The following is a 55,456-nucleotide window of genomic DNA, read 5'->3' on the forward strand; positions in this document are numbered from 1 at the left end:
CCCGACGGTCCGCGCGCGCGAGGCGGCCCGCGCCGGCGACGCGACGACGTACGCGGCCGCGCTGGCGGAGCTGGCCTCGATCCCCGTGCCCGCGCTGGTGACCGACGCGCGCTGACGGCAAGGTCGGGCTGCGGACGAAAGAGCGTGCCGGGCCTGGACGGGGGGGAGGGCCAGGCCCGGCACGCGTCCCGTGAGGATCACGACGCCGTTGGCGTGACCCTGGTTCGGGAACCCTCGGGAGCTGCGCTCAGGAGCGCACCACCTGCTGCTGGGTAGCGGCAGGCCCGGGGGCCCAGGTGTGCGGAACCACCTGGTTGGTCTGGATGTCGGTGAGCTCGGCGGCGTAGACGATGCCCTCGTAGACGCCGGCCTCGACCCGGTCGAGGTGCAGGCGCTCGGCGCGCTCGATGTCGTCACCGAGGTGCGAGATCCGCGCGACCACGTAGCGCTGCGCGTCCTGCCACTGGTCGACCACGCGGACGTGCAGGCCGTTCCAGCGGGCCGTCAGGTCCAGCTCGAACAGCTCGGTGACGTCCTCGCGGGCCACGCGGCGGTACCAGCGCCCGGACGGCGACTGGTGGAAGCCGGTCTCGGCGAGCGGTGGGTTGGCCAGGGCGAGGACGACGGTGTTGCCGCCGTCGACCACGTCGGCCTCGAGGTAGGCGCCGTGCCACTTGGCGACCGGGCCGACGCAGCGCGACAGCGACGCGAGCGACGGGCGGGGGGCACCCAGCTGCGTGACCGTCCAGCCGGCGCCGACGTCGCCGTAGCGGGCCAGCAGCGTCGAGGTGCCGTCGTCGTAGATGCGGACGAGCTCGGCGCCCGGGGGGATGCGGGAGTGGCGGAGCCACCACAGCGGGAGGATGTAGCCGGGGACGTCGCGGTACTGCAGCTGCGGCGACGACTCGAAGCGGAGCACGTCGATCGAGCGGTCGTACGGGCTGAACGGCGAGCCCTCGTACCCCAGTCCGTGCACCTCGAACAGCTGTGCCGGGGTCGTCGCAAAGGCGACGTCTTCGGCACGGACCACGTATCCCGCCAGGCGGTCATGGCCCGCGGTGAGGTGAGCGCGGGTGAGCGCTGGCGTGATCGCCTTCTGCATGAGCGTCACGATGGGCATCCTTGCCAGGAATCGGGTGAACCGGAGGATTCAGGCGGCTCGGTGCACGATTGTGCAGGGCCTATAGGGCACCTGTCCAGGAGTCGCCACCCGGCGGTGTGAAGTCGCAGGTCAGGTCCCCTGAGAGCGGTCCCGTCGAAGCGCTTCCTCTTCTGCTCGACAGTCGGCAGAAGATGGGGTGCGAGCGCCGTTCGTTCACCCGTTCGGAGCAGCGCCGGGTAGCGCCTTCCGGGTTCCGGGTGTAACTGGCCTGCTCAGGACTCCAGGTACGCGACGAGGTCGTCCGCCAGACCCGTGTACGACGCCGGCGTGAGGGCCGCGAGGCGCGCCGCGACGTCGTCGGGAAGCCCGAGGCCACCGATGAACTCGCGCATGTCCGCGGCCGTCAGCCGGCGGCCCCGGGTCAGCTCCTTGAGCCGCTCGTACGGGTTCTCCATGCCGGTCACACCGGCGACGGAGGCGGCGCGCATCGCGGACTGGACTGGCTCGCCCAGCACCTCCCAGTTCTCGTCGAGCTCGCGCGCCAGCAGGACCGTGTCGACGGACAGCGCGCGCAGCCCGCGGGCCACGTTGTCGATGGCGAGCAGCGAGTGGCCGAACGCGGGGGCGATGTTGCGCTGCGTGGTCGAGTCCGTGAGGTCGCGCTGCAGGCGGCTGGTCACCAGCGTCGACGCCAACGTGTCCAGCAGGGCCGACGACAGCTCGAGGTTGGCCTCGGCGTTCTCGAACCGGATCGGGTTGACCTTGTGCGGCATGGTCGAGCTGCCTGTCGCGCCGGCGACCGGGATCTGGATGAAGACGCCGCGCGAGATATAGGTCCACACGTCGGTCGCCAGGTTGTGCAGCACGCGGTTGAACCGCGCGACGTCGGCGTAGAGCTCGGCCTGCCAGTCGTGCGACTCGATCTGCGTGGTGAGCGGGTTCCAGGTCAGGCCCAGGTGCTCGACGAACGCCTTGCTGACCGCCGGCCAGTCCGCGCCCGGCACGGCGACGACGTGCGCGCCGTACGTGCCGGTCGCCCCGTTGAGCTTGCCCAGGTACTCGTCGGACGCGATCCGTCGCAGCTGCCGACGGAGCCGGTGCGCCAGGACCGCGAGCTCCTTGCCGAGCGTCGTCGGCGTGGCCGGCTGACCGTGTGTGAGGGCCAGCATCGGCTGGTCCTTCAGCTCGTGCGCGAGCGCGGCGACCTGGTCGACCAGCGCGCCCGCGGCCGGCGCCCACACCTGCTGCACGGCGCCGCGGACCATCAGCGCGTACGACAGGTTGTTGATGTCCTCGCTGGTGCACGCGAAGTGGACCAGCTCGCCCACCTGGTGCAGCGCGGAGCCCTCGGGCGCGGCGCTCAGCCGGCTCTTGAGGAAGTACTCGACGGCCTTCACGTCGTGCACGGTGATCTTCTCGATCGCGGCCAGCTCGGCGACCTCGTCGGGACCGAAGGTGTCCACGACCGCGCGCAGGTAGGTGATGTCCTCGTCCGTCAGGCGCGGTGCACCGGGGACGACGGCGTTCGTCGTCAGGTGGATCAGCCACTCGACCTCGACGTGCACCCGCTCGCGGTTGAGGGCCGCCTCGCTCAGGTGGTCGACCAGCGGCGCCACCGCCGCGCGGTAGCGACCGTCGAGGGGGCCGAGGGCGATGGGGGGCGTGACATCGGCAAGGCTGACGCGGGAGGACATGCCCGCATCATCCCAGGGGCCGCTCGGTCGCGTGCAGGCGTCTCGTCGGGCCGGGATCAGTAGCCTGTCCGCACCGACGGTGGTCGTCGGTGCCGACGACGAGGAGCCAGGTGGCGACGCAGGGGCGCAGGCCGGGTGCGGTGCTGCTGGTCGGTGCGTTCGTGGCCGTGGCCGTGCTGGGCGCCGCGCTCGCGGGGCCGTTCCGGCTGTGGCAGCGGGGCAACGGCGGTGGGGCGTTCGAGATCCCGTCGTTCGCGCCGCCGGTCATCACGAGCACGCCGCTCCCGGAGGAGACCGGGCTCGACGAGGTGCGGATGCCCATGGTGGCGCAGCGCTGGATCTACCTGCTGGTCATCGCGGTGCTCGGCGCGCTGCTGGTGATCGCGGTGGCCGTGCTGGTCAGGCGCATCCGGGCGATGCGCGAGCGGCGGGCGCCGTACGAGCTCGACGTGGCGACGCCGGACGTGGAGCTGAGCGGCGAGGTGCTGGACAGCGCGACCCCGGCCCTGCGCGAGGGGGTCCGGCGCGCCGCGCAGGTGCTCGAGGACGAGGTACCACCGGGCGACGCCGTGATCGCGGCGTGGGTGGCGCTGGAGGCTTCCGCGGAACGCAGCGGGCTGGTGCGGGACCGTGCGCAGACCGCGACGGAGTTCACCGTCGAGGTCCTCGATGCCACGCGAGCCGACCCCGGGGCCACCCGCGCGCTGCTCGAGCTCTACCTCGCCGCGCGGTACTCCGAGCACGTGCTCACGGCGGCCGACGTCGCCACCGCGCGGTCGAGCCTCGCGGCGATCGCGGACGACCTGGGCCGACCGGCGGAGGGCTCATGAGGCGGGAGTGGCGTCCGGTCGTGGGGTTCCTCGTCGGCATCGCCGCCGCCTGGGCCGCCGGGCTGAGCGTCCGGACGTCCGTGCTGCTCGGGCTGGTCGTCGCGGCCGGAGTCCTGCTGTTCACGCGGTTGGACGGGACCCCGGACCCGGGCTGGGACCGCGAGCGCTCCGCCCGCCGGCACGGTGCTCGGGGCGAGGTGCAGGACCTGGCCTGGGCGATGGTCGGGCGCGACGGCCGGATCGGCGAGCGCGTGCTGCGCCGGCTGCGCGAGGTGGCCGGCCGCCGGCTCGCCCGGCACGGTCTGGCGCTGAGCGACCCCGGGGCCGAGCAGCTCCTGGGCACCCGCGCGCTGCGCACCCTGACCCGCACGACGTCGCCGCTGCCGACGGTGGCCGACGTCCGCCACACCCTCGACGTGCTCGACCGCCTAGGACCACGGCGCAGTGCGCCTGTTGACGATGACACCGACCCCGGGAGCCCCCAGCCATGACCGAGCAGCTCACCCCCCTGACCGTCTCGCAGGTCGCGGACCGCGGGAGCGCGGTGCTCGACGAGGTCGCGACCCTCGTCGTCGGCATGAAGGAACCCCTGAAGATCGCCCTCGCCGCGGTGCTCGGCGGAGGTCACGTGCTGTTCGAGGACGTGCCCGGCCTGGGCAAGACGCTCGCGGCGCGCAGCCTGGCCACGGCGCTCGGGCTGGCGTTCCGGCGGGTGCAGTGCACGCCGGACCTCCTGCCGTCCGACATCACCGGGTCCAGCGTCTTCGACCCCGCGACCGCGTCGTTCGCGTTCCGGCCCGGACCGGTGTTCGCAGGCCTGCTGCTCGCCGACGAGATCAACCGGACCGCCCCGAAGACGCAGTCGGCGCTGCTCGAGGCGATGGCCGAGCGCCAGGTCACGGTGGACGGCACGACGTACCCGCTGCCGGACCCGTTCCACGTGGTCGCCACGTCCAACCCCGTGGAGTACGAGGGCACCTACCCGCTGCCGGAAGCGCAGCTCGACCGGTTCATGGTCCGCATCGCCGTCGGGTACCCGGACCGCGACGGCGAGGTCGACGTGCTCTCGCGGCGGCTGGCGCGCCGGCAGGAGGTGGGCACGGTGCGGACGATCGTCGACGCCGCCACGCTGCGCGCGATGCAGGCCGGCGTCGAGGGCGTCACCGTCGAGGGCGACATCCTGCGGTACTGCGTGGACCTCGCCGCGGCCACCCGGGCGCACGACGCGGTCGAGGTCGGGGCGTCACCGCGCGGGTCGCAGGCGCTCGTGCTCGTCGCGCGCTCGATGGCCGTGCTCTCCGGCCGGGACTACGTCACCCCCGAGGACGTCAAGGCCGTCGCGGTCCCCGCGCTCGCGCACCGGCTGTCGCTCACCCCGCAGGCGTGGGCGACGGGCACCGCGCCGCAGGGCGTCGTCACGGACGTCCTGAAGCGGGTGGCGGGCCCGACGACGGCGCGACGCCCATGACCTGGGTGCGCGCGCGGGCGACGGCCGCCGGGGTCGTCGTCGGCGTCGTGCTCCTGGTCGTCGGCGCGCTGCTCGGGCGGCCCGACGTCGCCGTGCTCGGTGCCGCGCCGCTGGTCGCCGGCGTGTGGGACTGGCGGCGTCGGCCCGCGGTCGACCCCACCGTGCGCCTGGTGCCGTCATCGGCGCCGGCCGACGCGGGGACCCTGCGGGCGGAGGCCGTCGTCACGTCGCCCGGCACCGCGCTGGTGGGCGTCCGCCGCGGTGTGCGCGAGCTCGCGGAGGCCTGGGTGCTCGTCGACGGCTCCCGGACGCTCCCGCTCGTCGTCCGCACCGTGCGCACCGGACCGCAGGAGGTCGCGTTCGTCGACGTGCAGGGCGTCGGCMCCGGGGCCGCCAGCGTGTCCGAGCCGACGCCGGCCGTGTCGCGCACCGCCCTCGTGCTCCCCGCGCCGCGCCMGCTCGGGGACCTGCCGCTGCCGCCGCGCCTGCGCGGGCTCACCGGCGCGCACGAGTCGCGCCGGCCCGGCGAGGGCGGCGGCCTGCGGGATGTCCACCCGTTCGCTCCCGGTGACCGCCTGCGACGGATCGACTGGCGGGTGACCGCCCGGCGCGCCCCTGACCTGCACGAGCTCTACGTCCGGCGCGAGCACGCGCTCGCGGAGGCCGTCGTGGTCCTCGTGGTGGACTCGCGCGACGACGTCGGGCCCGACCCGAAGACGTGGCGTGGCTCGACCCCGCCGCGCGCCGAGGACCCGACCTCGCTCGACCTCGCCCGGCAGGCCGCGGCCTCCGTCGCGCAGGGGTACCTCGGGCTCGGCGACCGGGTGGGACTCGACGACCTCGGTGCGCTCCGGCGCCCCCTGCCCCCCGGCGGAGGGCGGCGGCAGCTGGACCGCATCCGGCACGCGCTCGCGCTGACCCGGCCGGAGGGCGACCCGATGCGTCGGCTGCGCGCGCCGCAGGTCCCGTCGGGCGCGCTGGTCGTCCTCTTCTCGACGTTCCTCGACGACGAGGCCGCGCAGGTGGCCTCGGTCTGGCGGCGCGCGGGCCACCGGGTCGTCGCGGTCGACGTGCTGCCCACGCTCAGGGAGCGGCAGCTCGGGGATCGCGAGAAGCTCGCGATGCGGCTGATCCGGATCGCCCGCGAGGACCGGTTGGCGGACCTGGCCGACCTCGACATCGAGCTGGTGAGCTGGCGGGAGGCGCCGACGATCGCCTTCGCGTCCCTGGCGCGGCGGGCGCAGCGGCGGGCGGGGGCGTCGCGATGACGGCCGCCCCCGAGGTCACGCTCGACCTGGTCCGCCCGGTGCCCGCCTGGGCGATCCGTGCGGCGCTCGGGGTCCTGTGCGCCGCGACCCTCGTGGCCGCGTTCGTCGGCACCGGACCCGCGCCGCCCGCGGCGCTCGTCGCCGTGTTCGTCGTGCTCGTCGGCGCCACCGTGGTGCTGCCGGGACTCGGGCTCGCCGCGCTGGTCGTCCTCGTCGCGGCGACGCGGCTGGTCGTGGGCGACCCGCCCGCCCTCGTCGCCGTCATGCTCCTGGTGCTCCTGGTGCACCTGACCCTCTGGACCGCGGCGGTCGCAGCGCGGACATCGTGGCGGACGCGCGTGGAGGGTGCCGTGCTCTCCCGCGGGCTGCGGGACGTCGCGAGGGTGCAGGTCGGCGCGCAGGTGCTCACGGTGGCGGCCCTGCTGCTGGCCGGGACGTCGCTCGGCGAGGGCGACGTCTGGCGCGGGCTGGCGCTGGTAGCGGCGATCGCCGTCGCGGCGGCGCTGCTGCCGCGGCCCTCGGCGTAGCGGCCGAGCCGCCCCCAGCCCCCGCACGAGCTCGCTCGGTCCACGGACTCGTCACGGACGCCGTTCGACGTTCCTCGCGCTCGGTAGCGTCGCCGCCATGGAGATCGAGCGAGGGACCCCCGAGGTGCTGCGGGCGCTGGACGAGGTGACCGCCGCGCACCGCCTGCTGCGCGGGGCGGCCCAGGTGTCGTGGCAGTCGGGCGCTGCGGACAGGTTCCGCGCTGCGGTCGACGAGGCCGAGGCGAGCGTCCGAGACGTCAGAGCGGGGATCGAGGCGGCGCTGCGCCCGGTGGCGGTGGCCGACGCGGACGCTCGTCCCGCGCTCGGGACGGGAGGCAGGTGAGCGACGGATTTCGCGTTGCCGGTGGGCCCGGACCCACCGTCGTCGACCTGGAGGAGCTCGGCTTCGTGTCTCGCCGCCTGGCCGCGGCTGCGGACCGGCTCGATGCCGCGGCCTGGTACCTCACGCGCGCGGCCCAGGCGTGCGACGGGCTGAGCCCGGCGGCCGCCGAGGCGCGGCACGCGCTGGCGGTGGTGCGGGACGGGCGGGCGTCGGCGTGGCGTGCCGCCGACCTGCTGCGGCGGCTCGTGGCCGCGCTTCGCCKGGTGATCGAGCTGTACGCGGGGGCGGAGTCGGCCGCGCACCGGGTGCTCCGCGGGCTGGTGATCACCGCCGCGGGGCGGCTAGGGGAGACGCCGCTGGTCGCGGCAGTGCTCGGCGTCGGCGCGGCGGCGCTCGYGGCGGTGGGCGTCGGCAGTGTCGTGGCCGGCAGCGCGGCTCGMTCGTTGCTGCTCKGGAGGCCGGACCCGGTGCTTCCCGCGCTGGTCCGGGCCGCGCGCCCGGCGGTGGCCGACCTGCCCGGCCGGCTCACGGCCGACGGCCGGGCCGAGCTGGCGATCCTCGCGGTCGGTGGGTTCGTCCACTCGCTGCGCGGGGGCACGCAGGTGCCGACGCTGCGGCCGGTGGCCGGCGGGGCCGCGACCCTGTTCGGGCCGCTCCCGGCTGCCCGGCCGACGGCGCTGCTCGTCCGCGCCGCACCGCCGCAGCTCCCCGCTCCGCGGACGACGGCCGACGTGCTGGAGAACGTGGCGCGCAGCTACTCCGGGACCACCGAGACCGGGCTGCCGGGCACGCCGCAGGGCGTCATCTCGGTGCAGCAGCTCACGCACCCCGACGGCTCGCGGGCGTGGGTGGTCGAGATCCCCGGCACCGAGAGCTGGAACCTCGACGCGAGCACGCCGATGGATCTCACCACCAACGGCCGGCTGCTCGCCGGGCTGCCCGACGACATGACGGACGCCGTCCTCGAGGTCATGCGGCTGTCCGGCATCGGCGCGGACGAGCCCGTGATGCTGGCCGGTCACAGCCAGGGCGGCATGGTGGCGATGTCGGTGGCCGCCGCCGTCGGCGGCGCGTACACGGTCCGCGCGATCGCGACAGCGGGCACCCCGGACATCCCCCGCCCCGCGCCCGCGGGCGTCGAGGTCCGGCACTACCGGCACGGGGAGGACGCCGTGCCGCAGCTGGACGGGGTGCCCGACGCCGCGGGAGCGCACGTCACCGTGGTCACGCGCGAGCTCGGGTCGACGGGCGGGCCGGACGTCCCGACGCCGCTGGAGGCCCACTCCGTGGCGCGCTACGTCGAGACGGCGACGCTCGCGGACCGCGAGCTCGCGGGGAGCCCCGGCATGCGCTCGTTCGACGCCGCGGCCGGGTCGGTCCTCGGCCCGTCCGGCACGACCGCGGTCACGCGGCAGTTCCAGGCCACGCGCGACGACTCTCTCGTCGCGGAGCAGCCACCGCGGCTGTGGCCTAGTAGGTGATCTCGGTCGTCGACGACGTGTACTGGACCCGGCCGCCGCCGCCCGGGACCAGGATGGAGAGGACCAGGCTCACGATCGCGATGATGATGCCGGCCCAGCAGGCCACGCCGAAGTTGTCGATCCGCAGGCCCCAGCTGGTCGCCTCCGTGATCCACGCCGTGAGCATGAGCATGAGGGCGTTGACCACGATGGTGAACAGTCCGAGCGTGAGGATGTAGAGGGGGATCGACAGGATCGCGACGATCGGCTTGACGATCGCGTTGACGATCCCGAACACCAGCGCGATGAGCAGGATGATCGCGAGCTGCTGCCAGCCGGTGTCGGCGCCGACGATCGAGAGGCCGGGCAGGATCAGCGTGGCGAGCCAGATGGCGACGCCGTTGATGAGGACGCGGACGAGGAAGGCCATACGCCGATCCTGCCACCGACCTTCCCGGGCGGAATACGGCACGCTGCCGGATTGGTCCCGTCCGGTCGATCCGCGGACCCGGGTGGATCCGCCGGGCGGTGGCATGCTGAGCCCGTGACTCGCGTCCCCCTGCGTCAGGCCCTGTCCGACCTGCCGCCGTACGTCCCCGGGGCTCGCGTCCCGGTCGGTGCGGCCGCGTACAAGCTCTCGTCCAACGAGAACCCGTACCCGCCCCTGCCCTCGGTGGTGATGGCGATCTCCGACGCCGCCGAGGACGTCAACCGGTACCCGGACATGTACGCCACCGAGCTGACCGGAGCGATCGCGGCGTCGCTCGGGGTGGCCCCCGAGAACGTGGTGACCGGCTGCGGCTCGGTCGCCGTGCTGGGCCACGTCCTGTCCGCCGTGTGCGAGCCCGGCGACGAGGTCGTCGTGCCCTGGCGCTCGTTCGAGGCGTACCCGATCGCGGTCACGCTGGCGGGCGCGGTGGGCGTGCACGTGCCGGTGGGCGACGACGGGCGGCTCGACCTCGAGGCGATGGCCGCCGCCGTGACGCCGCTGACCAAGGTCGTGCTGGTGTGCACCCCGAACAACCCGACCGGCCCGGCCGTGCACGCCGACGAGCTGGCGACCTTCCTCGACGCGGTCCGCAAGGACGTGCTCGTCGTCCTCGACGAGGCCTACGTCGAGTTCGTCCGCGACCCCGACGCCCCCGACGGCCTGGCGGTGTTCGCCGACCACCCCAACGTCGTGCTCCTGCGGACGTTCTCCAAGGCATTCGGCCTGGCCGGCCTGCGGGTGGGCTACGCGGTTGCCCGGCCGCGGCTGGCTGCGGGGATCCGCGCAGCGTCGACCCCGTTCGGCGTGTCGCACGTCGGCCAGCTGGCCGCGCTCGCGTCGCTCCGCGCGACGTCCGAGCTGATGACCAGGGTCGACGCGATCGTCGTCGAACGCGCTCGGCTTCTCGCAGGCTTGCGGAGGCAGGGCTGGGACGTGCCCGACAGCCAGGCGAACTTCGTCTGGCTCCCGCTGGGCGACCACGCCGCGGCGTTCGCGGAGCGGACCGGACGGGCCGGCGTGCTCGTGCGGCCCTTCCAGGGCGACGGCGTGCGGGTGAGCGTCGGGGAGCCCGAGGCGACCGATCTGCTGCTCGAGGTGGCCGCGGAGTGGCTCGCGCGCTGAGCGTTCCGTGTCGGTGGCGGCGGGCGTAGACAGTCCACAAGGGTGCTCGCCGGGTCTTGTCAAGGTCCTTCCGGCCAACCTACGGTGCCGTAGCCTACGCTAACGTAGGTTACGAACGACTGACAGTTGCCACCACCCCGAGCGGCCCCGCCGCTGCACGCGAAGGAGAACCGCGTGGTCCCGAACGGCCCCCTGACCGACGACGGTCTCGTGCAGCTGCTGACCCCCGCCGGTCAGCGCACGGCCCACCCCGACTACGACCCCCGGATCGCGCATCTCGACGCCGAGGCGTTGCGCGGCCTGTACCGCGACATGGTGCTGGTCCGCCGCTTCGACAACGAGGCGACGTCGCTGCAGCGGCAGGGCGAGCTCGCCCTCTTCGCGCAGAGCCTGGGACAGGAGGCCGCGCAGATCGGCTCCGGTCGTGCGCTGGCGCCCCAGGACCAGGTGTTCCCCAGCTACCGCGAGCACGGCGTCGCGCACACCCGCGGCGTCGACCTGGCGGAGGTCCTGCGGCTGTTCCGCGGCATCGACCACGGGGGCTGGGACCCGCTTGCGCACGGCTTCCACCTGTACACGCTGGTCATCGGCTCGCACACGCTGCACGCCACCGGCTACGCGATGGGCCTGCAGCGCGACGGCGCCGTCGGCTCGGGCGACCCGGCGCGCGACTCCGCCGTGGTCACGTACTTCGGCGACGGCTCGACCTCGCAGGGCGACGTCAACGAGGCGCTCGTGTTCGCGGCGGTCAACAACGCGCCGGTCGTCTTCTTCTGCCAGAACAACCAGTGGGCGATCTCGGAGCCCACCAGCCGGCAGTCCCGGGTCCCGTTGGCCGACCGCGGCGCGGGGTTCGGCATCCCGAGCGTGCGCGTCGACGGCAACGACGTCCTGGCCACGTACGCGGTGACCGCCGAGGCGCTCGAGCGGGCGCGGTCGGGCGGCGGGCCCACGTTCATCGAGGCCTACACGTACCGGATGGGCGCCCACACCACCTCCGACGACCCGAGCCGGTACCGCTCGGCGGCGGAGGAGGAGTACTGGCGCCAGCGCGACCCGATCGATCGCCTGCGGCTGCACCTCGAGGACCGCGGCGAGCTGCCGCAGACGTTCCTCGACGAGCTGGCGGCCGAGGGCGATGCCCTCAGTGAGCGGATCCGCACGACCGTCCGCGGCATGGGCCGCCCGTCGGCCGCGTCGATGTTCGAGCACGTCTATGCGACACCGCACGCGGTCGTGGAGTCCGAGCGCGCATGGTTCGAGGCCTACGAAGCGTCGTTCCTCGACTCCGGCAACTCGAGTGAGGCGAGCCACCGATGACCACCATGACGTTCGCCAAGGCGATCAACCTGGGCCTGCGCAAGGCGCTCGAGCAGAGCCCGAAGGTGCTGCTCATGGGCGAGGACATCGGCGCGCTCGGCGGCGTGTTCCGGGTCACCGACGGGCTGCAGAAGGACTTCGGCGGCGACCGGGTGGTCGACACCCCGCTGGCCGAGTCCGGCATCGTCGGCACCGCGATCGGCCTGGCGCTGCGCGGCTACCGGCCGGTGTGCGAGATCCAGTTCGACGGGTTCATCTTCCCGGCGTTCGACCAGATCACCACCCAGCTGGCCAAGATGCACTACCGGTCGAGCGGCCGGCTCACGCTGCCGGTCGTCATCCGCGTGCCGTACGGCGGCGGCATCGGCGCGGTCGAGCACCACAGCGAGTCGCCCGAGGCCCTGTTCGCGCACACCGCGGGCCTGCGGGTGATCAGCCCGTCGTCGCCGACCGAGGCGTTCTCGATGATCCAGCAGGCCATCGCGTCGCCGGACCCTGTCCTGTTCTTCGAGCCCAAGGGCCGGTACTGGGAGAAGGGCGAGGTGGACGTCGACGCCGCCATCGACGCCCCGCACCCCGCGCTCGACACCGCCAAGGTGCTCCGCCCGGGCACCGACGTCACCGTCGTCGCGTACGGCCCGACCGTGCAGACCGCGCTGAAGGCGGCCGAGACGGCGGCCGCCGAGGGCACCAGCGTCGAGGTCGTGGACCTGCGCACGCTCAGCCCGCTCGACACCGCGACGGTCGCCGCGTCGGTCCGCAGGACGGGTCGCTGCATCGTGGTGCACGAGGCGCCCGTGCTGTACGGCACCGGCGCCGAGGTGGCCGCGCGCATCACCGAGGAGTGCTTCTTCCACCTCGAGGCGCCCGTGCTGCGCGTCGGCGGGTTCCACATGCCGTACCCCGTCGCCAAGATCGAGCACGACTACCTGCCCGGGCTCGACCGCGTCCTCGACGCCGTCGACCGCTCGCTGGCCTTCTGAGGAGACCCGCCGTGCCGACCTTCCAGCAGTTCCCGCTCCCGGACGCGGGCGAGGGCCTGACCGAGGCCGAGATCGTCGCGTGGCACGTCGCCGTCGGTGACACGGTCGCCGTCAACCAGACGATCGTCGAGATCGAGACTGCGAAGTCGCTGGTCGACCTGCCGAGCCCGTGGGCCGGCGTCGTGACCCGGATCCTCGTCGAGCCGGGGCAGACCGTCGACGTGGGCACGCCGATCATCGAGGTCGACACCGACCCGTCGGGGGCGCCGGCGTCCGCGCCGGCTGCGCCGACCGGTGGCGCCATCGAGCACGGACACCGTTCGTCGGCGGGCGGCGGGAACCGGCACGCGGGCGTCGAACCCGGGGGTTCCGACGAGATCGAGGCAGCCAGGCCGGCCCGTGCGGTCGAGCAGCCCGCACCGGCACCTGCGGAACCCGCTGAGCCCGCCGCCCGCGAGGCGGTGCTCGTCGGCTACGGGCTGGCCGAGACCGGCACGGGCCGTCGGGACCGCACCGCCGACGGGTCGCCGGCACCGACGTCCGCGGCCGCGACCGCGACCGCGTCGCAGCGCGAGGCCACCCGGCACGCCTTGGCCAAGCCGCCGGTCCGCAAGCTCGCCCGCGAGCTGGGCGTCGACCTCGACTCGATCACGCCGACCGGTCCGGGCGGCATCGTGACCCGTGAGGACGTGCTCGGCCGCGCGGCCCAGGCCGAGGCCCGCACCCTGGCCACCTACCCCGGCGACGACGCGCCCTGGTTGGCCAGCGGCACGGTGTCCTCGGACGGTCGCCAGACCCGCGTGCCTGTGAAGTCGGTGCGCAAGCGGACCGCTGAGGCCATGGTGACCAGCGCGTTCACCGCCCCGCACGTCACGGTCTTCCACACGGTCGACGTCTCCAAGACGATGAAGCTCGTCGAGCGCCTGCGGGCGGACCGCGAGTTCTCCGACGTGCGCGTCACGCCGCTGCTCATCGCCGCGAAGGCGCTGATGCTGGCCGTGCGGCGGCACCCCGAGATCAACGGCAGCTGGGACGAGGGCTCGCAGGAGATCGTCTACAAGCACTACATCAACCTCGGCATCGCGGCGGCGACCCCCCGCGGACTCGTCGTGCCGAACATCAAGGACGCGCACCGGCTCACGCTCAAGGAACTCGCGGGCGCGCTGGCCGAGCTCACCTCGACCGCCCGCGCGGGTCGCACCACACCGGCGGACATGTCCGACGGCACCATCACGATCACCAACGTCGGGGTGTTCGGCATCGACACGGGCACGCCGATCCTCAACCCGGGCGAGGCCGCGATCCTGGCCTTCGGCGCCATCCGCGAGCAGCCGTGGGTGCACAAGGGGAAGATCCGGATCCGCCATGTCACGCAGCTGGCGCTGAGCTTCGACCACCGCCTGGTCGACGGCGCGCTGGGCTCGCAGGTGCTGGCCGACGTCGCGCGCGTGCTGCACGACCCGTCGCACGGGCTCGTGTGGGGCTGACGGCGTCCGCGCGTGTGACACTCCGGGGATGAACGGTTTTGCGACGTGGCGATGGCCCGACGACCCGGCCCCCGTCACCGTGCGGCGGCTGACCGTGGACGACGACCTGCGGCTCGACCGGATCGGCTACGAGCGCGGCGACCAGCTGCACGCGCGCGACACGAGCTTGGGCACGCGCTCGATGCCGCCGGACAAGCGGGAGACCGCGCGGCACGCGTACCGCGTCGACACCACGAACCCGCTGGTGGTCGACGGTCTCGTGCAGCTCGAGGAGTCCGTCGCCGCGCCCTGGTTCGAGCAGCCGGGCGGCGCGACGGTCTACCGGTTCCTCGACACCAACGGCTCGTCGATCACGGTCCGCGACCTGCGTCGGTTCCGGATCCTCGTCGAGGAGCCGCTGTGAACGACCAGCGGGACGAGCTGCGCGCCGACGCCCTCGACAACGACCTGCTGGACGGCGAGGACTTCGCCGTCGCGCTCGTCAGCCCGAAGCACGGGTCCGAGTGCATCCTGTTCGACGGCTCGCCCGACGGTTTCCTCGTGCTCTACACGGACATGGGCGTGACCCGGACCCTCTTCGCGTCGCCGTCGTTCGCGCAGGCGCGGGCGGTCTTCCTCGACGAGGCGTGCTGGCTCGGCGCCGAGCGCGGGCGGGGACCGTACGTCGGCCGCGCCCAGGCCGTCGGCACGGAGGACTGGAGCCCCGCGCAGGTGGTCGCAGCGTACGAGCGGCGCCTGCTCGACGGGGCGTGAGCGCGATGGGCCGATCGGTGGATCCGCCGCCCGGTCTGTCGGGTTCGTGGCTAGGCTGCCGGGCGTGACAGCGTTCTACGACGACCCCGACGCCGCCCTGGCACGGGTCCAGCAGGACATCGCGCAGGCCCAGGAGCGTGCCGAGCGGGCGGCCGAGGTCAAGGCCTCGATCGACCGGGTCCGCGGACGGGCGCGCAGCCCGCGCGGCGAGGTGGACGTCGAGGTCGACGCGACCGGGCAGCTCACGGACCTCGTCATCGACGACGCCGCGATGAGGCTGCGTCCCGCCGACCTGGCGGCGCTGATCCGCGAGACCGTGAAGGCCGCCGGTCGGGATGCGGGACGGCGGGCGGTCGCGGTGACGGACGACGCGTACGGCGAGGGCTCCTCGATCAGCACGCATCTCCGCGACGAGATCGAGGCGCGCTGGGCATGAGCGGGGGCTTCGAGGTCGACACCGACGTGCTGCGCCGGCACGGCGCGCGGGTGGAGCAGGTGGCCGGCGACGTGCGCACGGCGCAGTCGGCGACCGGGGCGACGGACCTGCACGGCGGGGCGTTCGGGGTGCTCTGCTCGTTCCTGCCGGCGATCGTGGGCGGCGTGGACTCGGCGGCGCGCGAGGCGCTGGCTGCGATGCACGAGGCGTCGGACGGTGTCGTCCGGGAGCTCGGGTCGATGGCCCGGTCGTTCGAGCAGGTCGACGAGCGCGTGGAGCAGCTGCTGCACGGCATCGGGAAGGTCCTCGACCGGTGACGGCGAACCCGCTGGTCGCGGGTCCGGTCGACACGTCCACGGCGTTCGGTGGCGCGGGCGTGCTGGAGTCGGTCACGGACCTGTGCTCGTCGTTGGAGTCGGGGTCGTGGGTCGCGGCCGGGTTGGCCGGGGTCGGTGCCGCGCTGGATGTCGCGGCGACGGTGATCGACCCGTTGGGGTCGTTGATCGGCGCCGGGCTGGGCTGGTTGATGGAGCACCTGGAACCGCTGAAGGGCTGGTTGGACGACCTGACGGGCGATCCCGGTGCGGTGCTCGGGTTGGCCGGGACGTGGCAGAACGTCGCGGACGCGATGGGTGCGGCCGGCGACGAGCTGACGCGGGTGGTGCGGGCGGACCTGGAGGCGATGACCGGGTCGTCCATCTCGGCGTACAGCGCGTACGCGGACGGGTTGGCGGACCGGATCCGGGCCACGGGCAGTTCGGCGTCGGCGATCGGCGGTGCGCTCAAGACCTGCGCGATGGTGGTGCAGGTGGTGCACGACCTGGTGCGGGACACGTTGGCGTCGCTGGTCGGGTCGATCATCTCCTGGGCGGCCGAGGCGGTGTTCACGCTGGGTCTGGCGACGCCGGTGATCGTGGGGCAGGTCTCCACCCGGGTGTCCTCGCTGGCCACCAAGGTGGGCCGCTCGGTGACCGACGTGGTCTCGTCGGCGAAGTCGTTGAAGAACCTGCTCGAGGCCCTCCAAGACGTCCTGCGCCGCCTGGCCTCCGGCGTGCGCGGCAAGCTCCCCGGCGCCAAGGTGCCCGACGGACCCACCCCGCGCAGCCGCGGGAACGACCTGCTCCCGCCACCGGAGCCGTTCCCCCACCTGCCTCCGCCTGTGCCCATCGACCGCTCGCTCGTCGACGACTCGATCCTCTCGGCGCTCGACCCGGCGACGCCGCGGGATGCCGCGACGTTCTGGTCGGGGAGGGTCGTCGTCGACGGCGTCGAGGTCAAGGACGGCGCGATGAACGGGGCGAGGGCGCTCACGGAGAGCACGCACGGGTCGACCCTCGAGCAGCTCCTCGAGCAGCGCGGTCTGGCCGACCGGATGCCCACTGACTGGTCCGACATCAGGACGATCGAGACGTGGCGGGCCGTCTCGACCGAGCTCGCGGCCCACGCGTCCGGAGATGTGCGGGCGGTCCTCGGCGAGGTGCGACCCACGTCGGTGTGGAACGAGCACGAGCTGCCGACGCTCATCCGCAACCCGGACGTCTCCTCCGTCACGGTGATCGACGCCGCCACTGGAAAGGTGATCCATGTCTATCGCCGTTGAGGGCTTCGACGACGACACCGTCGATCGGGCGCTGGTCGTCTACGTGGGGCGTGGCGAGACCGATCGCCCCGAGCGGCGACCCGACGCCGTCCGGGCGCTGGTCGCCCCCGATCGAGCTCCCGAGCTCGTCGCTCTCGTCGAGCGCATCAACGAGGTGGCCGACTCGATCGAGCTCAGCAAGGACGACGCGGAGAACTTCAGTCTCGTGCCGGCGTTCACCCGTCGGATCCGCACGACCTACCCGTGGATCGACGACCGAGCGAGCGAGGCCCTGTGCTGGGCGTCGCGGTATCGCCGCCTGTTCGAGTAGGCCTCAGCGCGAACCGGTGCTGACGGCCGTCCGGTTCCGCTCCGCCAGCAGCGCCGCGACGCCGAGCACGATCGCGCCGATCTCAGAGATCGCCGACAGCCACACGGCCCAGCCCACCCACCGCTCGTGCACCCCGAAGAACCCGCCGGGCGTCGTCGAGATGAGGAAGGCCGTCAGCGTCGCGATACCGAAGCCGACGGCACCGAGCAGCGGGAGCCAGTGCCGCCAGACCAGGACCAGCACGCCGAGCACGAGGCCGCCGATCCCGTTGAGCAGGAACGCGGGACCGACGACGTCCAGCGTCTTCATCCCGTCCTGCCAGAGGTAGAGGTGCACGACCGCGGAGGTCACGACGCAGATCGCGATGAGCACCCGCAGCAGCGTGGCCGTCCGGCGCTGGGTGTCGATCACGGCTCAGGCCTTCCCCGGGAGCACGGCGCCGTCGCTCACGTGCACGTCGACCGGCGGCAGGGGTGACGGTGCCGGGCCGGAGACGTTGCCGCCGGTCAGGTCGAACACCGATCCGTGGCACGGGCACTTCAGCTCGTCGCCGTCGGGTGCGACCGTGCAGCCCTGGTGCGTGCAGATCGCCGACACCGCGGTGACCGTGCCCGCCTCGGGCTGCAGCAAGATGATCGGCTTGCCGTCGGCGCCGGTCGCGGACAACGCACCGCCGACGGGGATGTCGGCCACCTGCGCCAGCGGCTCGCCCGCCGCGGGCGCGGCCGCCGACGGGGTGTCCGAGCCGCCGCCTCCGCACGCGGCCAGGACGCCGGCCGCGGCGACGCCCATCGTCACCAGGCCCGCCCTGACCATCACCTGCCGGCGGTCGAGACATCCGTCGCAGGTGTGCGCGCTGGTCGGTGCTGCCGGGAACTCCTGCGTCGTCGCGGACATCTCCACCTCCGTGGGGGTACCTGCTCGGGCCTGTCACCTGTGTCACGAGCCGGGGGCCGTCGAGGTTCAACCGTTCTCGAACTATTCCGACGGATCCTTGGGCCAAGACTGCCCGGTGATCGCCGATTGCGTGCGGAAACGCGACGACGGCCCGGCGCGCAGGTGCGTGCCGGGCCGTCGTCGGTGAGGGTCGAGTGTCAGTCGGCGCGGACCGACTCCTCTCGTCGAGCGTGGTCGGCGCCCTCCGCGGCTGCGTCCGTCGACGCCTTCGCGCGGGTCACCGCCGCGTCGTCGGCGACGATGGCCGCGACGCCGCCGACGGCGGTCGCACCGGCAGCCTGCGTGGGCGGCGTGCCCGCCGCCTTGGCGGCGTCGTCGTCGAACCGGCCCTGGATGCCCGACACATTGCGCAGCGGCAGCTCGGGGAGCATCACGGTGAGGATCACCCCGACGGCCATGATGCATGCCGCCAGCAGCAGGACGGTGTCCACCGACTGCGCGAACCCGTCGAGGAACGGCTGCGCGAGCCGCGGGTCGAGGTTGTTGATGAACGACGAGTCGTCGAGCGACGGCACCGTCGCGCCAGCGCCGGGCTGCAGCATCGACAGGACCGGGGCGTTCGCCGGATCAGCCTGGACCGCGGGATCGGCGATCGCCGCCTGGAACGCGGGCGTCTTGGCCACGGCGCGGAAGGCCGACGCGATGTTGTCCCCCACGGTCGAGAACAGCACAGACAGGAACACGGCGGTCCCCAGCGTGCCGCCCATCTGGCGGAAGAACAGGGACGACGACGTCGCGACGCCCATGTCCCGCACCTGCACGGCGTTCTGCACGGCCAGCACCAGCGGCTGCATGGTGAAGCCGAGGCCCAGCCCGAACAGGACCGAGACCGCGAAGACGAAGGGCAGGGTCGTGCCGGACTCGAGGCGGGAGAACAGCAGGGCGCCCGTGCCCATGAGGATCGTGCCGGCCACCGGGAAGATCTTGTAGCGGCCGGTCCGGGAGGTGGTCTGACCCGCGACGATCGAGCCCGCCATGATGCCGAGCGTGAATGGGATGAGCGTCAGGCCGGCCTCGGTCGGGGTCTGGCCCTTCACGATCTGCAGGTACAGCGGCAGGGTCGCGAGGCCGCCGAACATGCCGAGGCCGATGACGGTGTTGGCGCCGGCGCCGACGGAGAAGGTGCGGTTCCGGAACAGGTACAGCGGGAGGATCGCGTCGGCCTTGGCGTACCGCTCCGCGAGGATGAACGCCGCGATGCCGAGCACGCCGACGACGTAGCAGGAGATGGCCCGCGTGGAGTCCCAGCCCCAGATGCGGCCCTGCTCGGCGACGACCAGCAACGGCACCAGGGCGACGATGAGGGCGAGCGCGCCGGGGTAGTCGATCTTGTGGTCGACGCGCCTGAGCGGCGGCAGGTGCAGCACGCGCCAGATCACGAGGATCGCAATGATGCCGATGGGCACGTTGATGAGGAAGACCCAGCGCCAGCCGTCGATGCCGAGGATGGTCTCCGCGCCGGCGAAGAAGCCGCCGACGACCGGCCCGAGCACGGACGCCACGCCGAACACGGCGAGGAAGTAGCCCTGGTAGCGGGCGCGCTCACGCGGGGCGACGAGGTCACCGAGGATCGTGATGGCCAGCGCCATCAGGCCGCCGGCGCCGAGGCCCTGGATGCCGCGGTAGACCGCCAGCTGGTACATCGAGTCGGCGGTGCCGGACAGCAGCGACCCGACCACGAAGATCGAGATCGAGATCATGTACAGCGGCTTGCGGCCGTAGATGTCCGAGAGCTTGCCGTACAGCGGCGTGGAGATCGTGGCCGTGAGCAGGTAGGCCGTGGTCACCCAGGCCTGCAGCGACAGACCGTTGAGGTCGTCGCCGATGGTGCGGATGGACGTCGCGACGATGGTCTGGTCGAGCGCGGCGAGAAACATGCCGAGCATCAGGCCGCCGAGGATCGTGAGGATCTCGCGGTGGGTCGGCGGGACGAACGTCGAGGCGTTCGTCTGGGCAGGGGGTTCGGTGGTGCTCTGCTGGGACATCGGACCTTCTCGGCAGACGGGGGGACGCGTGAGGCGACTGCACTGGCGGACGACGCTACGGGAGGGGTACGACACCCTCAGGTGATTGCGCAGGACAACCATCCCGCATGAAAGTTGGTAACAACCGTGCCACCGGGATGTGTTCCCGGTCACGGCGAATCCGTCAGGTGCGGGCGATGCCGGTGCCGGCGGCTACCGTGGCTGAATGCCCGCTCCCGCGACCGGCCCGCTGCGCCTCGTGCGCGCCGGCATGGTCGCCGTGGTGACGGTCGCGCTCGCGACCCTCGCGCACGTGCTTGCCGGCGGCGGGCTCCCTCCGGTCGTCGTCCTCGTCACCCTGACCGCCCTCGCGCTGGCCGCGGCGGCGGCGCTGACGGCGCGCCGGCTCGGTCCCGTCGGCGCCGTGGCCCTGCTCGGCGTGGGCCAGCTCGCGGTGCACTCGGCGTTCAGCCTGTTCACCTCGATGGCGTGCATGTCCGGCCCGACCTCCGCGCACCACGCCGGCATGGCGATGTCGTGCACGACCGCCGATGCCGGAGCGGCGCAGCCGCTGCTGGGTGGGTCGGCGATGCTCGTGCTGCACGTCGTCGCGACCCTCGCGGCCGCTCTCGTGCTCGTCGGCGCCGACCGCGCCCTGTGGTGGCTCGCGGCGTGGCTGCGACCGTTCGCCGACGCGGCGGCCCCGGTTGTCGTCGTGCCCCGCGCCGTCCTGCCGACGCCGGTCGAAGCCCCCTGGACCGGGGGCGAGTGGTGGCGCGCGGTCGTGCCGCGGCGGGGTCCGCCCGCCTGGCAGTCCTCCGTGGTCCCCCTGCGCTGACCGGTCGAGCCGGTGGCCAGGCCGACCGCGCGCCAGCCATCGACGACCCCTCAAGGACCTCACATGCCCTCGACCCGTGCCGGCGCGACCCTCGCCGCCACCCTCGCTCTCKCCGTCCTGCCCGCCAGCGCGGGGCTGCACCCTGCTGCCGTTCCGCGTGCCCCACGAGTCGGCGGTCGTGCTCGTCCGGCGTCGTCGGCACCTGGACGCATGACGGTGCTGCGCCGCGGCTCGGCGCTGCTCGGCGGCCTCGCGCTCGCGGTCCTCGGGACCCTGGCCGGTGCGCCCGCCGCACAGGCGCACGACGTGCTGCAGGGCACCGACCCGGCCGACGGGTCGACGGTCGCCGTGGCCCCGGACCACGTCACGTTGACGTTCAACGAGCCCGCGCTGGCCGTCGGCACCGAGGTCGTGGTGAACGACCCGAACGCGCGGACGGTGAGCACCGGCGCGCCCGTGCTCGTCGACAACACCGTCACGCAGGCGGTTACCGGGGAGCTGCCGACGGGGGTGTACACGGTGGTCTACCGGGTGACCTCGGCCGACGGGCACCCCATCGAGGGCCAGTTCGCGTTCACCGCCTCCGGTGAGGTCGCCTACGGCGTCGCGCCCAGCGTGGCCCCCACGCCCACGACCACGACCACCGCTTCCTCCGTGGCCCCGACGCCCACGACCTCCCCGTCGGTCGCCCCGGCGCCCGCCCAGCGGCACGTCTCCGCKGGGCCGCTGATCGGTGTCGCGGCCGTCCTCGTGGTGGTCGGCGGGGTCGCCGCCTGGCTGCTGCTGCGGAGACGGTCGGCGTCGTGACGGACCTCGCCCGGCAGCGACCTACGCTGGTCCGATGACTGCGCCGGTGACCAAGGCCGGGGGATCGGGCGCCGGTGTGCCTCGAACCCCGAGCCCGTGGCGCGTCCTGGCGCTCGTCGTCTCGGCGGTCGTCGCGGCACTGCTCGGCGTGGCGTTCTCCGGTGCGGCGCTGCCGGCCCTGCTCCGCGACCCGGGCGCCGCCGTCCGCTGGGGGCTGCCCGCGACGGCGACCCTGACCGAGCTGGCCGGCTCCGTGACGCTCGGCGCCCTCGTGCTGGCCGTGTGCGTGCTGCCGCGCCGCGCGGCCACGGCGTCGACCCGAACCGTCCGCGCCGGCATCGGCACCGCCGACGGCACCGCATACCCGCGCAGCACCGTGCTGGCCGGGTTCGCCGCGGGCACCTGGACGCTCCTGTCGATCGCGCACCTGGTCCTGACCTACGCGAGCGTCGCCGGCCGGCCCCTCGACTCCGCGACGTTCGGGTCGGAGCTCGGCGTCTTCGTCACGCAGATCGACCTCGGCCGGACTCTGCTGCTGATCACGACCGTCGCGGCGGTGGTCACCGCCCTCGCGCTCGTCGTCGCGACGCCCACCGGCGCCGCCTGGACCACGGTCCTTGTGCTCGTCGCCCTCTGGCAGCAGGCTCAGCTCGGGCACGCCGCCGGTGCGTCGGGGCACGACATCGCGACGTCGTCGATGGTGGTGCACCTGGTCGGCGCCGCCGTCTGGATCGGGGCCCTCGCCGCCCTGGCGCTCCTCGTCTGGCGGATCGGCACGGACCTGTCCGCGTCCGTCGCGCGATACTCGGTGATCGCGGGCTGGTGCTACGCCGCGATCGCCGTGTCCGGGCTGGTCAACGGCCTGTTGCGGACCAGCGGCTGGGACGACCTCACGACCCCCTACGGCGTGCTGCTGCTGGTGAAGACCGCGCTGTTCGGCATCCTCGGTCTGCTCGGCCTGGCCCACCGGCGCGCGGTGCTGCCGCAGCTGGCGACGAGGACGACGGACTGGCTGTTCTGGCGGCTCGTGCTCGTCGAGCTGACCGTCATGGGTGCCGTGTCGGGGGTCGCCGTCGCGCTCGGCGAGACCGCGCCGCCCGTGTCCGAGGAGCCACCGCTCGACCAGTCCCCGGCCTACCAGCTGACCGGCCACCCCCTGCCGCCCGCGCCGACCGCGCTGCGGTGGCTGACCGAGTGGCGCTGGGACCTGGTCCTGGCGTCGGCGGCCGTCGCCGGGCTCATCGTCTACTGGCGCTGGGTGCTCCGGCTGCGGCGCCGCGGCGACTCGTGGTCGCTGCTCCGGGCCGCGTCCTGGTCCGTCGGCATGGTCCTGTTCCTGTGGGCCACCAACGGCGCCCCCAATCTGTACGGGCACGTCCTGTTCAGCGCGCACATGGTCCAGCACATGACGCTCGCGATGGTGGTGCCGCTGTTCCTCGCCCTGTCCGCGCCCGTGACCCTGGCCCTGCGCGCGCTGCCCGTGCGCTCCACGCAGCTGCGCGACGACGCCTCGCGCGGCCCCCGCGAGTGGATCCTCGTCATCGTCCACAGCCGGGTCGGGCAGTTCTTCGCGCACCCCGTTGTCGCCGCCGTGAACTTCATCGGCTCGATGCTGCTCTTCTACTACTCCGGCCTCTTCGAGTGGTCGCTGCGCAGCCCGGTCGGGCACCTCGCGATGGTCGTGCACTTCACCACCGTCGGGTACCTGTTCGTCAACGCGCTCGTCGGCATCGACCCGGGTCCCAAGCGACTGCCCTACCCGCAGCGGCTGCTCCTGCTCTTCGCGACGATGGTGTTCCACGCCTTCTTCGGCGTGACGATGGTGACCGGCGACGTCCTGCTCGTCGCCGACTGGTTCGGCCTGATGGGCCGCCCGTGGGGTGCGTCGGCGATCGCCGACCAGCAGGCCGGCGGCGCGATCACCTGGGGCATCGGCGAGATCCCGACCCTGGCCCTGGCCATCGGCGTCGCGGTCGCGTGGTCCCGCGACGACGACCGCACCGCCCGCCGGCGCGACCGTCGAGTCGATCGAGACGGCGACGTCGAGATGGACGAGTACAACGCCATGCTCGCCGGCCTGGCCGAGCGCGACACCCGCGACTGACTCAGCCGCACCCGGGCTGGTCGGGGGCCTCGTTGCAGTCCTCCGAGACCAGGTGCGACCGCCGCTCGACCACCTCGAACTGTGCCGACGTGCTCGCGGTCTCGGCCGTGCCGTCCACGTCGCGCCACTCGTCGTCGCCGTCGACCCGGTACCGGCCCGACCACGTGGTGGTGAGCGTGATCGTCTGCGCCGGGTCCGGATCCGTGTAGACGTGCGACACGTCGAACGCGGGGTACGCGTGCCCCGGGCTCGTGGTCGACAGGTGTCGCGAGCCGTCCCGGAAGTCCCACGTGAAGTGCGTCGGCGTGGCGATCACGTCGATGCCGTAGCCGAACAGGTCCGTGCGGAACGTCTGCTCGGCGGCGTCGCTCAGGACGATCGTCTCCTTGTTCACCAGCACCCAGCCGCGGTCCGGCTGCATCTGCACGACCTGCGGCGCGATAGGCAGGAGACGGAAGTCCGCTGCCGTGAACGTGGGGAGGAGGTCGTCCGGGCAGCCGCCGTCCGCGACGATCGTCCACGCGGACCAGGGATCCGTGGGTGTCGCGCGCGTGCGGGTCCACAGCGGGAGCACCGGCGTCGCGTCACCGCAGTTGTTGACCCCGGCCTGGCCCTCGGCTGCAGGGCAGGTGCCGTTCAGCGGCGTGGTCAGGTGGGCGCTGCTGGTGTTGCAGATGACCGCGCGCTGGTACTCGCGCAGCAGCGCCTCAGGCGCGCCGGCCTTGGCATGCTGGGCGCGGAGGGCTTGCTCACCCTCGAAGGCGGTCATGCGGACCGCATCGCCGGCTGCCTGACCGCCGAGCGAGTCGGCTGATGCCTGCAGAGGCGTAGCGACGAGGACAGTGAGAAGCGCGAGTGCAATCCCGACCGTCCGCACGCTCATGGAGCGGGTACCTCGACGGGAGTAGCTTCACGGATTCTCCAAACGGCTCCGTCCCAAACGAGGGCGAGGTCGATGTGGTACGCCGTGGGACCTGGGAAGGTCTCGATGACCGTGCCGGATGGATCGACCGTCACGGAGGCGTCTTGGATGAGGTCGATCTTGGCGGAGTAGAACGCTTCGGGATTTACTTCGGTCCCCGAAGCGGCTGTGATCGTGTTTGTTCCGCCCTGGTCGTGTTGGCCTGCCGCGGTCTTTGTCTCCACGGTGGACACCACGCTGGCGCAAAAGACGCAGTCGGGGTGGCTGAGCGCCTTCCAGTCGGAGAGATCGCCGGTCGCGTTGACGTATGGAAATAGCAAGATGAAATACGCAGCGATCGCGGCTGCGCCATCCGCGCTGGGTGGCTCGTCCAGAGCAGCGGGCCGGGCCGGCTTCACGGTCACATCCACGCTGGGCGACACGGTCGGCCTGGGTGTCGACGTCGGCGAAGGCGTCACCACGACTGCCGGCGTCGAGGACTCCGCGGCCTCCGGCGTCCCGTTCGTGCACGCCGCCAGCAGCAGCAGCCCGGTCACAGGCACGACGAGCCGGGCACCGCGGCGAGAGCTCGTCAGCCAGGACATGCGGGCGAACGTACCGAAAACGGACGGCCCGCGTCACGACCGTTCACCCGGTTGTGGACAACCCTTGTGACCGCGACCGGGTGTCGACGGTCGGGCCGCCCGACGCATCACGTCTGGGGCCAGCGAGGCGAGGGTGAGCCGTCCACAGTCGGGGAAGGGTCGCAGTGGCTGCACAGATCGGCCGAGGCTCGATTGCGGGCGGGTCGACCTTGGTCTCATCGCGGGATGCGTCCCGTCCAGCCGCCGCCGCGGTCGTTGCTCGTCCTGGCCGGCCGGCAGGAGGGGCTCGTCTCGGCAGTCCAGAGCGAGGCGGCTCGTGTCGACTCTGCCCGGCGATCGCGGCTCGTCCGTGACGGCATGTGGGACCGGGTGACCCACGGAGTCTTCGATGTGACGCCACAGCGCGACCGCCGACGCGACGCCGACCACCGTCGACGACGCGCCGCCTGGCTCGCGATGCTGGCCTTCGGCCCAGAAGCAATCGCCGTCGGCCCCTGCGCGCTGGCGCTGCACGGCGTCCGGGGTCTGCCGCTTGAGATCGTGCCTCAGGTCTCGCTGCCCTCCGGACACCCACGACGGTCGCGGGACGGGATCCGCGTCCGTCAGTTCGCCGTGGTCGGGGTCGAGCGTCTCGGCGCGGGAGCGGTCCCCGGCCTGGTGGCGGCACTGGTGCAGGCGCTTCCCGAGCTGCCACGCGACAACGCGGTCGCAGTTCTGGATGACGTCCTTCATCGCGGGGTGCTATCGATCGGGGACCTCGCCGGTGTGCGGCTCGCCATAAATGGTCGGCGTGGTGCAGCGTCTTGCCAGTCGTGGTGGGAGCTCGTGGACGCTCGCTCGGAGTCGCCCCTCGAGACGTTTGCGCGGCTGCAGTGCGCGGACGCCGGGGTCGCACCTGATCTGCTGCAGGTCGAGATCTGCTCGTCGTCCGGCCGCATTCTCGGCCGCGGGGACATGGGGTGGAGGCTCGGGGACGGCCGATGGCTTATCGCGGAGATCGACGGCCGCGAGTTTCATGAGGCGCCGGAGGCGGTGCTGCACGACCGTCGTCGCCAGAACGCCATGCTCGCCACCGGCCGAATCGACCTGTTCCGGTTCACCTCGGCGGACATCGCCGCACGCGACGTCATCCCCGCGACCGTCCGCGCTGCACTCGCTCGCGCACGAGCGCGTCGACCTACCAAGCCATGAGCTACGGCAAGCGAGCTCGACACAGCACCCATGGCTTGGTCGACGTCCTCCGGGGAGGCGGCGGACAGCGAACAAGCCATGGGGGAGGTCGTCCGTCCGCTTGGCGTCACTCATGGCTTGGTCGCGACCGCGCGACGCCCGACGAGACTCAGCGGCAGGTGATAGGACGGAGCGCATGACTTCGACGCCCTTTCATGATCTCGACCAATACGTCGCCATCCCTCGGCTCGCGGGGCTCGTGCTCTCGCCGGACGGGACGCGGCTGGTGACCGCCGTCGCGACGCTGAACAGCAAGAAGACCAAGTTTGTGACGGCACTCTGGGAGGTCGACCCGAGCAACCAGGAGCCCGCGAGAAGGCTGACCCGCAGCGCGAAGGGTGAGTCCAGCGCCGCGTTCACCACGCACGGCGACCTCCTGTTCACGAGTGCTCGGCCGGACCCCGACAGCGACAAGGACGACGACGACACGGTCCCCGCGCTCTGGCTGCTGCCCAAGAACGGCGCCGAGGCGCGCGTCGTCGCGCACCGGGCCGCGGGTCTCGGCGGCGTGCACGTCGCGAAGGACGCGGACGTCGTGCTCGTCGGGTCGGACGTGCTGCCCAGCGCCACGGACGCCGAGACGGACGAGAAGCTGCGCAAGGCCCGCAAGGACAAGAAGGTCGCGGCGATCCTGCACGACTCCTACCCGGTCCGGTACTGGGACCACGACCTCGGCCCGGAGTCGCCGCACCTGTTCGTCGCGACCGTGTCGGACGACGTCGTCGCACCCCTGGCGTCGAGCACGGATCCGAAGCTGACCCTGACGGACGTGACGCCGGGGGCGCGGTCGGCGCTCGTCGAGCAGGCCTCGGACATCAGCCCGGACGGCCGGACGGTGGTCACCGGGTGGCACCTGCCGCTGTCGCGCGGGGACATGCGCAGCCGCCTGGTCGCGATCGACGTCGCGTCGGGCGAGCAGCGCGTGCTCGTCGACGACCCCGAGGCGGACCTCGGGTCGCCGAGCGTCTCGCCGGACGGGCAGTGGGTCGTCTACAGCCGCGAGACGATCTCGACTCCGCACGTGGCCCCGCGCGTGACCCTCGAGATCGTCCCCCTGGCGGGTGGCGAGCCGCGGACGCTCGCACCGACGTGGGACCGCTGGCCGCACGAGCCGGTCTGGTTGCCGGACAGCTCGGCGCTGCTGGTGCTCGCCGACGACGACGGCCGCGGACCGATCTTCCGGATCGACCTCGAGAGCGACGAGGTCACGCGCCTGACCAGCGACGACGCGACGTTCACGGACGTGAGCATCAGCCCGGACGGCACCACGGCATACGCGCTACGGACGTCGTACGAGGCGCCGAGCCACCCCGTGCGCATCGACCTGGCGACGAAGCAGACGACCGCGCTGAAGAGCCCGATCGCGACGCCCGTGCTGCCCGGCACGCTGACGGAGGTCGAGACGACGACCGACGGTCGCCGCGTGCGCGGGTGGCTGGCTCGACCGGAGGGAGCGGACAAGGCTCCGCTGCTGCTCTGGATCCACGGCGGCCCGCTGGGGTCGTGGAACGCGTGGTCGTGGCGGTGGAACCCGTGGATCCTCGTCGCGCGCGGGTACGCGGTGCTGCTGCCGGACCCCGCGCTGTCCACCGGCTACGGCCAGCAGTTCATCCAGGACGGCTGGGGTGCCTGGGGCGGCGCGCCGTACACCGACCTGCTGGCGATCACGGACGCGGTGGAGCAGCGGGACGACATCGACGAGACGCGCACGGCGGCGATGGGCGGCTCGTTCGGCGGCTACATGGCGAACTGGGTGGCCGGCCACACCGACCGCTTCCAGGCGATCGTCACGCACGCGAGCCTGTGGGCGCTGGACCAGTTCGGCCCGACGACGGACGCGGCGTTCTACTGGGGCCGCGAGATGACCGACCAGATGGCGCTCGACAACTCGCCGCACCTGCACGTCGACAAGATCGTCACGCCGATGCTGGTGATCCACGGCGACAAGGACTACCGCGTGCCCATCGGCGAGGGCCTGCGGCTCTGGTACGAGCTGCTGTCCAAGAGCGGGCTGCCCGCCGACGACGACGGCAGGACCCCGCACCGGTTCCTCTACTTCCCCGACGAGAACCACTGGGTGCTCAGCCCGCAGCACGCGATCGTCTGGTACCAGGTGGTCGAGGCGTTCCTCGCGGAGCACGTGCTCACCCGGTCGGGTGAGGATGCCCCGAMATATCCGGAAATATTGGGGTAGTCGGACCCTCTCGACGTGCGGGGTCGCCCGGTCGGGACCAGACTCGCCGGTCGGAGCCGGGCGACCCCCGCACGGCACGACGAAGGGACCGACAATGGGTATCGGAGGCGGCATCGCCCTCATCGTCATCGGCGCGATCCTCTCGTTCGGCGTCAGCGACGCCGTCGACGGAGTCAACCTGGTGGTGATCGGCTACATCTGCATGGCGGCCGGTGTCATCGCGCTGATCCTGGCGATCGTGCTCAACAGCCAGCGGAGCAACACCACGCACACGGCCGTCGTCGAGCAGCGCACCACGCCGAACGCCGCGCCGGCCGCCGCGGCCCCCGTGGCCGCGCCCGTCCAGCAGGCGCCCGTCCAGCAGGTGCCGGTCCAGCAGCAGCCCCCGGCGGCCCCGCCGGCGGTCTGACGCGCAGCCGCGGAACGCCCCCTCCACGAAGACGGAGGGGGCGTTTCTCATGCCTCCAACGGGCCGCGCACGATCGAGTCGCCGGAGTGGGCCGGGTTCCCGTCGAACTGCTCCTCCGACACGTCGACCACCGAGTACTGCGACAGGTCGAGGCCGTCGGGCAGGTCGAACCGTCCGGAGGTCCCTTCCAGGGTGCCGACGCTGACCAGTCCGCTGACGTCGGGCTTGAGCAGCCAGACCTCGCGGAAGCCTTCGCCCGACGGGGCGTCGTGGGAGATGTCGACGACGAGCACGCGGCTCCCGTCGGCAGCCGTCTCGACCACCGCGGAGCCCGACGCCTCCCAGCCGGGCAACGGTTCGAGGGTCGCGGTGGCCAGCACCGTCGCGGGGTCGTCGTGGTTGGCCACCCACCAGGCGCCCCCGCCGCCGACGAGGAGCCCGGCAGCCGCCGCGGCGGCGATCCAGCGCCCGGCGCGGGGCGTGTTCCGACGGGCGTCGAGCGAGACCACGGGCGCGAGCGGCTCCCCCGTATCGGCGACGGGTTTCGTCGGCGCGGCATCGGTGGCCAACGCCTGGGCGCCGGGCGAGAGTCCGAGCTCCCCGGCGATGCGGTCCCACACGGCGGGCGCGGGCGCGACGAGCACGTCGTCAGGGCCCCCGGAGCGCGCCAGCTCGACCACGGCGCGCAAGGACTCGAGCTCGTCGGTGCAGCGCTCGCACTCCTCGATGTGCGCGAGGTCCGACGTCGATCCCGCCGGCTCGCCGAGGGCGAGGAGCGCGAGCAGGTCGTCGTCCACGTGCGACTCATCGAACGGCACCGTCCACCTCCCATCGGGTCCGCAGCCGGGCGAGGCTGCGCCGGACGTGGCTCTTCACCGTGCCGAGCGGCAGGTCCAGTCTGCTGGCGATCTGGTCGTGCGTGAGGTCGTCGTAGAACGCGAGCCGCAGGATGGTGCGCTGCGGGTCGCCCAACCGGTCGAGCTCGTCGGCGACCAGGACGCGGTCGACGACGCGGCCGTCCACCGGCGGCACCGGCGTCTCGAGGGCTCCGGCCACCGACTTGTCCCGCAGCCGACGGTCGCGCGCCCGCTTCTCGTGCGTGTCCGCGACGATGTGCCGCGTGATGCCGAGGAGCCAGGCGGGGAGCCGGGACTGTGCGGGGTCGAACCGGTGCCGGCTGCGCCAGGCCTCGACGAACACCTGCTGCGTGACGTCCTCGGCGTCCGTCAGGCTGCCGAGCGACCGGAGTGCCACGGTGTGCACCAGCGCAGACCAGCGCCGGTACGCCTCCGCCACCGCGGTCTCGTCACCCTGCGCGAACGCCCGCCCGAGCTCGTCGACGCCCTCACCGTCCGGGTCGACTCGATGCGCCGGGCGCGACGAGCCCGCGGGCCCGGTCCCGGGTGCGCTCACGGACAGCTCCTCACGTGCCTGCAGCAGTGTCACGGCTACCCACCTAGCGGCTCGGCCGTGACGACGACGTTGTCCGTATAGTGCCCGATGTCGCGGCGGAACGTGCCACCGCACGTCACCAGCACCAGCCGCGGCGCGCCGGACCGGTCGAACCACTGGTCCACGGGCGCACCCTCCTTCGGGATCTTCTCGACGTTCACGACGCGGTAACCGTGCTCGCTGCCGTCGGCGGTCGTCACCGTGAGGGTGCCGCCGATGCCGACGTCGCGGAGCTTGGCGAACTGCCCGATGCCGGTGAGCCGGCTGTCGACGTGAGCGGCCATGACGGTCGCGCCGGCGGGATCGGCGGGCGCGGGACCGTACTGGTACCACCCGGCACGGTCGGCGTCCTCGGGGATCTGCATCTCGCCGTCGTCCCGCACCCCGACCGGATCGACGGGCATGTCGATGCCCGCGTCGGGCACGACGAGCCGCACGGGTGCTGATGCTGCGGTGGCGGGTTGCTGGGCGCCGAGGGCGGGGTCGTAGACCGGGATGGAGGGCAGGGCAGGGGTCGGTCGCGGCGTCGTCGTGGGGGACGACGACGCCGCGACCACCGGCTCGGAGACGGGGTCCGGGCCGGTGCACGCGGTCAGCGGGCCGAGCGTCGCACCCAGCGCGGCGACGGTCGCGAGCACGCGTGCGGTACGTGGGTACGCCGCGGCCCGGGACTGCCCGGACCGCGGCGCACCGATCATCGACGTGCTCAGCTGCGCTGGGTGGCGGTGCGACGGGCGAACCCGAGGCCGACCAGACCGGCGACGGCGAGCGCACCGAGCGCGAGCGGCCAGGCGGGCGTACCGCTGTCGGACACGAGCCCGACCTCGCCGGCGTTCACGCCGGACGGGTTGCCGTGCAGGCCGTCGATCGTCTGGACCGCCAGCGCAAGCGTCGCCGGTGAGGCCGTGGCGCTGCCCCACGCGTAGACGATCGTGTTGGTGCCTTCGGTGACCGGCACGTCGGCCGGGCCGAGCAGGGCGGGGGTCGTCGTGCCCGTGGCCGTCACGCTCGCGGAGACGGTTCCGGCGGGGAGGTTCAGCACCTTCTCGGCCGGGTTGGTGAGGTTGGTGATGACCGGGCTGCCGCCGGCCAGGATGTCGACGCCCGGGGCCTGGGCCACGTGCCGGACCGTGAGCCGACCCTGGCCGGCGGCCGTGGTCGAGATGTCGTTGGTGAACAGGGTTGCCGTCGGGGCGCCCGCGGCGTCGAGGTGGGCGACGGCCGTGTAGTTCTGGCCGGCCGCGAGCTGCAGGTCGACCGGTCCGATGGCGGGCGAGCTGGCATCCGCCGCGTCGGCCGCCGTGATGGCCACCGTGTAGGTGCCGGCGGGGAGGGCCAGCGGTCCCGCCATGGCGCCCGGCTCGAAGTTGTCGAGCGTGAGCTTGTTGTTGACGTAGACGTCGACCGTGAGGCCGGGGACGCCGTGGAAGACCGACAGCTGGGCGTCGCTGTCGGCGGCCGACGCCGGACCCGTGGCGGCCGTGAGGAGGGCGAGCGTGCCGGCGGCGATGCCGGCGAGAAGTCGAGCGCGCATGGTGCGTCCTTCGAGGACAGGGCCCGACGGGTACGCCGGGCGGCCGATGTGCTGACACACCCTCTTCGGCGCCGGACCCGTTCTCGGATGCACTACGCGCGAGCTGCCTCCGCGATGGCCGCCGCGAGGTCCGCCGGCCGCGAGAACATCGGCCAGTGCCCGGTGGGCAGGTCGACGTAGGTCAGGTCGGTGCACTCGCCCAGCTCGGTGTGGAACGGCGGGCCGCCGTGCGCCATCGTCTTGAGCACCTCGGACGGCAGGCTCGTGCAGATCGCCGTGGCCGGCACGTCGAACCGGCGCGGGTCGCTGACGTGGACGGCGCCTCGCACGACCTGGGCGGGATGGGGCAGCGCGCGGCGGCGGAACTCGGCGAGACCCGCGTCGTCGATGCCCTCGATGCTGGACCCCTGCGCCTCGAACTCGGCCCAGGTCGGCAGCGGGACCTCGATCTTCTCTGTGGCGGCCGCGTTGATGGCGGCACCTTCCTCCAGCGGTCCGGAGTCGACGTAGATCGCGCGGCGTATCCGGTCGTGACGCCTGTCCACGACCTCGCCGACGAGCGCGCCGCCGCCGCTGTGCCCGACGAGGACGACGTCGCCCGCGAGGCCGTCGACGAGGTCGACGACGGCCTGGACGTGGTCGGCACGGGTGATGTCGCCGCGGTCGGCGCCGGGCACGAGCCCGGGCAGGGTCACGGGATAGGCGTCGAAGCCGTCGGGGAATGCCGCGACGACGTCGTCCCACGCCCAGCCGCCGAGCCAGAAACCGGGGATCAGAACCAGGGAAGTAGTCATGCGGCCAGCGTCCACCCGTCCCGGTGACACCGGGATGTCACCTTTGTGTCACCATGCTGGAACCGTGAACCGCACCGACCGCCTGTACGCCCTCGCCGAGGAGCTCCGCCGCGTCGGCCGCGCCGGCACCACGAGCACCCGGCTGGCGCGGCTGTTCGAGGTGTCGCCTCGGACGGTCAAGCGCGACATCTCGTCGCTGCAGCAGAGCGGCCTCCCGGTGGTTGCGCAGGCCGGCCTCGGCGGCGGCTACGTCCTCGCCGCGTCCGTCGCGCTCCCGCCCGTGAACTTCACGCCCGCGCAGGCCGTCGCGCTCGCGCTCGCGGTCCGCGCCCTGCCTCCGGGCAGCCCGTTCGGGGCCGACGCCGACGCCGCGCGCGCCAAGGTGCTGGACGCGCTGACGCCRGCCGACCGGGCCCGGGCCGACGAGCTGGCCGGCCGGGTGTGGTCGCGGCCCGACGTGCCCGAGGACGTCGCGCCCGCCCGGGTGCTCCGTGCCGTCGAGGAGTCGCTGGGCGGCCGGCGCGTGCTGGCGATCGAGTACCGGAGCTCGTCGGGGGTGGTGAGTCGCCGAAGGGTCGAGCCCGTGGTGCTCGCTCGCACGGGCGGCACCTGGTACCTGATCGCGTGGTGCCAGACCCGTGTGGGGCTGCGCTGGTTCCGGCTCGGCCGGATCCTGCGCGCCGACCTCACGCCGGAGGCGTATGAGCCGCGCTCGGTCGCGGACGTCGGAGAGGCGCCGCGGGACGCGCGCCCGGTCTCGGCGCGCGCGTCCGACTGAGCGAGCGCTGCGAAAACGGCTGGAAGCCGGGCGAACCACCCGCTACGTTGAGAGCGCTCTCACCTGGTCGAAGGAGTCCGCGTGCGTCTCGTGCTGCCCACCGCCGCAGGCCGTGGGGGTGCCGCATGATCCGGTCCTGGTACCGCGATGCGGTGCTTCCCCGTCGGGACATCGCGCGCCTGCTGCCGTCCGCCGGCACAGGCCTGGTGGTCGGGCTCCTGGTGCTCGACGTCGTGCTCGGGCTGCTCCCGGTCGCGTTCGTGCTGGCCACGAGCGTGGTGGTCGGGCAGGTGCCCGCGGCTGTCGACGGCGGCACGGGATCGGCCGCGTGGAGCGACCTCGTGCGGACGTTCGTGCTGGCCGCCGCGCTGTTCCTCGCGCGGCAGGTGCTCGCGCCGGTGCAGACCGCGCTCGGCGTGCGGATGCAGCGGCGGATCGACGGGGCCCTGCGGGACCGGGCCCTGGAGATCGCGCTGCGGTCGACGAGCATCGCGCCGATGGAGGACCAGGCGACCCTGGAGGCGCTGACCGAGGCCACCCGCGAGTTCGAGGCGGAGTTCCGCAGCCCGGGATCCTCGGCGGCGGGCCTGCTCGCGCTGGTCGCGCGTTATGTGCAGCTGGTGGGGTTCGCCGTCGTCGTCGGGCTGGTCACGTCCTGGCTCGCGGCGACAGCGATCCTGGCGGCCACGCTGGTGTTCCGGTACGGGCAGCGCGGCKGGCTGCGTCGGTACTCGCAGGTGTGGAAGCACGTGATCGGGTTCCGGCGCCGGTCCGTGTACCTGCGCGAGGTGGCGATGGGTCCGGCCGCGGCCAAGGAGATGCGCGTCTTCGGGCTCGCGGGCTGGTTCACCGACGAGTACGTGGACGCGACCGAGCGGATGCTGGGGCCGGTCGCGGCGCGTCGTCGGCAGCTCTACCTCGTGCCGTACCTCGTCTACACGGCGATCGGCCTGCTGGTCTGCGCGGCCGTGCTGGTGTCGATCGCCCGATCGGCGTCGGCCGGCGACATCACGCTCACGGCCCTGGCGCTCGGCATCCAGTCCGTCGTCGCGGCGATCGCGCTGGGTGAGTACTACCCGGAGTCCGACGTGCAGACGCAATACGGGATGCAGGCCGTCTCGGCGCTTGCGGAGTTCGAGGCGCGGATGGCCGACGCCGAGTCCCGCGTCCCGCGAGGGGGCGACGCGCTGCCCGTGCCTGCCGACGCGCCGTCGACCGTCCTGCGGTTCGAGGACGTGCACTTCTCCTACCCGGGCAGCAGCCAGCCGGTCCTCGACGGCCTCGACCTCGAGCTGCCCGCCGGCCTGTGCACCGCGATCGTCGGCGTCAACGGCGCGGGCAAGACCACGCTGGTCAAGCTGCTGACCCGCCTGCACGAACCGACGGCCGGACGCCTGACCGTCGACGGCACGGACCTCGCGGACCTCGACGTCGCGGCCTGGCGCCGGCAGGTCAGCGTCGTCTTCCAGGACTTCGTCCGCTACGAGCTCTCGGCCTCCGACAACATCCTGGTCGGCGCCGTGCACGCCCCGCGGGACCCCGCCGTCGTCCGGCACGCGGCGGAGCGCGCGGGCATCGCCGACGCCGTCGACGCCTTGCCGGCGGGGTTCGAGACGACCCTGTCGCGCGCCTACGAGGGCGGTGCCGACCTCTCGGGCGGGCAGTGGCAGCGCATCGCGATCGCCCGGTCGCTCTACGCCCTCGAGGCGGGCGCCCGGGTGCTCGTGCTCGACGAGCCGACCTCGGCCCTCGACGTCCGGGCCGAGGCCGCGTTCTTCGACAGTTTCGTCGAGCTCACGCGGGGGGTGACGTCGGTGCTCATCTCGCACCGGTTCTCGAGCGTTCGGCGCGCGGACCGGATCGTGGTCATCGATGCGGGGCGGGTGGTCGAGGAGGGCACGCACGACGAGCTCGTGGCATCCGACGGGCACTACGCGCGGCTGTTCAGACTGCAGGCGGAGCGGTTCGCGGCGGGGCTCGACGCCGACGGCAACGAGGTGGAGCGGTGATCCAGACGGTGCGAGGAAGCTGGGCGCTGCTGCGCCTGGCGGGGCGGATCAGCCCCGGCAAGCTGGTGCTGTCGGCCGTGCTCATGGTGCTGCAGTCGGTCGCGATGCCGCTCGCGGCCCCCGCGCTCGCGGCCCTGACCGACGCAGCGATCGCCGGCGACGCGCGGCGGGCGTCGATCGCCGCGGTGCTCGTCGCCGTGCTGGTCGTGGCCGCCCTGACTGCCGGGCACTTCGCGCACATCTTCTACTTCGAGCTGGGCGATCTCGCGGTGATCCAGCTCGAGCGCGACCTCATCGGGCTGTCGCACGACTCGCCGGGCATCGAGCACCACGAGCGGCCCGAGTACGCGGACCGGCTGCAGGTGCTGCGCTCCGAGCTCGACCGGTCGGGCTGGGGGTCGATGCAGGCGCTGCTGTCCGCCATCGGCCTCGGCGTCGCGCTCGTCATCACGGGCGTCCTGCTCGCGCGGCTCAACCCGTGGCTGCTCCTGCTGCCGCTCGCCGCGATCCCGCCGCTGGTCCTGGGCCGACGCGCGGAGGCCGTGCTGGGCGACGCCCGCACCGCCGCCGCCGCCGACAACCGCCGCGCGCGGCACCTGTTCCTCCTGTCGCTCGACGCGGCGGCGGCCAAGGAGCTGCGCACCTGCGGGCTGGGCGAGGAGGTCCGGGGGCGGCTGCGGAGCTCGTGGGACGCCGCGACCGCCGTGCTCTGGGCCGGCGAGGTGCGGGCCGACGCCTTGCGTGCGGCCGGGCAGCTCGTGTTCGCCGTCGCGTACGTCGCGGCCACCCTCGTCGTGCTGCGGGACGCCGTCGCCGGTGCGCGCACCGTCGGCGCCGTCGTGCTCGTCATCACGCTCGCGTCGCAGGTGAACCAGCAGGTCACGGCCGCGGTGACCATCCTGCAGCAGCTGCAGCGGGCCGCGCGGACGATGGCGGACCTCGCGTGGATGCGTGCGCTCGTGCGGTCGCAGAACCCGCCGCGGACCGTCGTGCCCGCGCCGGACACCCTGCGGGACGGCATCCGGTTCGAGGGCGTCTCGTTCACGTACCCCGGCACCGACGCACCCGTGCTCGAGGGTGTCGACCTCGTCCTGCCGGCCGGCACGAGCGTCGCCATCGTCGGCGAGAACGGCGCCGGCAAGACGACGCTGGTCAAGCTCCTCTGCCGCTTCTACGCGCCCACCACCGGCACGATCACCGTGGACGGGGTCCCGCTGGACGACCTCGACCCCGTGGCGTGGCGGGACCGGACCGCGGCCGGCTTCCAGGACTTCTGCCGGTTCGAGCTGCTGGCTCGCCAGAACGTCGGGGTGGGCGACCTGCCGCGCATCGGGTCGGACGACGCCGTGCTCGGCGCCCTCGACCGCGCCCACTCGTCGGACGTCCTCGCCCGGTTGGAGGACGGGCTGAACACCCAGCTCGGCACCAGCCACGCGGACGGTGCGCAGCTGTCCGGCGGGCAGTGGCAGAAGCTCGCGCTCGGCCGCGCGATGATGCGCGAGTCGCCGCTGCTCGTGGTCCTCGACGAGCCGACGTCGGCCCTGGACGCCCAGGCCGAGCACGACCTCTACGAGCGGTACGCCGCCCATGCCGCCGCGGTCGGCGCGACCACCGGAGCCGTCACCCTGCTCGTCTCGCACCGGTTCTCGACCGTGCGGATGGCCGACCTCATCCTCGTCGTCGCCGACCACCGGATCGTGGAGTCGGGCTCGCACGAGGAGCTCGTTGCCCATGGCGGCCTGTACGCCGAGCTGTTCGGGATCCAGGCGGCGGCCTACCGCTGATCTCCCTGCGCGTGTGGGCGGTGCAGTGCAGACTTGCAGCGCTCCGGGAGGTACCGGGCGAACCGACCAGCAGGGGGATGCATGGACCACGGCGAGGCACGCGAGACCAAGGCGCAGGCCGTCGACCTCGCACGGGAGCTCTCCGAGCGCCTCGTGCGACCATCCGACGTGGCCGCCGGCGGACCGGCGCTGGCCATCGGCCTCGCGCCGCAGCCCGACGGGTCGTACGCGCTCGCGGTCCGCTACCGCCTGGGCCTGCCGTCGGTCCGCAGCATCGCCCGCAAGGTGGTCGCCGAGCTGCCCGACGCCGACGTCCGGCGCACGGGCCGGATCAAGACCTTGGCTGCCGACGAGGACCGCCGCGTCCGCCCCCGCCCGCCCGTGATCACCGCCCGCTCGCTGGGGGAGACCGGGCGCGTCCGCCCGCTGCGGCCCGGCATCTCGATCGCCCACGTCGACGTCACCGCCGGGACCCTGGGGGCGTTCGTGCAGCTCGACGGCTTGGTTCACGTGCTGTCCAACTACCACGTGCTGTCGGGCACCCCGCAGGCGAAGGTAGGGGACGTCATCGTGCAGCCGGGGCCCGCAGACGGCGGACAGGCGCCGCGGGACCGGGTCGGCACGCTGGCCGCCCGCGTGGAGCTGAAGCCCGACGGGGACGCCACGGTCGACTGCGCGATCGCCCTGCTGGACGACGACCAGCACGTCGACCCCGAGTACCCCGTCGGGCGGATCACGACGACGGCCGTGGCCAAGGGCGGCGAGCAGGTGGCCAAGATCGGCCGCACCACGGCGATCACCCGCGGGCACGTGACGGCGATCGAGCTCGACAACGTGGTCGTCGGCTACGGCGAGGAGCTCGGCGAGCTGAGCTTCGACAACCAGATCGAGATCGAGTCGACGGGCACCGGGCCGTTCTCCCGCGGCGGCGACTCCGGCTCGCTGGTGTACCGCGAGGACGGCGTCGCGCTCGGGCTGCTCTTTGCGGGCTCGGAGTCGGGGGGAGAGAATGGCACCGGGTTGACGTACATCAACCMGATCGATGCCGTTCTGGACGCGCTCGGGGTCACACTGGTCTGACGATCGTCGGACCCGCCGCCCCCGCGGCCCGTCGCGGTCGGCGGGAGGCGGTGCACCCATGGCGGACCTCGAGCAGGCGCGAGCGGCGAAAGAACGCCTGCGCATGACCTTGAAGGGCCGGCCCGACGTGCGTGGCATCGGGATCGCCCGATCCGGCGACGGCTACCAGATCCAGGTGAACGTCTCCACCAGCACCGGGCCCGACGTGCCCGGCGCGGTCGACGGTGTCGACGTCTACGTGCGCGTGGTCGGCGCCATCCGCGCGAGCGCCTGAGCCCCGGCCGGCATCCTCGGCCTGATGACGAACTATGTCCTCCGAACGGATGGCGCAGGGTAGGAAGCCTTACCTTTGCGGTTACCTCGTCAGCACCGGAGGAGTCCCGTGACCACCACGTCCGTCGTGCCGAAGGCCGTGCAGCTCTCCGTCGCGCTGCGCGAGGGCACGCGGGGCGAGCACGAGACGGCGGAACGCTCGGGATTCGTCGAGCTCCTGATGTCGGGTGCGCTCGACCGGTCCGCGTACGCGGACCTGGCGGCCCAGCAGCTGGCGGTGTACGTGGCGCTCGAGGCGGCGGGGTCGCGGCTGACGGACGACGGGGGGCTGGTCTTCGACCAGCTGGTGCGGGTCCCGTCCATCGAGCAGGACCTCGCGTTCCTGTTCGGCGGTGACTGGCGCTCCCGGGTGCGCGTCCTGCCGGCGACGCAGGCCTACGTCCGACGGCTCGAGGAGGTCGGCGGCTCGCTCCCGCTGTACGCCGCGCACGCGTACACGCGGTACCTCGGCGACCTGTCGGGCGGCCAGATCATCAAGCGGATGCTGCAGCGGCACTACGGCTTCGAGTCCGCGGGTCTCGCGTTCTACGACTTCCCCCAGATCCACAAGCTCAAGCCGTTCAAGGACGTCTACCGCGAGCGGCTGGACGCCCTCGAGCTCGACGCCGAGGCCCGCGAGGCGGTGGTCGAGGAGGCGCGGGACGCCTTCCGGCTCAACGCCGCGGTGTTCGGAGAGCTGGGCGCCGTCCACGTCCGCTGAGCCGGCCCCGCACGTGCTGCCGCATTTGCGTGGATCAGACGGGTGATCTCACCGCCCTCTCATCCGTCTGCGTCGCCTGGGACGCAGCACAGGGTCGATGATGGGCGACGTGACGCGTCGCGGGGTGGCCGCTCAGGGTGCGCGCGCGGGCAACAGGTCCGCCGCGGGCCTGGTCGGCGTGCGTGCGCTGGCCCTCGCTGCCCACCGCCTGGACCGCTGCCGGTCGATCGACGAGGTGGCCCACGTCGCGGCATCCACGGCGGTCGAGGTGCTCGACGCGCGTCGCGCCGCGTTCTGCCGCATCGACCAGGACACGTGCCGGATCGTGCTGGTCGAGCCGCCGCCCACCGACCCTCGCGTCGTCTGGATGGCCCGCGCGTCCTACCGCGCCGACGACCGCCCGGCGCTGCGCGCCCTCATCCGGGACCGTTCCAGCTGGGTGGCCCACGCCCGCACGGTGCATGACGAACCGACCGTCCCGGACGACCCCGACGCGGGCGACTCGGTCGAGGTCGAGACGCTGCGGGAGCTCGACGCGTCGTCCGCGCTGTCGTCCCCGATCATCGTCAACGGCAGCGTGTGGGGTCAGCTCTACTCCGTCCGCACCCGTCCGGGAGCGCCGTTCCAGGTCGACGACGTCGCCCGCTCCGAGGTGCTCGCCGCGCTCGTCGCGGGGGCCGTGGCGCGCGTGGACCTCGAGGCGCAGGTCCGTCACTTGGTGGCCGACGACCCGTTGACCGGCCTGGCCAATCGCCGCGTCGCCGACGCGGAGGCCGAGGCCGCGCTCGAGTCGGGACACGAGACCTGCATCGTCATGTGCGACGTGGACGGCCTCAAGCGGGTGAACGACGAGCTCGGCCACGACACGGGCGACGACCTGCTCCGCTCGGTCGCTGACGTGCTGCGCCGCGCCGCCGACGCCCTGCCCGGCAGCACGGCCGCGCGCATCGGCGGCGACGAGTTCTGCCTGGTCACGGTCGGGCGCCGGCGGTCCGAGGTCGCCGACGTCATGGCCGCGACGATCGCCGAGTTCCCGCTGCCGCACGGCGCCGCGATCTCCTACGGCATCGCCTCGACGGCGGTCACCGGCTCGGTCTCGGCGCGGCACCTCTTCCGGCAGGCGGACACCGCGCAGTACAAGGCCAAGCGAGCCCGCGCCCGGGCGCTGCGCTCGCTCGTGCCGGCGACCGCCGACCCCGCCGTCACGGCCGAGCGCGTGCTCGTCGCGGGAACCGCGGCCATCGTGGCGGCGCAGTCCGGCGTCGTCCCCCGCCTGTGCGCGTTCGCGGCCGCCGCGACCGAGACCCTCGGTGGCTCGGCGTGGGCGGTGCTGACGCGGCGCAGCCCCGACGAGCCGCCGTCCGCGGTCGCCCGGGGCGGCAGCCCCGCCGAGCTGGGCGCCGAGTCGTCCACCGCGGTGGTCATGCACGACCTGTGGCAGGTCGAGATCGGCATGTCGACGACGGCGGCCACCGGCCAGGTCGTCGCCACCTCGCTCGACGCCCTCGCGGCCGTGGCGGTGCTGGGCGCTCGCTAGCCGTGCAGCGGCAGGGTCAGCGTCGTCGACGCGCCCTCGACCAGCCGGATCGGCACGCCCCAGTCCTGGGCGTTGAGGTGGCACGCCGGGTACTCGATCGCGGGGTCGGCGTCGCAGCTGGCCGCGTGCGCGGTGACGTGCAGGACACCCTCGGTCACCGACGGGTCGAGGCGCAGGACGCGATCCAGCGGGACGTCGTCGCCGGCGCCCTCGAGCAGCAGCCCGGGCGGGGTCGACGAGACCTGCAGACGTGTCGACGGACCGTAGCGGTCGTCGTACTTCTGCCCCGCGGCCGGCGTGAAGACGACGTCGAGCCGCACCTCGCCGGGCGCCAGCTCGGTGACCGGGCGCTGGGTGCGGTGCGAGCCCGAGTCCAGGATCTGGCCGACGAGGGTGGCCGGCAGGGCGATCCGCGTGAGGCGGTGAGCCGCGGACTCCACGACGAGCAGGGTCGCGCCGCCGTCGAGCACGACGATCCCGCTGGGCTCCGCGAGGTCCGTCGCGAGCGTGCTCACGGCGCCGTCGGCGTAGCGCCGGATCGCACCGTTGTAGGTGTCGGCCACCACGACCGAGCCGTCCGGCAGCACCGCGACGCCGAGCGGGTGCTGCAGGCGCGCCTCGCCGGCCGGGCCGTCGCGGTGGCCGAAGTCGAAGAGTCCCTCGCCGACGACGGTGTGCACGGTCCGCGCCACCGGGTCCACCCAGCGCAGCGCCGACGTCTCGGCGTCGGCCAGCCAGATCTTGTCGTCGGCACCCGCGGCGAGGCCGGACGGCTGCGCGAACCAGGCCTCGTGCAGCGGGCCGTCCAGCAGGCCCTCGTTCATGGTGCCGCCGAGCAGCTCGATCGAGCCCTGCTTGTCGTCGAAGGCCCAGAGGGTGTGGTTGCCGGCCATGGCCACGACGAACGCGCCGAGGGGCTGGGACCAGGCGACGTCCCAGGGGGAGGAGAGCTTCTGGCGACGAGGGCCGGGCACGAACGACGCCGCGGGCTGCGCGTGCCGACCGCGGGCCGCGGCGCGGTCGTCGTCGGACGTGATGCTCAGCGACGACGCGAACGCCGCCACCTCGTCGCCGGGCTCGCCGATCGCGGGCTCGAAGGCGGGCTCCTCGTCGGGCTCGTCGGCGCCGTCCACGCCCAGGATGTTGTCCGCCGCGCCGACCATGTACTGCTCGCCGGTCCCGGCCACGGTCGTGACGACGCCGTCGGCGAGCCGGACCCCGCGGAGCGCGTGGTTGACCGTGTCGGCGACCAGGACGTCGTAGCCCAGCCACGGCCGGAGCTCCTCGGGCACCAGGCACAGGCCGTTCGGCTCGCTGAACCGGGCCTCGTCGGGACCGCCGTCCACCAGCCCGCGCTCGCCCGACCCGATGCGCCGGACCAGCGTCTCCCCGTCGGCCTCGAGCTCGGCCAGGCCGTGGTGCCCGGCGTCCGCCACCAGCAGGTGCCCGTCCGGCAGCGCGACGGCCTTGGCCGGGAAGCGCAGCGTGCCCTCGGTCGGCGCCGGGGGCACGTAGGGGCCGTCGCCGCGGTGCAGCGTGCCCTTGGCCTCGTGCTCGGCGATGAGCTCGCGCACGAGGATCTCCACGTTGTTCTTGTGGCCCTCGCCGGACATCTGCGCGACGACGTAGCCCTCGGGGTCGATGACGACGAGCGTCGGCCAGGCGCGCGCGGTGTACGCGGACCACGTGACCAGCTCGGGGTCGTCGAGCACCGGGTGGTGCACCTCGTAGCGCTCGACGGCGGCGGCGAGCGCGACCGGGTCGGCCTCGTGCGCGAACTTGGGCGAGTGCACGCCGATGATCACCAGGACGTCGCGGTGCTGCTCCTCGAGCTCGCGCAGCTCGTCCAGGACGTGCAGGCAGTTGATGCAGCAGAACGTCCAGAAGTCGAGGAGCACGATCTTGCCGCGCAGGCCGGCCAGGTCCAGGGAACGCCCGCCGGTGTTCAGCCAGCCCCGACCGACCAGCTCGGACGCACGGACCCGGGGCAGTCGACTCTCACGCACGCACCCATTCTCACCCGTCCGCGCCCTCCGAGCGGACGCGTCAGGTGCGGTCGAGGACGTAGATGCGGGGGTGGTGGCCCTTGGCGAACACGCGGGTCTGCGAGCGGACGCGCCAGAGGGCGTCGGCGTCGCGCAGGCACTGCTCCATGACCTTGATCTCGTGCGTGAGAACGACGAACCGCGCACCGGGTGCGGCGGCGTCGTAGGCGGCCTGGAGCACGCCCGCATGGACCTCGGCGTTGGTCGCGTGGGTGCCGTGCAGGGTCCCCCAGGGAGGGTCGGCGAACAGGAGGTCGTAGCCGGTGCCGGCGGCCTCGACCAGGGCGGGGCCGGTGCAGTCGGCGCGGAGCAGGCGAGCGTCGCGGCCGAAGGTGGCGGCGGTGAGGTTCTCCGACGAGGCCGTGAGCGCGTCGGCGGAGAGGTCCACGCCGACGGCGTCGGCCGCGGGTCCGGCGGAGAGGCGCTCCACCAGCAGCGTGCCGGAGCCGCACATGAGGTTGAGCACGCGGTCGCTCGCGTTCACGGAGCCGAGCTGCACCATGGCGGCCGCGATCGTCGCGTTGACGGCGCCCGGGTAGTCGGTGACCCGCCAGCGCCGGGCGGACAGCGGCCGCGAGCCGAGCCGGACCAGCACGTCCCACCCGGGGTCGCCGGACGTTCCCGGGCGCACTCGGCGGCGGACGCGGATGACGAGCTCGCCCTCGCGGTCGTCGTAGCGCAGGCCCGTGGCCTCGGCGAGGAGCGCCGCGAGCCGTTCGAAGACTGCCGAGTCGCTGCCCGCGGCCTCGAAGCGGAAGCTCGACGAGCCGCCGGCGCGCAGCGACACGTAGACGGCGTCGACGATCYGGGCGAGGTGGTCGCCGCTCGTCAGCGACTTGGGGCGCGGGACGTCGAAGTGCAGTACGAGGAACGCGGCGACGGCGGTGCGCAGCGCGAGCGCCTCGGCGGGCGGGCTCCAGACGGACACCTCGAGGGCGTCGTCGCGACCGGGGACGGGCGTCGGGGAGCCGTCGAGCATGAGCGCCGACGCCGCCTCGTTGGCAACGAGCGCACCGAGCCCGGGCAGGAACGTCAGCTCGAGCTCGGTGGCGCGCCGGGCCGCGGGCCGACGCCCGGGCCGACGGTCGGCGGGGTGGCTGCCGTGGTGGGCGGGGGGTCGGCCGCGTCCGCGCTGCGCCACCGGGTCAGGCCGACACGGACAGGGGAACGGCAGCCGCGGCGCCGACCGCGCGGAGCACGAACGCCTCGGTCTGCTCGATCGCGCGCTCGCGCTCGGGGCCGTCGGGGGGCACGCCGCGGCCCGACAGGCAGGCGTTGACCAGCGGCACCGTCACGTCGAGGTCCTGCGGCGGGAACGCGCCGGACTCGATGCCCGCGGCCAGGATGCGGCGCAGGATCTGCTCGACCACGACCACGTGCTCGCGGACGCGCTGCTGGGTGCCGCGGGACAGGACCGAGCGCAGCTCCGGCCCGGGGGCCAGGTGGTACACGCGGGTCAGCGCGGCCTGCTGGCGGACGTAGGTCGACAGCTGCTCGGTCGGGTCGTCGATGTCGTCCAGCGCCCGCTGCAGAGTGGCGGCGTACTGCTCGGTCTCGTGCGTGATGAACCCGAGCAGGAGCGACTCCTTGTCGGGGAAGTGGTTGTAGACCGCCGTGCGGCCGACGCCGGCGGCGGACGCGATCTCGGCGAGCGTGATGGCGTCGAACCCCTGGTCGGCCATGAGGGTCGAGAGCGCCGCGAAGAGCTTCTGGCGGGTCTGCTCACGGTGCTCGTGCAGCGAACCGCCGATGATCTTGGGCATCCTGACATGATCGCACGGTCTGTCATCAAAAGGCCGCTCAGGTGACGGGGATCTCCCACCAGCACCCGTCCGTCGCCGGCCGCGAACGTCCCGCCTTCGTGCTTGCGCTGACGGTCGTCGGGATCGTCCTGGCGCTCAGCCCGGGCCGGCACACGATTCCCGTCACCGACTGACGCGTTCCGGACACGTACGCGAACGAGGGGGCGGGACGCGTGTCCAGTTCGTACACTTTCGAACAACCGCGTGATCTCGCGGTCGCGACGACGTGCGCGAGGAGGAGCGATGACGGAGCTCGCCGCCTCCGCGCGCGTCCGGGCCGCGCACGACCGGTTCGTCACCACCGGCCAGCTGTCCAGCCGAGCGGTCCGCTCGGTGGTCGCGGCCTCGTGGCGCCGCAGCCGCCGCAGCGGCGTCGACCCCGAGGTGCACAACGTGCCGGTCGACATGGGCGGCAACGACCTCGTCGGGTACCGCAGCGCGCTGGCCCTCGCGGCCGCGATGCCGGTGGTCCGCGAGCTGCTGGTCCGCCCGGGTGCCGATGCGGGGTGGGTGACCGCGCTGACCGACGACGTCGGCCGGATGCTGTGGGTCGAGGGCGACCGGTCGGTGCGCCTGGGCGTCGAGGGCGTGGGGTTCGTCGAGGGCGGGGTCTGGCGCGAGGACTGCGCGGGCACCAACGCCCTCGGCACCGCGCTCGCCACCCACCAGCCGATGCGGGTGGTCGGGACCGAGCACTACGCCCGCCGGGTCCAGCCGTGGAACTGCGCCGCGGTCCCCGTGCACTCCCCCGAGGGGAAGGTGCTGGGCGTTCTTGACGTCACCGGGGGTGACGTCGTCGCGTCCCCGCTGGTGATGTCGCTGATCCGGGCCACGGTCGCGGCGATCGAGGCCGAGCTCGCGCGCGTCGCGCCGACCCCTGCCCCGCCGCCGTCGCTGCTCATCCGCACGCCCGGTCCCGTCGCCCGCCTGCGCGTGCTCGGACCCCCGGTGGTGCACCTGGGCACTGCGGACGTCCGGCTGAGCCTGCGCCACGCGGAGATTCTGCTGCTGCTCGCCCGGCACCCGGCGGGCCTGAGTGCCGACGAGCTCGCGGTGCAGCTGAGCGAGCACGAGCTGTCCGACGTCACGGTGCGCGCCGAGGTCTCGCGCCTGCGCCGGCTGGTCGGCCCCCTGCTGAGCGAGTCGCGGCCCTACCGGCTCACCTCGCAGCTGCGCACCGACGCCGACATGGTGCACGCGCTGATCGAGGCCGGTGACACCGAGGCCGCGCTGACCGCGTACCCCGCACCGGTCCTGGCTCGCTCCGCTGCCCCCGGGGTCGAGCGGATCCGCGACGAGCTCTCTGCGGACCTGCGGGCGGCCGTGCTCGCGAGCCGCATGCCGGGCGTGGTCAGCCGGTGGCTGGCCTCCGACGCGGGCGCCGACGACTGGCAGGCGTGGGAGCGGCTGGCCTGGTTGGCGCCCAAGGGGTCGCCGGTGCACGTCCGCGCGGTCGGCCGGCTGGACCTGCTGGGCCGCCGGCTCGACGTGCCGCGGCGCGGGTAGCTCCTGCAACCCTCCTGCAACGCGCCGCGCCCTAGCGTCCAACCAGCGAGGGCGGCCCCTGCGGGTGCCGGACGTGCGCGCGGCGGCTGGGCGAGGATCGGAGGGGAGCTTCGCCCGGCCGCGACGTGCGACGCCCAGCGAGGCGAAGGGGGCACGGCATGGCTGCACGACCGGGGGAGCCCGGCGCACGCGACGACCAGTGGATCGCCGGCGAGATCGTGGCGCCCGACGCGGCACGGTTCGACCCGACGGACGACCGGCTCGTCGTCCGCTGAGCGGTTGGCGGGACATCGACGGTCGCTGGCTGCGCGTGCTCGGACGTGTCGTCTAGCGTGCGGTGCATGACGACGAACGAAGAGATCCGGCCGGACACCAAGGACTGGACCTGGGTGCTGTCCCAGCGGTGCCCGGAGTGCGGGTTCACCGCCACGGACGTCGCCGGACCGGCCATCGGCGGGACGGTGCGCGACCTCGCACCGCGCTGGGTCTCCGCGCTGAACAGGCCCGACGCTCGCGTGCGGCCCGCGCCCACCACGTGGTCGCCGCTCGAGTACGGCGCGCACGTGCGGGACGTCTTCCGCATCTTCGACGGGCGCCTCGAGCTGCTGCTCACGCAGGACGACCCGTTGTTCGAGAACTGGGATCAGGACGCCACGGCGCTCGCGGACCGCTACGACCTGCAGGACCCGACCGTGGTGGCCGACGAGCTGGCGGACGCGGCCGACGTCGCGGCCGCACGGTTCGACTCGGTGGCCGACGACCAGTGGGAGCGGGCCGGGCGCCGGTCGAACGGCTCCGAGTTCACCGTGCTGTCCCTCGGGCAGTACTTCCTGCACGACGTGGTGCACCACCTCCACGACGTCCACGGCTGACGGCTGCCGGTTGTCCACAGCCTGTGTCCACAGGCGTGTGCAACATCGCTGGCGTTGTGGATAACTGCGTGACCAGGGTGAACTAGCCGGGTGAGCGCCGACTCGTAACACGCACGCCTCACAACCTGTGTACGGTGCGCGGCCATGACCCAGTCGCAGGTGCACCTCCCGGGGGATCTCGACGGGCGGCACGTCCTGGTCGTGCCCCGCGGCACGGACGTGGCCGCGCTCGCTTCAGCCTGGTTCCCGGACGCCGAGTGGACCCGACCGCCGGTGAGCGCGGCCCAGGCGGCGGCTGCTGCCCGGCCGATGACCGGTGCGCGGTTCCGCGGGAACTCGGTCGACGTCACCGTGCCGGTCGCGGGAGTCCTCCAGATCGCCGCGGCGATGACGCTCGTGGGTCCGACCCCGCTCGGCGGTTCCGACGCCAGGGCGGCTGGGCTTCCCCCGCACGACGTCGACCTGTACGCGCTGGTGCCCTCCGACGAAGGCGCGCCGCTCGACCTGATCAGCGGCTGGATGACTGCGGCGGCCCGGCGCGTCGCCGGCGCCGTCGTGCCGGCGGACCGCACCCGGCTGGTCACTCCGGACCCCGGGTCCGCGGTCGACCTGACCCTCTGGTCGCCGGTGCCGCTGTCGGCGCAAGACGCCCTCCCGCTCGTGCGGCCCGCGTTGACCGGGGCGCGGGTCGGTGTCCCGCAGTCGTCGCAGGCCGAGGGCTCCCCCGGGCCGGCGCCGTTCGCCGTGACCGGGACGTTCGAGTACGACGGGTCGATCACCGTGCGGACCGGTCGGTCGCGGGAGGTCCCCGTGGCGCTGTCGCGGCTGGACTGGCGGGAGTTCGGGCCGTGGTCGTACCACGTCACCTGGCAGCCGCCMGAGCCCGAGGAGCTGCGCAGCGAGCACCCCTCGCAGCTGCACCTCATCGCGCGGTCGCGCGTCGAGCCCTCCGTCGCCCGGGTGGTCGGTGCGCTGTGGCGGGCCGTCGGCGGCACGATCGTCGACGCCGGCGGGTTCGTCGTGCCGCCCGACGAGGTGCGGGACCGCGCGACGGCCCGACGCTAGACGAACGGTGCGCTGCCGCTGGGCACCAGGTCCACCGAGACCTGCAGGCGCGAGCCGGAGCCCTCGGTGAAGATGACGCCGCGCAGGGGCGGGACGTCGTCGTAGTCGCGACCCCAGCCGAGCAGCACGTACCGGTCGTCGACCAGCTGGTCGTTGGTCGGGTCGACCTCCACCCAGCCCGCGCCGGGCACCCACGCGGAGACCCACGCGTGCGAGGCGTCCGCGCCGCGCAGCTTCTCGCGGCCGGCAGGCGGGCGGGTCTCGATGTAGCCGCTCGAGTACCGCGCGGGCAGCCCGTGCAGGCGCAGCGCCGCGATCATCAGGTGCGCGAAGTCCTGGCAGACCCCGGCCTTCTGGGCGAGCAGCTGGGCCTGCGTGGTGTGCACGGTGGTGGAGCCCGAGCGGTACGCGAGCTCCGTGCGGATCCGGTGCGCCAGCTCGACCAGGACCTCGACCAGGGGTCGGTCGCCCTCGAACGTCGGGGCCGCCCAGTCGCGCACCTCGTCGGCGAACGTGACGTGCGGCGACGGCAGCAGCGCCTCGCGCAGGTCGACGATGCTCGGGTCGAGGCGTCCGATCTCGCCTGCCGCGACGCGACGCGCGACCTCGTGCCAGCCGACCGTCGGCAGCGCCGCGGGGTCGGGGGCGTGCCGGGTGACCTCGATGGTGGACCGCGCGGTGACGACGAGCCGCGTGTGGGGCGTCGTGACCCCGAAGTACGTGGTCCGGTTGCCGTAGTAGTCGACGTGGGCCGCGGTGTCGGCCGGCGCCGGCTCGATCTCGATCGCCGAGGACAGGCACGCCTGGCCCGGGACGTCGCGCGGGGTCATCGTCGTGCGGCCGTACGAGTCCGTCACCGAGTTCGCATACGTGTAGGTGGTTCGGTGCACCAGATCGTAGGTGCGGGTCACTCCCCACCACCGTCCCGCGCGTCCCACGGGTCCTCGAGCGGGCGGCTCGGGGCGAGGCGGACGAAGTGCACGCGCTCGATCTCGTCGGCGGCCGAGTGCAGGCGCCAGAGCATCGACTCGAGGGTCTCCGCGAGCCGCGCGCGCCGCCCGTCCTCGGTGGTGACCGCGGCGATCGCGACGGGGTCGACCTCCGCCAGCAGGTCGGCGACGTCGGCGAGCAGGTGGTCGCGCTGGTCGGGCGCGCGGCCGGCCAGCGGCACGAGCGCCAGCGACTCCTGGAGCCGGTCCACCTGGTACGCGAGCGAGCGGGGGTTGGTGCCGTCCAGCAGCAGGAGCTCGAGCACCTCCGCCAGGCCGGCGCCCGTCTGGTGCCGGCGGCGGTAGGTGATGGCCGACTCGTGCGCCAGCAGCACCGACTCGCGCAGCACCGACTCGACGTCGTCGGGCCGCCGCTGCACGACGATGGCCAGCAGGTTCTCGACGAGGTTCTGCGCCCGCTCGATGCGCCGGCCGGCGTCGAGGAACCGCCAGCCGACGTCGCGCACCAGCCCCTCGGCCGTGATGCCGGCGACCGCGAGCAGCCCTTCCAGGACCTTCTCGAGCGCGGGCCGCAGGCCGGCCGTGACGGCGCCGCCGCCGGTCACGTCGAGGTCGAGCGCGTCCGGCCCGTGGGTCCGACCGCGGGTCTTGTTGCGCTCGTCGCGCAGCGCCCGGTCGATGCGGGCGAGGGGGCCGAAGGTGTCGGTCGACAGCTGGTCGCGGACCGCGGCGGCGGACGCGGCGAGCCGCCGGACGGACCGCGCGACGGTGCCGGACGTGCGGGGGTCGAGCACGAGGTCGCGGAACGCCGGGACTCCCTGCTCGGTGGGCGTCAACGACGAGAGCAGCACGTCGAGCGCCCGCCCGCCCGCCGACGCCGGCCGCTTGTGGAAGTCGTCCCAGCGGTCGATGACCACGCGAAGCACCCGGGCGGAGCCCTCGGCACGCTCGGCGTAGCGGCCCATCCAGTAGAGGTTCTCGGCGGTGCGCGGCGAGATGCCGGTCGCGGGACGACGAGGCGTGGGCGTCTCCCCGGCGGACGACTCGTCGGACGGCACCCAGGGCTCGAGCGGCGCGTCCGGCTGCGTCGAGAGCACCCACACGTCCTTGGCGGCCGCCCCGAGGGCCGACGAGACGACGTGGCCCGCCGCGACGCGAGCGAGCCCGCCGGCCATCACCGCGTACGTCGACCGGTGCGCGACCGCGTACGTCCGGAGCACGGCGGCCCGCGGGCCCAGGTCTGCCGGTCCGATGCCCTCCGCCGACGGCAGGTCGCTGCCGACGCCCACGGGGGCACCGTCGACCGTCGGGCCGACCGGACCGACCGGCTCCTGCCCGACCCACAGCCACGGCTGGGCGGTGATCCGCGCGGCCAGCTGCTCGCGCTCGTGGTGGCTCAGCGTCCAGCCGAGGATCGTCCCGATGTCGGTGCCGCGGACGGTCGGCAGGATCACCAGCTGCTCGAGGCGGCTGACCACGTGGTGCAGCGACCTCGGCTCGCCGCACCACCACGTGGGGGCCGACGGCAGCGCGAGGTCCTGGTCGAGCACGGCGTTGGCCAGCCGCGGCAGGTACGTGAGCAGCGCGGGGTTCTCCAGCACCGAGCTGCCCAGGGGGTTCACCACGCTGACGGTGCCAGCCCGCACGGCCCGGACCAGCCCGGGGACCCCGAGTCGCGACCCCTGCCGCAGGTCCAGGGGGTCGCACCACTCGGCGTCGACGCGCCGCAGCACCACGTCGACCGGCTCCAGGCCCTCGACGCCGCGCATCCAGACGCGCCCGTCCCGCACCAGCAGGTCCGAGCCCTCCACGAGCGGCAGGCCGAGCATGGACGCGAGGTAGGCCTGGTCGAAGGCGGTCTCGCTGGACGGTCCGGAGGTGAGCAGGACGACCCGGGGCTGCTCGGCGTCCCCGGGGGCGACGTCCCGCAGCGCGAGCCGCAGCGCCCGGAAGAACGGCCCGAGCCGCTGGATCGACGCCTGCCGGTACACGCCGGAGAGCACCTGCGAGACGATCCGCCGGTCCTCCATCGCGTACCCGACCCCGGAGGGCGCCTGCGTGCGGTCCGCCACCGCGCACCACGCCCCCGCGCTGTCGCGCACCAGGTCCGTCGCGGTGAGCACCAGCTCGCGGCCGCCGGGCAGCCGCAGTCCGTCGACCGCGCGGACGAAGCCGGGGTGCCCGAGCACGATCGTCGGCGGCAGCAGCTTGTCGGTGAGCAGGGTGCGGTGGCCGTACGCGTCCTGCAGGATCGCGTCGAGCAGCTCCGCGCGCTGCACCAGACCGGCGTCGAGGCGCGCCCACTCCGGCTCGTCGACGATGACCGGCAGCGGGTCCAGGTGCCACGGGTGCTCGCCGTCCTCCTGGTCCGCGCCGTACGTGACGCCGTGGTCCGCCAGGAGCCGCTCGGCCTCGTCGCGGGCGCGCGCGAGGCCGGACGCGGAGGGGACGTCGGCGGGGTCGGGCAGCCACGACCAGTCGGGACGATGATCGACGACGCCCGACTCGCCCTGCAGGCGGGGGGACGAGAGCAGGTCGGTCACACAGAGGAGTGTGTCCTACGCCGTCGCACTCTGCGCTGGCCGGACCTGCGTGTCCCCACCAGACTCGGGCCATGACCCTGCCCGGAGACCTCGGTCGCGTCCGGCTCGACGGCGAGCTGCCGGCCCGCGAGGACCTGCCGATGGTGTTCGACGCGCTCGACCTCCAGCTGGCCACCCAGGTGTACCTGTGGGCCCTGCCGCTGGTGTCGTACGCGCAGTGGCAGCAGCAGCACCGCTCCGTATTCATGGCGACCGACTACGACATCGTCCACTACGTCACGTACGCCGACCGGCTGGGCCTGATCACCGCGAACGCCACGACCCCGTACCTCGTCGCGTTCATCGACCTCGGCCGCACGGGTCCGCTCGTGGTCGAGGTGCCGCCCGGGCCGGTGGCCGGCGGGGCGTCGGACTTCTGGCAGCGGGAGTTCGCGATCCTCGGGGAGATGGGTCCCGACGAGGGTGGCGGCGGCCGGCACCTGATCCTCCCGCCGGGGACCGAGGAGCCGGCGCCGCTGGACGGCGAGTACTACGTCCACCGCGCGACCGGCATGAACGTCATGTTCGGGTTCCGCACCCTCGACCCCGACCCCGTGCGGGCGCAGGGGATCGTCGAGGGGCTGCGGATCACGCGGCTCGACGGCCAGGCGGCGCCGCCCACCMRGATCCTCCGCCCCGAGGGGCGCCGCTGGGACGGCGACCAGCCTCGCGGCCTCGCCTACTTCGAGCTGCTGCACGCGATCTACCAGGACGAGGTCGTCGACGAGCGCGACCGGTTCTTCCTCGCGATGATGCGGCAGCTCGGGATCGAGAAGGGTGCGCCGTTCGCGCCGGACGAGCGGATGCAGCGGATCCTCGCCGAGGGTGCGTCGGCGGGCGAGGTGATGGCGCAGGCCAACACGTTCGCCAAGCGGTTCGAGGGCTCGGCGTACTGGCCGGACCGCGCCTGGGACCTCGCCGTGCCGATGAGCAACCCGGCCCAGCGAGGGCCCTGGTACGACGAGCTGTTCGAGCGGGCGTCGTGGTTCTACGAGGCGGTGAGCTACTCCGCGGCCATGACGAGCCAGACGCCCGGCAAGGGGCAGGCATACCTCGCCGCCTACACCGGGTCCGACGGGCAGTGGCTCGACGGCGGCCGCGACTACACGCTGCACGTGCCGGCCGACGTGCCCGCGGCGACGTTCTGGTCCGCGACCGTGTACGACGTGCGGACGCGCTGCCTGATCGACAACGAGCAGCAGCGCGGCGACCGCGGCTCGCGCGACGAGGACCTGATCCGCAACGCCGACTCGTCTGTGGACCTCTGGTTCGGCCCGCAGGAGCCACCCGGACGCCAGGCCAACTGGGTGCAGACGATCCCCGGGCGGCACTGGTTCTCGTACTTCCGGTTCTACGGCCCGCTGGAGCCGTACTTCGACCGCTCGTGGAAGCTGGGCGATCTCACGCCGCGGTGATCACAGGCGCCTCGGGTCGGCCGTGACGTCGCCGACGGAGACGTCCACGCGGACGCGGGACAGCGGCGGGTCGGTGAGCCCCAGGGTGTCCGCGACAGCGGCGGCGGCCCGGCGGCGAACCTCGTCCGCGAGCGGCAGGAGGGGCGTGCCGTACAGCGCGACGACCTCGACGGTGAGGCGGTCCAGGTCGTCGTCGGGCGTGGTCGTGCAGGTGATCCGCAGAGCGCCGCCCTGCGGGAGGTCGGCGAGCGCGTCCCGGACGCGGGCCACCAGCGCGGTCGACGCCACCCAGAGCTCGCCGCCCGGCAGCCGGCCGCGGACGGGCGCCGACGGACGGAACGCGCGGACGGCCGCGGCGACGACGTCGTCGCGCAGCGCGACCCACCCGGAGTCGGTGTGCTCGCGCAGCGTCCGGGCGGCCTGCGCGAGGAGCTGGTCCCCGTTCATCGCCACGCCTCCATCCGCCGGATCAGGTGGGCCCGGGCCCGGTGGAGCTGGCCGCGGACAGTGCTCGTCGTCGTGCCGGCGACCTCGGCGATCTGGTCGTAGGACATGCCCTCGACCTCCCTCAGCAGCCACGTCGAGCGCGGACCCGGCGGGAGCTCGCGGAGCGCGATGTCGAGCGCCTCGCGCAGCTGCGCCGCCTCGGCCGACCGCTCGGGGTCGACCGCGTGACGATCCACCTCGTCGTCCGGGGCGAACGGCAGGGGCATCGCGGTGCGGGGGCGGAGACGCTGCAGGGACCGCACCTTGTGCGCCGTGATGGCGAACAGCCAGGTGCGCAGCGTGGACCGGCCCTCGAAGTGCGGCAACGAGGTCCACGCGGCGGAGAAAGCCTCCTGCACGCAGTCCTCGGTGTCGCGAGGATCATCGAGCATGCGACGGGCATAGCGATAGAGCGCGGGACCATGTCGGTCGACGACGACCGCGAACGCCCGGCGGTCGCCGAGCCCGGCTCGCCGGGCGAGCACCTCGTCGGGAACCTCGTGCTCGTCCATCCCGAGCACTGTCTGCCCGGCTGCCGACGAGCGCATCCCGGCAGGTGTGACGCACGTCACACCCGCCCGGTGTGACGAATCGGGCGGAACGCCGACCAACCAGGGGAAGGCGCCGATCCAGCGCCCGCAATCGTCGAGAGAAGGACACCATGAGCGAGTCCACAACCGTCGCGGCCCCAGCTGCGCGCTCGCGCCAGAGCGCGCTCGTCACTCCCGAAGGCAGCACGACGATCGCCGACACGGTGGTCAGCAAGATCGCCGGCATCGCGGCGAGCGAGGTGACCGGCGTGCACTCCCTCGGCGGTGGCGCCGCCCGGGCGATGGGCACCCTGCGTGAGCGCATCCCCGGCGCGCGCACCAACCACTCCCAGGGCGTGTCCGTCGAGGTGGGGGAGACCGAGGCCGCGGTCGACCTCGACCTGGTCGCCGAGTACGGCGTCTCGATCGCCGACCTGGCCAACGGCATCCGCCGCAACGTCATCAGCGCCGTCGAGCAGATGACCGGCCTGCACGTGGTCGAGGTCAACGTGTCCGTCAACGACGTGCACCTGCCGCAGGACGACGCGCAGCCGGCCGCCCCGCAGGAGCAGCGGGTCCAGTGACCGACCCCGACGGGCCGGCGCAGGACGTGCCGACGCCGCTGGAGATCGCTCCGGACGTCGCGCGGCTCGACGTGGTCGAGCCCGGGGTCGCCGTCATCGCCGACGACGCCCCGGACCCGATCACCCCGGCCGAGGCCGTGGCCGCCGCGGTCCTCGCGGTGCCCGGCGTGGTCCGACTTCACGGGGGGCGGTTCGGCGAGCTGGGCACCTACCTGCCCGGACGCCGGGTGACCGGGGTCCGGATCGACGACGAGGGCACCGAGGTGCACGTCGTCGTCTCCGACCTCGTCCCCGTTCCCGACACCGCGGCCCGTGTCCGGCGCGCGGTCTCCGCGATCGCCCCGATGCCCGTCCGCGTCCACGTCGAGGACATCGACACCATCGTCTGAGGAGTCACCATGTCAGCTGTTGCCATC

General features: G+C 73.5%; 58 protein-coding genes (1 of these 58 cut by a window edge). 38 read left to right on the top strand and 20 right to left on the bottom strand.

Annotated features, from left to right (window positions below):
* Positions 1-247: 247 nt before the first annotated feature.
* Positions 248-1,102 (bottom strand): hypothetical protein, encoded by an 855-nt coding sequence (locus AC1DYZ_RS06645; protein WP_477064604.1) that lies wholly within the window; start codon positions 1,100-1,102, stop codon positions 248-250.
* Positions 1,103-1,374: 272 nt separating this feature from the next.
* On the bottom strand, positions 1,375-2,796 hold the full coding sequence (purB, locus tag AC1DYZ_RS06650; protein WP_477064419.1) for an adenylosuccinate lyase: 1,422 nt from the start codon (positions 2,794-2,796) through the stop codon (positions 1,375-1,377).
* 89 nt (positions 2,797-2,885) lie between these two features.
* On the opposite strand from purB, the gene AC1DYZ_RS06655 reads away from it, so the two are divergent.
* From AC1DYZ_RS06655 to AC1DYZ_RS06685, 7 genes are all read left to right on the top strand, one after another.
* Positions 2,886-3,626, top strand: coding sequence for a DUF4129 domain-containing protein (locus AC1DYZ_RS06655; RefSeq protein WP_477064420.1), 741 nt, complete (start codon positions 2,886-2,888; stop codon positions 3,624-3,626).
* A complete protein-coding gene (locus tag AC1DYZ_RS06660; RefSeq protein ID WP_477064421.1) occupies positions 3,623-4,117 on the top strand; it encodes a hypothetical protein in 495 nt (164 codons plus the stop codon). Before AC1DYZ_RS06655 ends, AC1DYZ_RS06660 begins: the two co-directional genes overlap by 4 nt.
* Positions 4,114-5,094: an AAA family ATPase gene (locus AC1DYZ_RS06665; protein WP_477064422.1), complete on the top strand. Its 981-nt coding sequence runs from the start codon at positions 4,114-4,116 to the stop codon at positions 5,092-5,094. The genes AC1DYZ_RS06660 and AC1DYZ_RS06665 overlap by 4 nt, the downstream gene beginning before the upstream one ends.
* The gene (locus AC1DYZ_RS06670; RefSeq protein WP_477064423.1) at positions 5,091-6,362 is read left to right on the top strand and encodes a DUF58 domain-containing protein; all 1,272 of its coding nucleotides are present in this window, start codon (positions 5,091-5,093) and stop codon (positions 6,360-6,362) included. The genes AC1DYZ_RS06665 and AC1DYZ_RS06670 overlap by 4 nt, the downstream gene beginning before the upstream one ends.
* The gene (locus tag AC1DYZ_RS06675) at positions 6,359-6,889 is read left to right on the top strand and encodes a hypothetical protein (protein WP_477064424.1); all 531 of its coding nucleotides are present in this window, start codon (positions 6,359-6,361) and stop codon (positions 6,887-6,889) included. Before AC1DYZ_RS06670 ends, AC1DYZ_RS06675 begins: the two co-directional genes overlap by 4 nt.
* Before the next feature lie 97 nt (positions 6,890-6,986).
* Positions 6,987-7,232, top strand: coding sequence for a hypothetical protein (locus tag AC1DYZ_RS06680; protein WP_477064425.1), 246 nt, complete (start codon positions 6,987-6,989; stop codon positions 7,230-7,232).
* On the top strand, positions 7,229-8,713 hold the full coding sequence (locus AC1DYZ_RS06685; RefSeq protein ID WP_477064426.1) for a lipase family protein: 1,485 nt from the start codon (positions 7,229-7,231) through the stop codon (positions 8,711-8,713). The genes AC1DYZ_RS06680 and AC1DYZ_RS06685 overlap by 4 nt, the downstream gene beginning before the upstream one ends.
* Here AC1DYZ_RS06685 and AC1DYZ_RS06690 read toward each other — a convergent pair.
* The gene (locus AC1DYZ_RS06690; RefSeq protein WP_477064427.1) at positions 8,703-9,122 is read right to left on the bottom strand and encodes a phage holin family protein; all 420 of its coding nucleotides are present in this window, start codon (positions 9,120-9,122) and stop codon (positions 8,703-8,705) included. The two genes, AC1DYZ_RS06685 and AC1DYZ_RS06690, sit on opposite strands and share 11 nt — an antisense overlap.
* A gap of 114 nt (positions 9,123-9,236) precedes the next feature.
* Between AC1DYZ_RS06690 and hisC the strand changes: the two genes are divergently transcribed.
* From hisC to AC1DYZ_RS06740, 10 genes are all read left to right on the top strand, one after another.
* The gene (gene hisC, locus AC1DYZ_RS06695) at positions 9,237-10,304 is read left to right on the top strand and encodes a histidinol-phosphate transaminase (protein WP_477064428.1); all 1,068 of its coding nucleotides are present in this window, start codon (positions 9,237-9,239) and stop codon (positions 10,302-10,304) included.
* Between the two features lie 174 nt (positions 10,305-10,478).
* On the top strand, positions 10,479-11,624 hold the full coding sequence (pdhA, locus tag AC1DYZ_RS06700; RefSeq protein ID WP_477064429.1) for a pyruvate dehydrogenase (acetyl-transferring) E1 component subunit alpha: 1,146 nt from the start codon (positions 10,479-10,481) through the stop codon (positions 11,622-11,624).
* Positions 11,621-12,607 (top strand): alpha-ketoacid dehydrogenase subunit beta, encoded by a 987-nt coding sequence (locus AC1DYZ_RS06705; RefSeq protein ID WP_477064430.1) that lies wholly within the window; start codon positions 11,621-11,623, stop codon positions 12,605-12,607. Before pdhA ends, AC1DYZ_RS06705 begins: the two co-directional genes overlap by 4 nt.
* Positions 12,608-12,618: 11 nt before the next feature.
* Positions 12,619-14,094 (top strand): dihydrolipoamide acetyltransferase family protein, encoded by a 1,476-nt coding sequence (locus AC1DYZ_RS06710; protein ID WP_477064431.1) that lies wholly within the window; start codon positions 12,619-12,621, stop codon positions 14,092-14,094.
* A gap of 28 nt (positions 14,095-14,122) precedes the next feature.
* Complete coding sequence (locus AC1DYZ_RS06715; protein WP_477064432.1) at positions 14,123-14,497, top strand: TNT domain-containing protein; 375 nt, start codon at positions 14,123-14,125, stop codon at positions 14,495-14,497.
* Complete coding sequence (locus AC1DYZ_RS06720) at positions 14,494-14,847, top strand: hypothetical protein (RefSeq protein ID WP_477064433.1); 354 nt, start codon at positions 14,494-14,496, stop codon at positions 14,845-14,847. The genes AC1DYZ_RS06715 and AC1DYZ_RS06720 overlap by 4 nt, the downstream gene beginning before the upstream one ends.
* A gap of 64 nt (positions 14,848-14,911) precedes the next feature.
* Positions 14,912-15,283, top strand: coding sequence for a YbaB/EbfC family nucleoid-associated protein (locus tag AC1DYZ_RS06725; protein ID WP_477064434.1), 372 nt, complete (start codon positions 14,912-14,914; stop codon positions 15,281-15,283).
* Entirely contained in the window at positions 15,280-15,600 is a 321-nt protein-coding gene (locus AC1DYZ_RS06730) for a type VII secretion target (protein WP_477064435.1), read from the top strand. Before AC1DYZ_RS06725 ends, AC1DYZ_RS06730 begins: the two co-directional genes overlap by 4 nt.
* Positions 15,597-16,883, top strand: a complete 1,287-nt coding sequence (locus tag AC1DYZ_RS06735) for a hypothetical protein (RefSeq protein WP_477064436.1) — start codon at positions 15,597-15,599, stop codon at positions 16,881-16,883. Before AC1DYZ_RS06730 ends, AC1DYZ_RS06735 begins: the two co-directional genes overlap by 4 nt.
* The gene (locus AC1DYZ_RS06740) at positions 16,867-17,193 is read left to right on the top strand and encodes a hypothetical protein (protein ID WP_477064437.1); all 327 of its coding nucleotides are present in this window, start codon (positions 16,867-16,869) and stop codon (positions 17,191-17,193) included. Before AC1DYZ_RS06735 ends, AC1DYZ_RS06740 begins: the two co-directional genes overlap by 17 nt.
* Before the next feature lie 3 nt (positions 17,194-17,196).
* Here AC1DYZ_RS06740 and AC1DYZ_RS06745 read toward each other — a convergent pair whose 3' ends face one another.
* From AC1DYZ_RS06745 to AC1DYZ_RS06755, 3 genes are all read right to left on the bottom strand, one after another.
* The gene (locus AC1DYZ_RS06745) at positions 17,197-17,604 is read right to left on the bottom strand and encodes a hypothetical protein (RefSeq protein WP_477064438.1); all 408 of its coding nucleotides are present in this window, start codon (positions 17,602-17,604) and stop codon (positions 17,197-17,199) included.
* A 3-nt stretch (positions 17,605-17,607) separates the two neighbouring features.
* The gene (locus AC1DYZ_RS06750; RefSeq protein ID WP_477064439.1) at positions 17,608-18,090 is read right to left on the bottom strand and encodes a QcrA and Rieske domain-containing protein; all 483 of its coding nucleotides are present in this window, start codon (positions 18,088-18,090) and stop codon (positions 17,608-17,610) included.
* Between the two features lie 197 nt (positions 18,091-18,287).
* Positions 18,288-20,135: an MDR family MFS transporter gene (locus AC1DYZ_RS06755; protein ID WP_477064440.1), complete on the bottom strand. Its 1,848-nt coding sequence runs from the start codon at positions 20,133-20,135 to the stop codon at positions 18,288-18,290.
* Positions 20,136-20,340: 205 nt separating this feature from the next.
* Here AC1DYZ_RS06755 and AC1DYZ_RS06760 point away from each other — a divergent pair, with 205 nt between their 5' ends.
* The 3 genes from AC1DYZ_RS06760 to AC1DYZ_RS06770 all read left to right on the top strand — a co-directional run bounded on the left by AC1DYZ_RS06760 (position 20,341) and on the right by AC1DYZ_RS06770 (position 23,863).
* A complete protein-coding gene (locus AC1DYZ_RS06760) occupies positions 20,341-20,952 on the top strand; it encodes a hypothetical protein (protein WP_477064441.1) in 612 nt (203 codons plus the stop codon).
* A gap of 210 nt (positions 20,953-21,162) precedes the next feature.
* The gene (locus tag AC1DYZ_RS06765) at positions 21,163-21,759 is read left to right on the top strand and encodes a copper resistance CopC family protein (protein WP_477064442.1); all 597 of its coding nucleotides are present in this window, start codon (positions 21,163-21,165) and stop codon (positions 21,757-21,759) included.
* 34 nt (positions 21,760-21,793) lie between these two features.
* Positions 21,794-23,863: a bifunctional copper resistance protein CopD/cytochrome c oxidase assembly protein gene (locus AC1DYZ_RS06770; protein ID WP_477064443.1), complete on the top strand. Its 2,070-nt coding sequence runs from the start codon at positions 21,794-21,796 to the stop codon at positions 23,861-23,863.
* Position 23,864: 1 nt separating this feature from the next.
* On the opposite strand, the gene AC1DYZ_RS06775 is transcribed toward AC1DYZ_RS06770, so the two are convergent.
* On the bottom strand, positions 23,865-24,632 hold the full coding sequence (locus AC1DYZ_RS06775; protein WP_477064444.1) for a hypothetical protein: 768 nt from the start codon (positions 24,630-24,632) through the stop codon (positions 23,865-23,867).
* Positions 24,633-24,742: 110 nt separating this feature from the next.
* On the bottom strand, positions 24,743-25,369 hold the full coding sequence (locus tag AC1DYZ_RS06780) for a DUF6318 family protein (RefSeq protein WP_477064445.1): 627 nt from the start codon (positions 25,367-25,369) through the stop codon (positions 24,743-24,745).
* 357 nt (positions 25,370-25,726) lie between these two features.
* Here AC1DYZ_RS06780 and AC1DYZ_RS06785 point away from each other — a divergent pair, with 357 nt between their 5' ends.
* From AC1DYZ_RS06785 to AC1DYZ_RS06795, 3 genes are all read left to right on the top strand, one after another.
* Complete coding sequence (locus AC1DYZ_RS06785) at positions 25,727-26,560, top strand: type IV toxin-antitoxin system AbiEi family antitoxin domain-containing protein (RefSeq protein WP_477064446.1); 834 nt, start codon at positions 25,727-25,729, stop codon at positions 26,558-26,560.
* A 175-nt stretch (positions 26,561-26,735) separates the two neighbouring features.
* Positions 26,736-28,793: a S9 family peptidase gene (locus AC1DYZ_RS06790; protein ID WP_477064447.1), complete on the top strand. Its 2,058-nt coding sequence runs from the start codon at positions 26,736-26,738 to the stop codon at positions 28,791-28,793.
* A 94-nt stretch (positions 28,794-28,887) separates the two neighbouring features.
* Complete coding sequence (locus tag AC1DYZ_RS06795) at positions 28,888-29,202, top strand: DUF6458 family protein (RefSeq protein ID WP_477064448.1); 315 nt, start codon at positions 28,888-28,890, stop codon at positions 29,200-29,202.
* Positions 29,203-29,249: 47 nt separating this feature from the next.
* Here the strand turns inward: AC1DYZ_RS06795 and AC1DYZ_RS06800 are convergent, their stop codons facing one another.
* The 5 genes from AC1DYZ_RS06800 to AC1DYZ_RS06820 form a co-directional block, all read right to left on the bottom strand.
* Complete coding sequence (locus tag AC1DYZ_RS06800) at positions 29,250-30,020, bottom strand: anti-sigma factor (RefSeq protein WP_477064449.1); 771 nt, start codon at positions 30,018-30,020, stop codon at positions 29,250-29,252.
* Positions 30,007-30,615 (bottom strand): RNA polymerase sigma factor, encoded by a 609-nt coding sequence (locus tag AC1DYZ_RS06805; protein ID WP_477064450.1) that lies wholly within the window; start codon positions 30,613-30,615, stop codon positions 30,007-30,009. Before AC1DYZ_RS06805 ends, AC1DYZ_RS06800 begins: the two co-directional genes overlap by 14 nt.
* A gap of 35 nt (positions 30,616-30,650) precedes the next feature.
* Positions 30,651-31,352: a class F sortase gene (locus AC1DYZ_RS06810; protein WP_477064451.1), complete on the bottom strand. Its 702-nt coding sequence runs from the start codon at positions 31,350-31,352 to the stop codon at positions 30,651-30,653.
* A gap of 8 nt (positions 31,353-31,360) precedes the next feature.
* A complete protein-coding gene (locus tag AC1DYZ_RS06815; RefSeq protein WP_477064452.1) occupies positions 31,361-32,188 on the bottom strand; it encodes a DUF4397 domain-containing protein in 828 nt (275 codons plus the stop codon).
* 92 nt (positions 32,189-32,280) lie between these two features.
* Entirely contained in the window at positions 32,281-32,982 is a 702-nt protein-coding gene (locus AC1DYZ_RS06820; protein ID WP_477064453.1) for an alpha/beta fold hydrolase, read from the bottom strand.
* A 64-nt stretch (positions 32,983-33,046) separates the two neighbouring features.
* Between AC1DYZ_RS06820 and AC1DYZ_RS06825 the strand changes: the two genes are divergently transcribed.
* The 7 genes from AC1DYZ_RS06825 (at position 33,047) to AC1DYZ_RS06855 (ending at position 41,203) form a co-directional block, all read left to right on the top strand.
* Positions 33,047-33,760 carry a helix-turn-helix transcriptional regulator gene (locus AC1DYZ_RS06825; RefSeq protein WP_477064454.1) on the top strand — a complete coding sequence of 238 codons (714 nt, stop codon included), beginning with the start codon at positions 33,047-33,049 and terminating at the stop codon, positions 33,758-33,760.
* A 125-nt stretch (positions 33,761-33,885) separates the two neighbouring features.
* Complete coding sequence (locus AC1DYZ_RS06830) at positions 33,886-35,769, top strand: ABC transporter ATP-binding protein (RefSeq protein ID WP_477064455.1); 1,884 nt, start codon at positions 33,886-33,888, stop codon at positions 35,767-35,769.
* Positions 35,766-37,553 (top strand): ABC transporter ATP-binding protein, encoded by a 1,788-nt coding sequence (locus AC1DYZ_RS06835; RefSeq protein WP_477064456.1) that lies wholly within the window; start codon positions 35,766-35,768, stop codon positions 37,551-37,553. Before AC1DYZ_RS06830 ends, AC1DYZ_RS06835 begins: the two co-directional genes overlap by 4 nt.
* An 81-nt stretch (positions 37,554-37,634) precedes the next feature.
* Positions 37,635-38,633, top strand: a complete 999-nt coding sequence (locus AC1DYZ_RS06840; protein WP_477064457.1) for a chymotrypsin family serine protease — start codon at positions 37,635-37,637, stop codon at positions 38,631-38,633.
* Positions 38,634-38,691: 58 nt separating this feature from the next.
* A complete protein-coding gene (locus AC1DYZ_RS06845; protein ID WP_477064458.1) occupies positions 38,692-38,907 on the top strand; it encodes a hypothetical protein in 216 nt (71 codons plus the stop codon).
* Between the two features lie 108 nt (positions 38,908-39,015).
* Positions 39,016-39,666 carry a biliverdin-producing heme oxygenase gene (locus tag AC1DYZ_RS06850; protein ID WP_477064459.1) on the top strand — a complete coding sequence of 217 codons (651 nt, stop codon included), beginning with the start codon at positions 39,016-39,018 and terminating at the stop codon, positions 39,664-39,666.
* Positions 39,667-39,766: 100 nt separating this feature from the next.
* On the top strand, positions 39,767-41,203 hold the full coding sequence (locus AC1DYZ_RS06855) for a GGDEF domain-containing protein (protein WP_477064460.1): 1,437 nt from the start codon (positions 39,767-39,769) through the stop codon (positions 41,201-41,203).
* Here the strand turns inward: AC1DYZ_RS06855 and AC1DYZ_RS06860 are convergent.
* Genes AC1DYZ_RS06860 through AC1DYZ_RS06870 form a run of 3 tightly spaced genes read right to left on the bottom strand, consistent with a single transcriptional unit; the run spans position 41,200 to position 45,011 of the window.
* Entirely contained in the window at positions 41,200-43,209 is a 2,010-nt protein-coding gene (locus AC1DYZ_RS06860) for an NHL domain-containing thioredoxin family protein (protein ID WP_477064461.1), read from the bottom strand. The two genes, AC1DYZ_RS06855 and AC1DYZ_RS06860, sit on opposite strands and share 4 nt — an antisense overlap.
* Before the next feature lie 40 nt (positions 43,210-43,249).
* On the bottom strand, positions 43,250-44,389 hold the full coding sequence (locus AC1DYZ_RS06865) for an RsmD family RNA methyltransferase (protein ID WP_477064462.1): 1,140 nt from the start codon (positions 44,387-44,389) through the stop codon (positions 43,250-43,252).
* A 4-nt stretch (positions 44,390-44,393) separates the two neighbouring features.
* The gene (locus AC1DYZ_RS06870; RefSeq protein WP_477064463.1) at positions 44,394-45,011 is read right to left on the bottom strand and encodes a TetR/AcrR family transcriptional regulator; all 618 of its coding nucleotides are present in this window, start codon (positions 45,009-45,011) and stop codon (positions 44,394-44,396) included.
* Positions 45,012-45,052: 41 nt separating this feature from the next.
* On the opposite strand from AC1DYZ_RS06870, the gene AC1DYZ_RS06875 reads away from it, so the two are divergent.
* The 4 genes from AC1DYZ_RS06875 to AC1DYZ_RS06890 all read left to right on the top strand — a co-directional run bounded on the left by AC1DYZ_RS06875 (position 45,053) and on the right by AC1DYZ_RS06890 (position 48,493).
* Positions 45,053-45,184, top strand: a complete 132-nt coding sequence (locus AC1DYZ_RS06875) for a hypothetical protein (RefSeq protein WP_477064464.1) — start codon at positions 45,053-45,055, stop codon at positions 45,182-45,184.
* 109 nt (positions 45,185-45,293) lie between these two features.
* Entirely contained in the window at positions 45,294-46,556 is a 1,263-nt protein-coding gene (locus AC1DYZ_RS06880) for a transcriptional regulator (protein ID WP_477064465.1), read from the top strand.
* Between the two features lie 341 nt (positions 46,557-46,897).
* The gene (locus tag AC1DYZ_RS06885; protein ID WP_477064466.1) at positions 46,898-47,428 is read left to right on the top strand and encodes a DinB family protein; all 531 of its coding nucleotides are present in this window, start codon (positions 46,898-46,900) and stop codon (positions 47,426-47,428) included.
* A gap of 144 nt (positions 47,429-47,572) precedes the next feature.
* Positions 47,573-48,493, top strand: coding sequence for a hypothetical protein (locus AC1DYZ_RS06890; RefSeq protein ID WP_477064467.1), 921 nt, complete (start codon positions 47,573-47,575; stop codon positions 48,491-48,493).
* On the opposite strand, the gene AC1DYZ_RS06895 is transcribed toward AC1DYZ_RS06890, so the two are convergent.
* Positions 48,490-49,404, bottom strand: coding sequence for a transglutaminase family protein (locus AC1DYZ_RS06895; RefSeq protein ID WP_477064468.1), 915 nt, complete (start codon positions 49,402-49,404; stop codon positions 48,490-48,492). The genes AC1DYZ_RS06890 and AC1DYZ_RS06895 overlap by 4 nt on opposite strands.
* Entirely contained in the window at positions 49,401-51,986 is a 2,586-nt protein-coding gene (locus AC1DYZ_RS06900) for a circularly permuted type 2 ATP-grasp protein (RefSeq protein ID WP_477064469.1), read from the bottom strand. The genes AC1DYZ_RS06895 and AC1DYZ_RS06900 overlap by 4 nt, the downstream gene beginning before the upstream one ends.
* Before the next feature lie 71 nt (positions 51,987-52,057).
* On the opposite strand from AC1DYZ_RS06900, the gene AC1DYZ_RS06905 reads away from it, so the two are divergent.
* A complete protein-coding gene (locus tag AC1DYZ_RS06905; protein WP_477064470.1) occupies positions 52,058-53,440 on the top strand; it encodes a DUF1254 domain-containing protein in 1,383 nt (460 codons plus the stop codon).
* Here AC1DYZ_RS06905 and AC1DYZ_RS06910 read toward each other — a convergent pair whose 3' ends face one another.
* Complete coding sequence (locus AC1DYZ_RS06910; protein ID WP_477064471.1) at positions 53,441-53,887, bottom strand: hypothetical protein; 447 nt, start codon at positions 53,885-53,887, stop codon at positions 53,441-53,443.
* The gene (locus AC1DYZ_RS06915; protein WP_456825698.1) at positions 53,884-54,438 is read right to left on the bottom strand and encodes an RNA polymerase sigma factor; all 555 of its coding nucleotides are present in this window, start codon (positions 54,436-54,438) and stop codon (positions 53,884-53,886) included. The genes AC1DYZ_RS06910 and AC1DYZ_RS06915 overlap by 4 nt, the downstream gene beginning before the upstream one ends.
* Before the next feature lie 149 nt (positions 54,439-54,587).
* Between AC1DYZ_RS06915 and AC1DYZ_RS06920 the strand changes: the two genes are divergently transcribed.
* The 3 genes in view from AC1DYZ_RS06920 to AC1DYZ_RS06930 are tightly spaced (at most 9 nt apart) and all read left to right on the top strand, a layout consistent with a single transcriptional unit that may run on beyond the window.
* A complete protein-coding gene (locus tag AC1DYZ_RS06920; RefSeq protein ID WP_477064472.1) occupies positions 54,588-55,040 on the top strand; it encodes an Asp23/Gls24 family envelope stress response protein in 453 nt (150 codons plus the stop codon).
* Positions 55,037-55,429, top strand: coding sequence for a hypothetical protein (locus AC1DYZ_RS06925; protein ID WP_477064473.1), 393 nt, complete (start codon positions 55,037-55,039; stop codon positions 55,427-55,429). Before AC1DYZ_RS06920 ends, AC1DYZ_RS06925 begins: the two co-directional genes overlap by 4 nt.
* Before the next feature lie 9 nt (positions 55,430-55,438).
* On the top strand, positions 55,439-55,456 hold the 5' portion of the coding sequence (locus AC1DYZ_RS06930; protein ID WP_456825695.1) for a DUF2273 domain-containing protein. Its footprint extends 162 nt past the window's final position; only the first 18 of its 180 coding nucleotides appear in the window; it begins with the start codon at positions 55,439-55,441; the stop codon falls past the right edge of the window.

This window comes from Cellulomonas sp. P1_C4 (assembly GCF_056406355.1).

Excerpts from the sequence above, each read along its gene's own strand:
- AC1DYZ_RS06645 (WP_477064604.1), bottom strand. The coding sequence starts at position 1,102 with ATGCAGAAGGCGATCACGCCAGCGCTCACCCGCGCTCACCTCACCGCG.
- purB (WP_477064419.1), bottom strand. The coding sequence starts at position 2,796 with ATGTCCTCCCGCGTCAGCCTTGCCGATGTCACGCCCCCCATCGCCCTC.
- AC1DYZ_RS06660 (WP_477064421.1), top strand. The coding sequence starts at position 3,623 with ATGAGGCGGGAGTGGCGTCCGGTCGTGGGGTTCCTCGTCGGCATCGCC.
- AC1DYZ_RS06665 (WP_477064422.1), top strand. The coding sequence starts at position 4,114 with ATGACCGAGCAGCTCACCCCCCTGACCGTCTCGCAGGTCGCGGACCGC.
- AC1DYZ_RS06675 (WP_477064424.1), top strand. The coding sequence starts at position 6,359 with ATGACGGCCGCCCCCGAGGTCACGCTCGACCTGGTCCGCCCGGTGCCC.
- AC1DYZ_RS06680 (WP_477064425.1), top strand. The coding sequence starts at position 6,987 with ATGGAGATCGAGCGAGGGACCCCCGAGGTGCTGCGGGCGCTGGACGAG.
- AC1DYZ_RS06690 (WP_477064427.1), bottom strand. The coding sequence starts at position 9,122 with ATGGCCTTCCTCGTCCGCGTCCTCATCAACGGCGTCGCCATCTGGCTC.
- AC1DYZ_RS06705 (WP_477064430.1), top strand. The coding sequence starts at position 11,621 with ATGACCACCATGACGTTCGCCAAGGCGATCAACCTGGGCCTGCGCAAG.
- AC1DYZ_RS06715 (WP_477064432.1), top strand. The coding sequence starts at position 14,123 with ATGAACGGTTTTGCGACGTGGCGATGGCCCGACGACCCGGCCCCCGTC.
- AC1DYZ_RS06730 (WP_477064435.1), top strand. The coding sequence starts at position 15,280 with ATGAGCGGGGGCTTCGAGGTCGACACCGACGTGCTGCGCCGGCACGGC.
- AC1DYZ_RS06740 (WP_477064437.1), top strand. The coding sequence starts at position 16,867 with ATGTCTATCGCCGTTGAGGGCTTCGACGACGACACCGTCGATCGGGCG.
- AC1DYZ_RS06750 (WP_477064439.1), bottom strand. The coding sequence starts at position 18,090 with ATGTCCGCGACGACGCAGGAGTTCCCGGCAGCACCGACCAGCGCGCAC.
- AC1DYZ_RS06755 (WP_477064440.1), bottom strand. The coding sequence starts at position 20,135 with ATGTCCCAGCAGAGCACCACCGAACCCCCTGCCCAGACGAACGCCTCG.
- AC1DYZ_RS06760 (WP_477064441.1), top strand. The coding sequence starts at position 20,341 with ATGCCCGCTCCCGCGACCGGCCCGCTGCGCCTCGTGCGCGCCGGCATG.
- AC1DYZ_RS06770 (WP_477064443.1), top strand. The coding sequence starts at position 21,794 with ATGACTGCGCCGGTGACCAAGGCCGGGGGATCGGGCGCCGGTGTGCCT.
- AC1DYZ_RS06775 (WP_477064444.1), bottom strand. The coding sequence starts at position 24,632 with ATGACCGCCTTCGAGGGTGAGCAAGCCCTCCGCGCCCAGCATGCCAAG.
- AC1DYZ_RS06780 (WP_477064445.1), bottom strand. The coding sequence starts at position 25,369 with ATGTCCTGGCTGACGAGCTCTCGCCGCGGTGCCCGGCTCGTCGTGCCT.
- AC1DYZ_RS06785 (WP_477064446.1), top strand. The coding sequence starts at position 25,727 with ATGTGGGACCGGGTGACCCACGGAGTCTTCGATGTGACGCCACAGCGC.
- AC1DYZ_RS06795 (WP_477064448.1), top strand. The coding sequence starts at position 28,888 with ATGGGTATCGGAGGCGGCATCGCCCTCATCGTCATCGGCGCGATCCTC.
- AC1DYZ_RS06810 (WP_477064451.1), bottom strand. The coding sequence starts at position 31,352 with ATGATCGGTGCGCCGCGGTCCGGGCAGTCCCGGGCCGCGGCGTACCCA.
- AC1DYZ_RS06815 (WP_477064452.1), bottom strand. The coding sequence starts at position 32,188 with ATGCGCGCTCGACTTCTCGCCGGCATCGCCGCCGGCACGCTCGCCCTC.
- AC1DYZ_RS06820 (WP_477064453.1), bottom strand. The coding sequence starts at position 32,982 with ATGACTACTTCCCTGGTTCTGATCCCCGGTTTCTGGCTCGGCGGCTGG.
- AC1DYZ_RS06845 (WP_477064458.1), top strand. The coding sequence starts at position 38,692 with ATGGCGGACCTCGAGCAGGCGCGAGCGGCGAAAGAACGCCTGCGCATG.
- AC1DYZ_RS06855 (WP_477064460.1), top strand. The coding sequence starts at position 39,767 with ATGGGCGACGTGACGCGTCGCGGGGTGGCCGCTCAGGGTGCGCGCGCG.
- AC1DYZ_RS06870 (WP_477064463.1), bottom strand. The coding sequence starts at position 45,011 with ATGCCCAAGATCATCGGCGGTTCGCTGCACGAGCACCGTGAGCAGACC.
- AC1DYZ_RS06880 (WP_477064465.1), top strand. The coding sequence starts at position 45,294 with ATGACGGAGCTCGCCGCCTCCGCGCGCGTCCGGGCCGCGCACGACCGG.
- AC1DYZ_RS06885 (WP_477064466.1), top strand. The coding sequence starts at position 46,898 with ATGACGACGAACGAAGAGATCCGGCCGGACACCAAGGACTGGACCTGG.
- AC1DYZ_RS06910 (WP_477064471.1), bottom strand. The coding sequence starts at position 53,887 with ATGAACGGGGACCAGCTCCTCGCGCAGGCCGCCCGGACGCTGCGCGAG.
- AC1DYZ_RS06915 (WP_456825698.1), bottom strand. The coding sequence starts at position 54,438 with ATGGACGAGCACGAGGTTCCCGACGAGGTGCTCGCCCGGCGAGCCGGG.
- AC1DYZ_RS06920 (WP_477064472.1), top strand. The coding sequence starts at position 54,588 with ATGAGCGAGTCCACAACCGTCGCGGCCCCAGCTGCGCGCTCGCGCCAG.